Annotated in this window: 51 protein-coding genes and 1 tRNA gene (2 of these 52 only partly in view); 35 read left to right on the top strand and 17 right to left on the bottom strand. The window is 68.0% G+C overall.

Annotation, left to right across the window (positions count from 1 at the left end):
- Both AC2JAJ_RS18730 and AC2JAJ_RS18725 read right to left on the bottom strand, forming a co-directional pair.
- Window positions 1-1,337 carry the 5' portion of a ferredoxin reductase gene (locus tag AC2JAJ_RS18730; protein ID WP_486414893.1) on the bottom strand. 70 nt of this gene lie to the left of the window's left edge, so 1,337 of the gene's 1,407 nt are visible here — the first part of the coding sequence; its start codon is at window positions 1,335-1,337; its stop codon lies beyond the left edge, outside the window.
- Window positions 1,334-2,638 carry an aromatic ring-hydroxylating oxygenase subunit alpha gene (locus AC2JAJ_RS18725; RefSeq protein ID WP_486414894.1) on the bottom strand — a complete coding sequence of 435 codons (1,305 nt, stop codon included), beginning with the start codon at window positions 2,636-2,638 and terminating at the stop codon, window positions 1,334-1,336. Before AC2JAJ_RS18725 ends, AC2JAJ_RS18730 begins: the two co-directional genes overlap by 4 nt.
- A 498-nt stretch (window positions 2,639-3,136) precedes the next feature.
- Here AC2JAJ_RS18725 and AC2JAJ_RS18720 point away from each other — a divergent pair, with 498 nt between their 5' ends.
- From AC2JAJ_RS18720 to nrfD, 4 genes are all read left to right on the top strand, one after another.
- On the top strand, window positions 3,137-3,409 hold the full coding sequence (locus tag AC2JAJ_RS18720; protein ID WP_473697361.1) for a hypothetical protein: 273 nt from the start codon (window positions 3,137-3,139) through the stop codon (window positions 3,407-3,409).
- 140 nt (window positions 3,410-3,549) lie between these two features.
- Window positions 3,550-6,885, top strand: a complete 3,336-nt coding sequence (fdh, locus tag AC2JAJ_RS18715) for a formate dehydrogenase (protein ID WP_501053254.1) — start codon at window positions 3,550-3,552, stop codon at window positions 6,883-6,885.
- Window positions 6,886-6,989: 104 nt separating this feature from the next.
- Window positions 6,990-7,997, top strand: coding sequence for a 4Fe-4S dicluster domain-containing protein (locus AC2JAJ_RS18710; protein WP_486414896.1), 1,008 nt, complete (start codon window positions 6,990-6,992; stop codon window positions 7,995-7,997).
- A complete protein-coding gene (nrfD, locus tag AC2JAJ_RS18705) occupies window positions 7,994-9,085 on the top strand; it encodes an NrfD/PsrC family molybdoenzyme membrane anchor subunit (protein WP_501053253.1) in 1,092 nt (363 codons plus the stop codon). The genes AC2JAJ_RS18710 and nrfD overlap by 4 nt, the downstream gene beginning before the upstream one ends.
- A gap of 27 nt (window positions 9,086-9,112) precedes the next feature.
- Here nrfD and selD read toward each other — a convergent pair whose 3' ends face one another.
- A complete protein-coding gene (selD, locus tag AC2JAJ_RS18700) occupies window positions 9,113-10,138 on the bottom strand; it encodes a selenide, water dikinase SelD (protein ID WP_486414898.1) in 1,026 nt (341 codons plus the stop codon).
- A gap of 44 nt (window positions 10,139-10,182) precedes the next feature.
- Between selD and AC2JAJ_RS18695 the strand changes: the two genes are divergently transcribed.
- From AC2JAJ_RS18695 to AC2JAJ_RS18675, 5 genes are all read left to right on the top strand, one after another.
- A tRNA-Sec gene (locus AC2JAJ_RS18695) sits at window positions 10,183-10,277 on the top strand.
- Window positions 10,278-10,312: 35 nt separating this feature from the next.
- Window positions 10,313-11,644 (top strand): L-seryl-tRNA(Sec) selenium transferase, encoded by a 1,332-nt coding sequence (selA, locus tag AC2JAJ_RS18690; RefSeq protein WP_486414899.1) that lies wholly within the window; start codon window positions 10,313-10,315, stop codon window positions 11,642-11,644.
- A gap of 3 nt (window positions 11,645-11,647) precedes the next feature.
- The gene (gene selB, locus AC2JAJ_RS18685; RefSeq protein ID WP_486414900.1) at window positions 11,648-13,444 is read left to right on the top strand and encodes a selenocysteine-specific translation elongation factor; all 1,797 of its coding nucleotides are present in this window, start codon (window positions 11,648-11,650) and stop codon (window positions 13,442-13,444) included.
- 70 nt (window positions 13,445-13,514) lie between these two features.
- The gene (locus tag AC2JAJ_RS18680) at window positions 13,515-14,549 is read left to right on the top strand and encodes a zinc-binding dehydrogenase (RefSeq protein WP_486414901.1); all 1,035 of its coding nucleotides are present in this window, start codon (window positions 13,515-13,517) and stop codon (window positions 14,547-14,549) included.
- A 37-nt stretch (window positions 14,550-14,586) separates the two neighbouring features.
- Window positions 14,587-15,327, top strand: coding sequence for a lytic transglycosylase domain-containing protein (locus tag AC2JAJ_RS18675; RefSeq protein WP_473697355.1), 741 nt, complete (start codon window positions 14,587-14,589; stop codon window positions 15,325-15,327).
- 12 nt (window positions 15,328-15,339) lie between these two features.
- Here AC2JAJ_RS18675 and AC2JAJ_RS18670 read toward each other — a convergent pair whose 3' ends face one another.
- Both AC2JAJ_RS18670 and AC2JAJ_RS18665 read right to left on the bottom strand, forming a co-directional pair.
- On the bottom strand, window positions 15,340-16,509 hold the full coding sequence (locus tag AC2JAJ_RS18670; protein WP_486414902.1) for a cytochrome P450: 1,170 nt from the start codon (window positions 16,507-16,509) through the stop codon (window positions 15,340-15,342).
- Between the two features lie 115 nt (window positions 16,510-16,624).
- Window positions 16,625-18,130 carry an FAD-binding oxidoreductase gene (locus AC2JAJ_RS18665; RefSeq protein ID WP_221385698.1) on the bottom strand — a complete coding sequence of 502 codons (1,506 nt, stop codon included), beginning with the start codon at window positions 18,128-18,130 and terminating at the stop codon, window positions 16,625-16,627.
- A 233-nt stretch (window positions 18,131-18,363) separates the two neighbouring features.
- On the opposite strand from AC2JAJ_RS18665, the gene AC2JAJ_RS18660 reads away from it, so the two are divergent.
- From AC2JAJ_RS18660 to AC2JAJ_RS18645, 4 genes are read left to right on the top strand one after another with little or no spacing between them, the layout of a single operon-like run.
- Window positions 18,364-18,900 (top strand): hypothetical protein, encoded by a 537-nt coding sequence (locus tag AC2JAJ_RS18660; RefSeq protein ID WP_473697351.1) that lies wholly within the window; start codon window positions 18,364-18,366, stop codon window positions 18,898-18,900.
- 1 nt (window position 18,901) lies between these two features.
- Window positions 18,902-21,073, top strand: a complete 2,172-nt coding sequence (locus AC2JAJ_RS18655) for a glycosyltransferase (RefSeq protein ID WP_501053252.1) — start codon at window positions 18,902-18,904, stop codon at window positions 21,071-21,073.
- Between the two features lie 46 nt (window positions 21,074-21,119).
- Complete coding sequence (locus AC2JAJ_RS18650; protein WP_501053251.1) at window positions 21,120-22,013, top strand: SMP-30/gluconolactonase/LRE family protein; 894 nt, start codon at window positions 21,120-21,122, stop codon at window positions 22,011-22,013.
- A 13-nt stretch (window positions 22,014-22,026) separates the two neighbouring features.
- Window positions 22,027-23,058: an aldo/keto reductase gene (locus AC2JAJ_RS18645; RefSeq protein WP_501053250.1), complete on the top strand. Its 1,032-nt coding sequence runs from the start codon at window positions 22,027-22,029 to the stop codon at window positions 23,056-23,058.
- An 8-nt stretch (window positions 23,059-23,066) separates the two neighbouring features.
- Here the strand turns inward: AC2JAJ_RS18645 and AC2JAJ_RS18640 are convergent, their stop codons facing one another.
- From AC2JAJ_RS18640 to AC2JAJ_RS18630, 3 genes are read right to left on the bottom strand one after another with little or no spacing between them, the layout of a single operon-like run.
- Window positions 23,067-23,309 (bottom strand): NfeD C-terminal domain-containing protein, encoded by a 243-nt coding sequence (locus AC2JAJ_RS18640; protein WP_486414906.1) that lies wholly within the window; start codon window positions 23,307-23,309, stop codon window positions 23,067-23,069.
- Between the two features lie 9 nt (window positions 23,310-23,318).
- Window positions 23,319-24,752 (bottom strand): flotillin family protein, encoded by a 1,434-nt coding sequence (locus tag AC2JAJ_RS18635; protein WP_486414907.1) that lies wholly within the window; start codon window positions 24,750-24,752, stop codon window positions 23,319-23,321.
- A 29-nt stretch (window positions 24,753-24,781) separates the two neighbouring features.
- Window positions 24,782-25,624, bottom strand: coding sequence for an SDR family NAD(P)-dependent oxidoreductase (locus tag AC2JAJ_RS18630; RefSeq protein WP_501053249.1), 843 nt, complete (start codon window positions 25,622-25,624; stop codon window positions 24,782-24,784).
- Window positions 25,625-25,852: 228 nt separating this feature from the next.
- Between AC2JAJ_RS18630 and AC2JAJ_RS18625 the strand changes: the two genes are divergently transcribed.
- From AC2JAJ_RS18625 to AC2JAJ_RS18615, 3 genes are all read left to right on the top strand, one after another.
- Entirely contained in the window at window positions 25,853-26,500 is a 648-nt protein-coding gene (locus tag AC2JAJ_RS18625) for a serine hydrolase (protein ID WP_501053248.1), read from the top strand.
- Entirely contained in the window at window positions 26,493-27,023 is a 531-nt protein-coding gene (locus tag AC2JAJ_RS18620; RefSeq protein WP_501053247.1) for a serine hydrolase, read from the top strand. The genes AC2JAJ_RS18625 and AC2JAJ_RS18620 overlap by 8 nt, the downstream gene beginning before the upstream one ends.
- A gap of 132 nt (window positions 27,024-27,155) precedes the next feature.
- The gene (locus AC2JAJ_RS18615) at window positions 27,156-27,980 is read left to right on the top strand and encodes a DUF1206 domain-containing protein (protein WP_501053246.1); all 825 of its coding nucleotides are present in this window, start codon (window positions 27,156-27,158) and stop codon (window positions 27,978-27,980) included.
- Between the two features lie 61 nt (window positions 27,981-28,041).
- On the opposite strand, the gene AC2JAJ_RS18610 is transcribed toward AC2JAJ_RS18615, so the two are convergent.
- Window positions 28,042-28,806, bottom strand: coding sequence for an MBL fold metallo-hydrolase (locus tag AC2JAJ_RS18610; protein ID WP_486414912.1), 765 nt, complete (start codon window positions 28,804-28,806; stop codon window positions 28,042-28,044).
- 171 nt (window positions 28,807-28,977) lie between these two features.
- On the opposite strand from AC2JAJ_RS18610, the gene AC2JAJ_RS18605 reads away from it, so the two are divergent.
- Window positions 28,978-29,709, top strand: coding sequence for an SGNH/GDSL hydrolase family protein (locus AC2JAJ_RS18605; protein ID WP_221385688.1), 732 nt, complete (start codon window positions 28,978-28,980; stop codon window positions 29,707-29,709).
- 27 nt (window positions 29,710-29,736) lie between these two features.
- Here AC2JAJ_RS18605 and AC2JAJ_RS18600 read toward each other — a convergent pair whose 3' ends face one another.
- Entirely contained in the window at window positions 29,737-30,438 is a 702-nt protein-coding gene (locus AC2JAJ_RS18600) for an SCO1664 family protein (RefSeq protein ID WP_486414913.1), read from the bottom strand.
- A 28-nt stretch (window positions 30,439-30,466) separates the two neighbouring features.
- Complete coding sequence (locus AC2JAJ_RS18595; RefSeq protein WP_486414914.1) at window positions 30,467-31,096, bottom strand: MSMEG_4193 family putative phosphomutase; 630 nt, start codon at window positions 31,094-31,096, stop codon at window positions 30,467-30,469.
- A 137-nt stretch (window positions 31,097-31,233) separates the two neighbouring features.
- Here AC2JAJ_RS18595 and AC2JAJ_RS18590 point away from each other — a divergent pair, with 137 nt between their 5' ends.
- From AC2JAJ_RS18590 to AC2JAJ_RS18550, 9 genes are all read left to right on the top strand, one after another.
- On the top strand, window positions 31,234-32,622 hold the full coding sequence (locus AC2JAJ_RS18590) for a sigma 54-interacting transcriptional regulator (protein ID WP_221385685.1): 1,389 nt from the start codon (window positions 31,234-31,236) through the stop codon (window positions 32,620-32,622).
- Between the two features lie 14 nt (window positions 32,623-32,636).
- Window positions 32,637-34,637, top strand: coding sequence for a VWA domain-containing protein (locus tag AC2JAJ_RS18585; protein ID WP_501053245.1), 2,001 nt, complete (start codon window positions 32,637-32,639; stop codon window positions 34,635-34,637).
- An 84-nt stretch (window positions 34,638-34,721) separates the two neighbouring features.
- Window positions 34,722-35,330: a dihydrofolate reductase family protein gene (locus tag AC2JAJ_RS18580; protein WP_473697339.1), complete on the top strand. Its 609-nt coding sequence runs from the start codon at window positions 34,722-34,724 to the stop codon at window positions 35,328-35,330.
- A gap of 241 nt (window positions 35,331-35,571) precedes the next feature.
- Window positions 35,572-37,446, top strand: a complete 1,875-nt coding sequence (gene ribA / locus AC2JAJ_RS18575) for a GTP cyclohydrolase II RibA (RefSeq protein ID WP_501053244.1) — start codon at window positions 35,572-35,574, stop codon at window positions 37,444-37,446.
- Window positions 37,447-37,512: 66 nt separating this feature from the next.
- The gene (locus tag AC2JAJ_RS18570; RefSeq protein ID WP_486414915.1) at window positions 37,513-38,451 is read left to right on the top strand and encodes a 5'-3' exonuclease; all 939 of its coding nucleotides are present in this window, start codon (window positions 37,513-37,515) and stop codon (window positions 38,449-38,451) included.
- A 224-nt stretch (window positions 38,452-38,675) separates the two neighbouring features.
- Entirely contained in the window at window positions 38,676-38,978 is a 303-nt protein-coding gene (locus AC2JAJ_RS18565; RefSeq protein WP_501053243.1) for a hypothetical protein, read from the top strand.
- Complete coding sequence (locus AC2JAJ_RS18560; protein ID WP_501053242.1) at window positions 38,968-39,558, top strand: hypothetical protein; 591 nt, start codon at window positions 38,968-38,970, stop codon at window positions 39,556-39,558. Before AC2JAJ_RS18565 ends, AC2JAJ_RS18560 begins: the two co-directional genes overlap by 11 nt.
- Before the next feature lie 40 nt (window positions 39,559-39,598).
- Window positions 39,599-42,208: an ATP-dependent helicase HrpB gene (hrpB, locus tag AC2JAJ_RS18555; RefSeq protein WP_501053241.1), complete on the top strand. Its 2,610-nt coding sequence runs from the start codon at window positions 39,599-39,601 to the stop codon at window positions 42,206-42,208.
- Between the two features lie 154 nt (window positions 42,209-42,362).
- Entirely contained in the window at window positions 42,363-42,512 is a 150-nt protein-coding gene (locus tag AC2JAJ_RS18550) for a hypothetical protein (protein ID WP_486414917.1), read from the top strand.
- Here AC2JAJ_RS18550 and AC2JAJ_RS18545 read toward each other — a convergent pair.
- Window positions 42,509-43,477, bottom strand: coding sequence for an IS481 family transposase (locus AC2JAJ_RS18545; protein WP_486414918.1), 969 nt, complete (start codon window positions 43,475-43,477; stop codon window positions 42,509-42,511). The two genes, AC2JAJ_RS18550 and AC2JAJ_RS18545, sit on opposite strands and share 4 nt — an antisense overlap.
- Before the next feature lie 384 nt (window positions 43,478-43,861).
- Between AC2JAJ_RS18545 and AC2JAJ_RS18540 the strand changes: the two genes are divergently transcribed.
- Entirely contained in the window at window positions 43,862-44,965 is a 1,104-nt protein-coding gene (locus AC2JAJ_RS18540; RefSeq protein WP_486414919.1) for an IS110 family RNA-guided transposase, read from the top strand.
- 316 nt (window positions 44,966-45,281) lie between these two features.
- On the opposite strand, the gene AC2JAJ_RS18535 is transcribed toward AC2JAJ_RS18540, so the two are convergent.
- The 3 genes from AC2JAJ_RS18535 to AC2JAJ_RS18525 form a co-directional block, all read right to left on the bottom strand.
- Window positions 45,282-46,250, bottom strand: a complete 969-nt coding sequence (locus tag AC2JAJ_RS18535; RefSeq protein WP_486414920.1) for an IS481 family transposase — start codon at window positions 46,248-46,250, stop codon at window positions 45,282-45,284.
- 125 nt (window positions 46,251-46,375) lie between these two features.
- On the bottom strand, window positions 46,376-48,529 hold the full coding sequence (locus AC2JAJ_RS18530; RefSeq protein ID WP_486414921.1) for an amylo-alpha-1,6-glucosidase: 2,154 nt from the start codon (window positions 48,527-48,529) through the stop codon (window positions 46,376-46,378).
- 183 nt (window positions 48,530-48,712) lie between these two features.
- Window positions 48,713-49,390 (bottom strand): alpha/beta hydrolase family protein, encoded by a 678-nt coding sequence (locus AC2JAJ_RS18525; protein ID WP_486414922.1) that lies wholly within the window; start codon window positions 49,388-49,390, stop codon window positions 48,713-48,715.
- 78 nt (window positions 49,391-49,468) lie between these two features.
- On the opposite strand from AC2JAJ_RS18525, the gene ligD reads away from it, so the two are divergent.
- Window positions 49,469-50,491: a non-homologous end-joining DNA ligase gene (gene ligD, locus AC2JAJ_RS18520; protein ID WP_473697330.1), complete on the top strand. Its 1,023-nt coding sequence runs from the start codon at window positions 49,469-49,471 to the stop codon at window positions 50,489-50,491.
- A gap of 124 nt (window positions 50,492-50,615) precedes the next feature.
- Here ligD and AC2JAJ_RS18515 read toward each other — a convergent pair whose 3' ends face one another.
- Window positions 50,616-51,236, bottom strand: a complete 621-nt coding sequence (locus AC2JAJ_RS18515) for an L-threonylcarbamoyladenylate synthase (RefSeq protein ID WP_486414923.1) — start codon at window positions 51,234-51,236, stop codon at window positions 50,616-50,618.
- Between the two features lie 133 nt (window positions 51,237-51,369).
- Between AC2JAJ_RS18515 and AC2JAJ_RS18510 the strand changes: the two genes are divergently transcribed.
- The 6 genes from AC2JAJ_RS18510 (at window position 51,370) to AC2JAJ_RS18485 (ending at window position 55,425) form a co-directional block, all read left to right on the top strand.
- Window positions 51,370-51,804 carry a VOC family protein gene (locus AC2JAJ_RS18510; protein WP_486414924.1) on the top strand — a complete coding sequence of 145 codons (435 nt, stop codon included), beginning with the start codon at window positions 51,370-51,372 and terminating at the stop codon, window positions 51,802-51,804.
- Window positions 51,805-51,914: 110 nt separating this feature from the next.
- Complete coding sequence (locus AC2JAJ_RS18505; protein WP_501053240.1) at window positions 51,915-52,619, top strand: hypothetical protein; 705 nt, start codon at window positions 51,915-51,917, stop codon at window positions 52,617-52,619.
- A gap of 19 nt (window positions 52,620-52,638) precedes the next feature.
- Window positions 52,639-53,145 carry an HAD domain-containing protein gene (locus AC2JAJ_RS18500; RefSeq protein WP_486414926.1) on the top strand — a complete coding sequence of 169 codons (507 nt, stop codon included), beginning with the start codon at window positions 52,639-52,641 and terminating at the stop codon, window positions 53,143-53,145.
- 153 nt (window positions 53,146-53,298) lie between these two features.
- Window positions 53,299-54,588, top strand: coding sequence for an inorganic phosphate transporter (locus AC2JAJ_RS18495; RefSeq protein ID WP_486414927.1), 1,290 nt, complete (start codon window positions 53,299-53,301; stop codon window positions 54,586-54,588).
- Window positions 54,585-54,806 (top strand): hypothetical protein, encoded by a 222-nt coding sequence (locus AC2JAJ_RS18490; RefSeq protein ID WP_486414928.1) that lies wholly within the window; start codon window positions 54,585-54,587, stop codon window positions 54,804-54,806. The genes AC2JAJ_RS18495 and AC2JAJ_RS18490 overlap by 4 nt, the downstream gene beginning before the upstream one ends.
- Window positions 54,807-54,864: 58 nt before the next feature.
- Window positions 54,865-55,425 (top strand): dihydrofolate reductase family protein, encoded by a 561-nt coding sequence (locus tag AC2JAJ_RS18485; RefSeq protein WP_486414929.1) that lies wholly within the window; start codon window positions 54,865-54,867, stop codon window positions 55,423-55,425.
- Window positions 55,426-55,452: 27 nt separating this feature from the next.
- Here AC2JAJ_RS18485 and AC2JAJ_RS18480 read toward each other — a convergent pair whose 3' ends face one another.
- Window positions 55,453-55,917, bottom strand: a complete 465-nt coding sequence (locus AC2JAJ_RS18480) for a hotdog fold thioesterase (protein WP_221385667.1) — start codon at window positions 55,915-55,917, stop codon at window positions 55,453-55,455.
- 217 nt (window positions 55,918-56,134) lie between these two features.
- On the opposite strand from AC2JAJ_RS18480, the gene polA reads away from it, so the two are divergent.
- A protein-coding gene (polA, locus tag AC2JAJ_RS18475) for a DNA polymerase I (RefSeq protein WP_486416770.1) crosses the window boundary here: on the top strand, window positions 56,135-56,332 show its start. The gene runs 2,445 nt beyond the window's last position; 198 of the gene's 2,643 nt are visible here — the first part of the coding sequence; its start codon is at window positions 56,135-56,137; the stop codon falls past the right edge of the window.

Raw genomic sequence — 56,332 nt, 5'->3', positions numbered from 1 at the left:
CGTTTCCGGATACCGCCCTGGTGGTTCATGTCGACCTCCCCGGAAAGCTTGACGACCTTGCAGGAGCCGCACATGCCTTCCTGGCAGTTCGCGCCAATCCGGACGCCCGCACGCTGGGCCGCCCCGAGGATGTGTTCGGTCGGGTCGATCCGCACATTGATGCCGGTGCGCATGAAGGACATGGTGAGGCTGCCCGTTCCCACGGTGTCGAAGCTCGAGGCGTCGGGGGAAGCGGCCTCCGGAGCCGCATCCGGGGTGCCTCCGGAGGACGGCGCCTCCGGCTCCACCGTTTCCAGTGGAAGCCCCGTGGCCGGCAAGGTTCCCTCGGCGTCGTAACCCGGTTCGTAGAGCCCGAACGCGCTGGGCTGGCTTTCGAAGTAGTCCTCGGCGGAATCGGCGATTTCCTCCGCGATCTCCTCAGCAATGTCCGACGCGAGCGCGATCTCTGCCTGGTATTCAAGGAGCGTCTTGCGGTCCCCCGAGAAGAATTCCATGTAGATGGATGTGTCATCGACGCCGACCTTCTTCAGGAGCTCCGTGGCACTGTTCAGGTAACCTTCGGGTCCGCAGGCATAGACCTGGCGGCCATTGGCATCGGGAGCAACCTGGTCGAGCATGGCTGCCGTCAGCCTTCCGCTGAGCCCTTCCCACCCATCGGGCTTGCTGCGGTCGCCCAGGGAGTAGAAGACCTTGACCCGCGAGTCCACGGAAGCGATGTAGGCCAGCTCCCGGTGGAAGGCAAAGCCTCCAGCCTCGGCTCCGTGGTAGAGCACCACAACGTCTGCGTGCCCGGGCAGGGAGTGGATGGTCCGCACCATGGACATGATGGGCGTGATACCTGCGCCGGCGGCCAGCAGGAGGTAACGCGCCCGCCGGTCGGCATCGGGCAGGTGGAACGCCCCCACCGGTCCCAGCATCTCGAGCACAGTGCCGGGTTTGACGTTCTCATGCACCCAGGGTGAGACCAGGCCCGTAGCATCGCGCTTGACGCTGATGCTGAACGTCCACGGCTGCGTGGGCGAACTGGACAGCGAGTAGCTGCGATCCACCGGATCCTGGTCGTCGCCGTTCACGGGAAAGGCGACGTTGACGTACTGGCCCGCACGGAACGCCAAGGGCGCACCGTCGCAGCGGCGCAACACGAAGGTCATGATGCCGCCGGCCTCGGGAATGGTTTCCACGCATTCGGCCATGAACTCCTGCGGGTGCCAAGGGCCCAGTGCACGGGCAGCGCGCGCGGGTGCCTCGGTGCTGCCCATCACCCTGTTCCATGGCATTTCAAGACCGCGGATGCGCTGTGGTTCCTCGATCACCGTTTCAATGAGGAGTTCAGTCATGCCAAGTGCTCCTGCACCCGCTGCACGTACCAGTTGATGAAGGCCTCCACCTGGTATTCGCTCTTCATGTACGGGCCTGGCTCGTAGGCGGGGCTGGCAGCGCCCTGCTGGCACAGCTCCACGAACGCCTTGTCCTGCAGGTTGGTCTGCTTCCAGGTGTAGGTCAGCTTCTCCAGGTCGTAGTCCACGCCTTCCTCGGCGTCGTCAGCCACCAGCCAGGTGGTGCGGACCAGCGACTGGTGCTCATTGATCGGGAAGACGCCGAACGTGATGACGTGGTCGCCAAGGAAGTGGAACCAGCTGTTGGGCTGCAGGTGCATGGAGCAGCGGCCCAGGCGGAAGTCCGGCAGGTCGCCGAGCAGCTTCTTGGACAGCCGGCGCCCGTCGGCCGAGAACGACTCGCCTTCGCCGTCCAGGGATTCGCGTGAGATGCGGATTCCGGCGATGCGGGTGTCAAGCTCCTCGACCACCTCGTAGGGCAGGCCGTAGCGGCGGCAACGCTCTTCAAGGGAGGACTGGGCTTCCTTGTTGCGGTCCCATACTTCCTCAAGGTGCGGAGGGATCAGGCCCTCGGTCAGGCCCCACGTGGGGAAGAGCGAGCAGGCGAGTTCCGGGTGTCCGTCGCAGTGGTAGCACTCACGGTTGTTCTCCATGACGAGCTTCCAGTTGCCCTCTTCGATGATGTTCTGCTGGTAGGCAATCTTCGTCTTGGAGAGGTCGTGCGGGGCCAGGTAGGGCTCGAAGATCTTCGAGGTCTCGTCGAAGTCTGTGGGCGGTTCGTCAGCGATGCAGACGAAGATGAGTCCGGCAACCTCGCGGCTGTGGGCGCGCTTGAGGGCGAAGCAGTTCTTGTCGAACTTGGCTTCGCCGGGAGCGGAGGCGTGGATCAGGTTGCCCTCGGGGGAGTAGGTCCAGGAGTGGTAGCCGCAGACGAGGTTTCCGGTGGAACCGGCTGCTTCGGTCAGGACGCGCGCGCCGCGGTGGCGGCAGACGTTGTGCAGGACGTTGACATCGCCCTCGTCGGTGCGCAGCACGATCAGGGAGTAGGGGCCATAGTCGACCGTGATGTAGTCGCCCGGCTCCGGCAGCTCGGCAACGCTGCCGGCAAAGATCCAGTGCTGGCCGAAGATGGCCTCCATGTCGATCTTGAAGATCGTGGGGTCGGTGTAGAAGGGGGCGTCAAGGGAGTAGCCCGTGCGCCGGAACTCGAACAGCGCGGCGATCTCTGCCTGCTGGTCTGCAGGCAAAGTCGAAGCGAGTTTTCCGCGTGAGTTGAGGGGCACGTTCACTGGAGCAGTCATTTTTTCTCCCGGAGGGCTGTGTAGTAGGCGAGACGTAAGGGACCACGGAGTCGGTGGCGGCAACCGGCGTCGTCGAAACGTTGTGGTTCTGAGATCAGGGAGGATCGACCTGCGCCAGCGCGTCTGATGAGCACCTCGCCGAACGCGCTGTACGCAACATCGATCACCATATGCAACAGTGTGACTCGTGCCACCCTTGGTGTCAATCTATTAACGGAAGGGGATTAAAACTGCGGAAATGCAGGGAAATGGAGGCTCGCGGGCACCTCGACAGCCAATCCTTCCGAACTGACTGTCGCCTCTCGTCTGACGCTGCGGCGGAGCCCGCGTGATGCGCAGGCCCGGCCCCAGATGTGAGCACGACGACGGCGCCCGCTTTGAGGAGCTTCGACCAGTGATCTCTGGCTCACTTGCGGCCAAGCAGGAATAGGGAGGCCCATCTGTGCCTTGTTCCTGATGAGGCGCCGACCGCTGGTTGCCTCACTCGAAAGGACCCTCTTGCCTGTAGCTTTCATTCCATTCACCATGCGCGCTTCCGTCCGCGACGGCCACCGCCGCACCTTCCGCACCGACATCGAGCGGCTGACCGACGGCCACCTCCGGTGGACGCCCCTGGATATGTTGAAGTCAACCAGCACCCAGGCCGAGTTCCGGGGCGCGGTCCCCAAGGGGCCGCACACCGCCAGCGACGTGAGCCTCGCACGGTACCTCGAAGACCGCTTGGCAACGGACGACATCCACTTGGATCTCAGCGTCAGAATCGAGCAGTAGGGATTTCGGGCAAGCCCCGGACCGTCTGCGGTCCGGGGCTTTTCGGTGCCTAGGGACGAGCGAAGCCCAGGGGGATACCCGGGAAAGACACGCCAACCCTGTCCTGTTGCTCCCGGCGAGGTCTGGGATATGCTCCAGAAATGGCACCGCGAAGTTTTCTTCAATGGCCGGTTGTCCGTCAGCTAAGCACGGGCGACCTGCTGGGCCGTGGCCCGGCGGTCACCTCGGCCCGGACCAAGGCCATAACCCCCCGGACGGCCACTGCCGACAGGGTGGTGCAGAGCGTGTGCCCATACTGCGCAGTTGGATGCGGCCAGCGGGTCTACGTCAAGGACGAGAAGGTCATCCAGATCGAAGGCGATCCGGACTCACCCATTTCCCGCGGCCGGCTCTGCCCCAAGGGTTCCGCCAGTGAGCAGCTGGTCAACTCACCGGGCCGGCAAACCAAAGTCCTCTACCGTGCTCCCCGGTCCACCGAATGGGAGCACCTGGACCTGGACACGGCCATCGACATGGTCGCGGACCGGTTCATCGAGTCCCGCCGCAGGACGTGGCAGCAGGAAGACGACCAAGGCCGGCTGCTCCGCCGCACCATGGGCATCGCCTCGCTGGGCGGAGCAACCCTGGACAACGAGGAAAACTACCTCATCAAGAAGCTCTTCACGGCTGCGGGGGCGGTGCAGACCGAGAACCAGGCCCGTATATGACACTCCGCCACGGTTCCCAGTTTGGGAGCCTCGTTTGGACGCGGTGGTGCAACGCAATCACTGCAGGACATGGCCAACGCCGACTGCATCGTCATCCAGGGTTCCAACATGGCCGAGTGCCATCCCGTGGGGTACCAGTGGGTCGCTGAGGCCAAGGCCCGCGGCGCGAAGGTCATTCACGTCGATCCCCGGTTCACCCGGACCTCTGCGGTGTCGGACAAGCACATCCCCATCCGGGCCGGCTCCGACGTTGTCCTCCTTGGCGCCCTCATCAACTACGTCATCGCCAACGACCTCTGGTTCGAGGAGTACGTCACGGCGTACACGAATGCTGCCACGCTGGTCCATGACGACTACCGCGACGCAGAGGACCTTGGCGGGTTGTTCTCCGGCTTTGATCCGGAGAAGGGTGCCTATGACACGTCGTCGTGGGCCTATGCCGAAAAGGACGACGGCAAGATCGAAGAACCCGGCCCGGGATCCGAACACGGCGCCGAGGCCTCGGAGCGCGCTGCCGGCGATACCCTGGGCAGCGGCGGACCGGCCCTGGAACACCCGCATGTCCAGCGGGACGAGACGCTGCAGGATCCGCGGACCGTCTTCCAGATCGTGAAGCGGCACTACGCCAGGTACACGGCGGAGATGGTGCAGGACATGTGCGGCATCAGTGTTGCTGACTTCGAGTATCTGGCCCGGACCATCACGGAAAACTCCGGCCGCGACCGGACCACGTGCTTTGCGTACGCGGTGGGCTGGACCCAGCACTCCCTCGGAACGCAGTTCATCCGGGCTGCGGCCATCCTTCAGCTGTTGCTCGGCAACGTCGGGCGCCCCGGCGGCGGCATCATGGCCCTGCGCGGCCACGCCAGCATCCAGGGCTCCACCGACATCCCCACCCTGTTCAACCTGCTGCCCGGGTACCTGCCGGTGCCCAGCGCAGGCCGCCACGACACGCTCAAGGATTACCTGGACATTATCGGGTCCAAAAAGCAGAAGGGGTTCTGGGCCAATGCCGACGCCTACACCATCAGCCTGCTAAAAGCCTGGTGGGGCGACGCGGCGACGGCGGACAACGACTGGGCCTACGATTACCTGCCCAGGCTGACGGGAGCCCACGGGACCTACGAGACCGTGATGGCCATGCTTAGGGACGAAGTGGAGGGGTACTTCCTGCTGGGCCAGAACCCCGCGGTGGGTTCGGCCCACGGCCGGATGCAGCGGATGGGCATGTCCCACCTGAAGTGGCTGGTGGTGCGGGACCTGAACCTCATCGAGTCCGCCACCTGGTGGAAGGATGGCCCGGAGATCGACTCGGGGGAGCTGCGCACGGAGGACATCGAGACCGAAGTGTTCTTCATGCCCGCGGCCACCCACGTGGAGAAGGCCGGTTCCTTCACGCAGACCCAGCGGCTGCTGCAGTGGCGGCACCAGGCCGTGGCGCCCCCGGGCGAATGCCAAAGCGAACTGCAGTTCTTCCATGAACTGGGGAAGCGGATCCGGGCGAAGCTGGCCGGCTCGCAGGACGAACGCGACCGCCCGCTGCTGGACCTGACCTGGGACTATCCCGTGGATGAACACGGTGATCCGGATGCCGAGGCAGTGCTTGCCGAGATCAACGGCCGCCATCTTGATGGCCCTGATGCCGGCAAGCCGCTCTCGGCCTACACCGAAATGCGCGCTGACGGCTCCACCGCCGCCGGCTGCTGGATCTACACCGGCGTGTACGCCGGCGGCATCAACCACGCCGCCAACCGCAAACCGGGTCAGGAGCAAGGGCCGGCCGCTTCCGAATGGGGCTGGGCATGGCCGGCCAACCGCCGGATCCTCTACAACCGCGCCTCCGCCGACCCCGCCGGCAAGCCATGGAGCGAGCGGAAGAAATACATTTGGTGGGACCAGGAACAGGGCAAGTGGGTCGGCGACGACGTTCCCGACTTCCCGGAGGACCGTGCGCCGGGCAGCCAAGCCGACCCATCTGTCGGCGGTCCCGCAGCGCTCACCGGGGATGACCCCTTCATCATGCAGGCGGATGGGAAAGGCTGGCTGTTCGCACCGAGGGGCGTCATGGACGGCCCCCTCCCCACCCACTACGAAGCGCAGGAATCTCCGGTGGCCAACGCGCTGTACCCCCAGCAGCAGAACCCTGCCCGCCTGGTGTTTCCCCGCGCTGACAACCTGAGCGCGCCCAGCGCGGGGACCCCGGGCGCAGAGGTCTACCCCTTCGTCTTCACCACGTACCGCCTCACGGAGCACCACACCGCCGGCGGGATGAGCCGCTGGCTCCCGTATCTGTCGGAACTGCAGCCGGAGATGTTCTGCGAGGTCTCGCCCGAACTGGCCGCTGAACGCGGCCTGGAGCCTTACGGGTGGGCCACCATCATTTCGCCGCGCTCCGCCATTGAGGCCAAGGTCCTTGTCACCGACCGGATGGCTCCGCTCAAGGTCGGCGGCCACACCGTGCACCAGATCGGCCTGCCCTACCACTGGGGCGTCGGCACCAGCGCCGTCGTCAGTGGCGATGCGGCCAACGACCTGCTCGGTGTGACGCTCGATCCCAACGTCCAGATCCAGGAATCCAAGGTGGCGTCCTGCGACATCCGCCCAGGGCGCCGGCCACGGGGCAAGGAACTGCAGGCCTTGGTCGCTGAGTACCAGGACCGCGCCGGCCTGACCGTCGAGACCGGTAACCGCGCCGTCACCGACCCTGCGGCGGAAGGGATCGAAACCGGCCCGCGCGGGGACGGCTCCACCGACGGCGGGCCGAACTGATGCACTTGACCGCTACTGCCTTAACCCAGGCACACATTGCCCCGCCCGGACTGCCGCTGACTGCCGGCGGCGCCCCGGGCACCGACCCGACGTTGGAGGACTAGATGGGCCAGCTGTCCGGACCGACCGACCCCACCGCCGATGCCCACTGGGAACACATCCATCCGCGCAAGGGGTTCTTCACCGACACCTCGATCTGTATCGGCTGCAAGGCCTGTGAAGTTGCCTGCAAGGAGTGGAACCACAACCCGCAGGACGGAAACCTGGAGCTGCTCGGGTCCTCGTACGACAACACCGGAGAGTTGGGCGCCAGCACCTGGCGTCATGTCGCGTTCATCGAGCAGGGCCAGGAACGCATTGCCGAGGCGCGGGAATCAGGCCGTGCCCTCGTCAGCCTCGGCATGCCGCGCATTGGTCCTCCGGCCCCGGCGGCGCCTGCGGTGACAGACCTGGCAGGAGCAGATACCACCCCGCCGGATACGGCGGACTTCCGGTGGCTGATGTCCTCCGATGTCTGCAAGCATTGCACGCACGCCGGCTGCCTTGATGTGTGCCCCACCGGGGCGCTGTTCCGCACCGAGTTCGGCACCGTGGTGGTGCAGGATGACGTTTGCAACGGCTGCGGGACCTGCGTGGCCGGGTGCCCCTTCGGCGTGATCGAGCGCCGCAGCAATGGCACGGTCAAGGTGGCCACCAGCAGGGACGAGCACGCCAAGCATCCCGCCGTCCCCAACGTGGGCATCGCCCAGAAGTGCACGCTGTGCTACGACCGGCTGCTCGACGACCAGACCCCCGCCTGCGCCAAGGCATGCCCGACGACGTCCATCAAGTTCGGCGACCACGACGACATGGTGGAGACCGCCAGGGAACGGGTCGCCAACCTGCACGCGCAGGGCATGACGGAAGCGCGGCTTTACGGCGCGAACGAAAACGACGGCGTCGGCGGGACCGGATCGGTCTTCCTGCTGCTTGACGAGCCGGAGGTGTACGGGCTCCCGCCGGACCCACGGGTGCCCACAGCCGACCTGCCGAAGATGTACCGGCGCGCAGGCATGGCGGTAGCGGGCATGGCCGCCGCAGCTGCACTTGCTTTCCTGGGAGGACGGGCGTGACCCTTTCGGAGTTCGACAGCTTCCGGCCATCGGAGCCTGCCCGCCGGCGCCGGCAGGGCGGCCAGCGTGGCACAGGCCGCCGCCGGGACAACGGTGACGGCTCGCGTGAAATGCCCATGGTGCCGGAGCCGGAGTTCGCCTCCTACTACGGCCGTCCCGTGGTCAAGCCGGCTCCATGGGGCGACGACGTCGCCATCTACCTTTTCCTGGGCGGCGTGGCAGCCGGTTCCGCACTCCTTGGCCTGGGCGGCCAGCTGACCGGACGGCCCACGCTGCGCCGCAATGCCCGGTTGGGCGCCTTGACCGCCGTCAGCGCCGGTGCCGTTGCCTTGGTGAAGGACCTGGGCCGGCCGGAGCGTTTCCTGCACATGCTGCGGACCTTCAAGGTGACCTCGCCGATGAGTGTGGGATCGTGGATCCTCAGCGCGTTCAGCGCCGGCACGGGCGTCGCGGCGGTGGCGGAGATCGACCGGATGACTGGGAGCAGGCTTCCGCTGGGTCCGTTGCGGAAGGTGCTGCAGGCTGTCGAGGGACCGGCCGGCGTTGAGGCCGCGTTATTCGCAGGCCCGCTGGCGGCGTACACGGCGGTCCTGCTGGGCGATACAGCCACGCCGACGTGGAACGCTGCCCACGAGGAGCTGCCTTTCGTTTTCGTCAGTTCGGCCTGCCTCGCCTCTGCCGGGCTGGCCATGGTCACCACGCCAGTCCATGAGACGGGTCCCGCCCGGAAACTCGCCGTACTCGGCGTCGTGGGTGACGTGGTCGCCATGAAGGTGATGGAGCACCGGATGGACCCCGTAGTGGCTGAGCCCCTGCACCAGGGCAAGGCAGGCGCCATGCTGAAATGGAGCGAGCGGTTGGCGGTGGCCGGCGGTTTGGGGACACTGCTGGGCGGCCGCAACCGCGTGGTGGCCGCGGCGTCAGGAGTGGCTTTGCTGGCTGCTTCGGCACTGACCCGCTTCGGTGTCTTTGAGGCGGGCCTCGCCTCTGCAAGAGATCCTCGCTACACCATCGAGCCGCAAAAGAACCGGCTCGCGGCCCGGCGTGCCGCCGGTGTCACCGGCGACGCGATCACCACCGGCAGCTGAGCGGGCTACCCCTTCAGCGGGCAGGGATCAGCGGATCTCGATGCCCTCCCCTGCGGTGGTGTGGCCAATCACGGGATATCCAGGCAACTCGCCGACCACCAGCAGGCCGCCGGAGGTCTGGGCATCAGCCAGGAGCAGCAGGTCGTCTTCCGTGACGCCGGCACCGGGGCGCACGTGCGGGCGCACCCAGTCGAGGTTGCGCCGGGTCCCTCCGGAGACGAAGCCGTCGCGGAGCGCCTCCCGGGCTCCACCGATCAGCGGTACCGCCTTCCGATCGATCACGGCGCCCACTTCCGAGGCGCGGACCATTTTGTGAAGGTGTCCCAGCAGACCGAAGCCCGTCACGTCCGTGGCCGCCCGCGCGCCGGCGGCCACCGCGGCGTCGGCCGCGTCCCGGTTGAGGGCCGCCATCGTTTCCACCGCTTCAGTGAACACCTCGCCAGTCTGCTTGTGCCTGTTGTTGAGCAGTCCGACGCCGAGTGGCTTGGTAAGCGTGATCGGCAGCCCCGGCCGGGCGGCGTCGTTCCGCAGCAAGCGGTCAGGGTGGGCCACGCCGGTGACGGCCATGCCGTATTTCGGCTCCGGATCGTCAATCGAGTGCCCGCCGAGCACCGGACACCCCGCCTGCGAGGCCACGCTCAACCCGCCGCGGAGGACCTCGGTCATCAGCTCCATTGGCAGCACACCGCGGGGCCAGCCGACGAGGTTGATGGCCGTGACCGGCCGGCCGCCCATCGCATAGATGTCCGAGAGGGCGTTGGCGGCCGCAATCCGGCCCCAGTCGAAGGCATCATTGACGACCGGAGTGAAGAAGTCGGCGGTGGTAAGGACCGCAAGGTCCTCGCGCATCAGGACCGCTGCGGCGTCGTCGCCACTGTCGAGTCCAACCAGCACCTCCGCGCCCGGCTGCCCGATCAGGTCGCGGACCGCATCTTCGAGCTCGCCCGGCGGAATCTTGCAGGCGCAGCCCCCGCCATGCGCATAGTCGGTGAGCCGGAAAGCGCCGGCGGCACCATCATCGAGTTGCTGGACTGACGTCTGTGCCTCATTCACCCGCCCAGCCTACCCCTCAAGGCAACCCTGCTATATTGAGGCGCGGTGGCGTCCGGGTCCTGGTGGGCCCCCCGGTCTTCAAAACCGGTGAGGCTGAGCATCTCGGCCTGGCGGGTTCGATTCCCGTCCGCCACCGCCAACCACCGGCGTGAATGCCGCGAAAAGAGGAGGGCTGTGGACCAGGTCGATCCCCGGCGCCTGATTCCCCGCACGAATGACCTGCTGGCACTCCCGGCCGTCAGGGATGCCCGGACACGGCTGAACGAGCGCGTGATCCGTGAACTTGTCAGGAACGTCCAGGACCAGGCCCGGCGCGGTGAGCTCCCGCCCGGCCAGGTGGAACCGGCCCTGCTGGCGGCCGTTGCGTCACGTTCGGCAACAAGCCTGCGCCCGGTGCTCAACGCAACCGGCGTGATCGTCCACACCAACCTTGGCCGGGCGCCCCTTTCCCCAGCCGCGGTAGAGGCCCTTGTCGCCGCCAGCGGCTACGTTGACGTGGAGCTGGACCTGGCGGACGGCAGCCGCTCCCGCCGGGGCGCCGGCGCCCGGGCTGCACTGCTCGCAGCCTGTCCCGCCGCAGAGGACGCCCTGGTGGTCAACAACGGAGCAGCGGCGCTGGTACTGGCCACAACAGCCCTCGCCGCCGGCCGGGAGGTGGTGGTGAGCCGCGGTGAACTTGTCGAGATCGGTGCGGGCTTCAGGTTGACCGACCTGATGGAGTCAACGGGGGCGAAGCTGCGCGAGGTGGGCACCACCAACCGCACACACCTGCATGACTATGCGGGGGCCCTCGGCCCGGACACGGGCTGCGTGCTCAAAGTCCACCCCAGCAACTTCCGCGTGGACGGATTCACGTCCGCCGTTCCACTGCACGAACTCAGCCGGCTGACGGCGGACCAGGGAGTCCCGCTCGTGGCCGACCTGGGCAGCGGGCTGCTTGCCCACGACCCCCACCTGCCGGATGAACCAGATGTTGCCTCCGCCCTGGCGAGCGGGGCCGACGTCGTGATCGCCAGCGGTGACAAGCTCCTGGGCGGCCCCCAGGCGGGTCTGCTGCTCGGCCGCAAGGAGATCATCACCCGCCTGGCCCGCCACCCCCTCGCCCGTGCCGTCCGCGCGGACAAACTCGCCCTCGCCGCCCTGGAAGCGACTGTCGCGGGTGGACCGCCGCCGGTGGTCCAATCGCTGCACGCCGACGAGGGGCAGTTACGGCGCCGCACCGAAAGGCTCGCCCAAGCCCTCGGGGCACCTGTTGTGGTCCATGACGGGCGCGTTGGCGGCGGCGGTGCCCCCGGTGTTCCCCTGCCGGGATGGGCGCTCCTGCTGCCCGAGGGACTGGCCCGCCACCTGCGCGCCGGCGACCCCGCCGTGCTGCCGCGGGTCCACGACGGCTCCTGCCTGGTGGACCTCCGCTGCGTGCCCGAGCCTGACGATCACCGCGTACTGGACGCGGTCCGGCAGGCGCTGGCAAGCCTGCAGGCCGCGAATGCAGGCAGGGCAGGCTGAACCGTGCACGTCGTTGCCACGGCCGGACACGTCGATTCCGGTAAAAGCACCCTGGTCCGCGCCCTCACCGGCATGGAGCCGGACCGCTGGGAGGAAGAGCGGCGCCGCGGGCTGACCATTGACCTCGGCTATGCCTGGACCACCTTGCCGTCCGGCGAGGACGTTGCCTTCGTGGATGTGCCGGGCCACGAACGCTTCCTCGGCAATATGCTTGCCGGGATCGGTCCCGCTCCCGTGGTCTGCTTCGTCGTCGCCGCCGACGAGGGCTGGCAGGCACAGTCAGGCGATCACAGGGATGCCGTGGCCGCGCTGGGAATCGAGCACGGCGTGGTGGTGCTTAGCCGGGCGGACCGGGCTTCCGCGCAGCGGGTCGCCGATGTGCTGTCCCGGACCCGAACGGAGCTGGGCGGGACCGGCCTGAAGGACGCGCCCGCAGTAGCTGTGTCGGCCATCGACGGAACGGGCCTGGCTGACTTGCGTGCAACGCTCGACGACGTCCTGGCCCAGGTGCCTGCCCCCACCTCCACCGGGAGGGTCCGGTTGTGGGTGGACCGCTCGTTCACGATCACCGGTTCCGGCACCGTGGTCACCGGAACACTGGCAGCAGGCACGCTTGCGCAGGGTGACCGGCTGGAGCTGCTCGGCCACTCCGGTTCCAGGCCTGTCGTGGTCCGGGGCCTGCAAAGCCGCGACACTTCATACGACTCGGTGGAGCCGGTCAGCCGGGTGGCGTTGAACCTGCGGGACGTTTCAGCCACGGACATCCGGCGCGGGGATGCGCTGGTTACTCCCGATGCATGGCCCACCACCGGCGTCGTCGGCATCCAGCGGACCACCGGAGTGGCCTATACGGAGGTGCCCGGCCAACTCATGGTGCACGTTGGCACGGCTTCCGTGCCGGCCCGGCTGCGTCCTTTCGGTGCCGACCACGCCCGGCTCGTCCTGGACAGGCACCTGCCGCTGGTTCTCGGGGACCGGCTGGTGCTGAGAGATCCCGGAAGCCGCTCGGTGCTCGGTGGCGCGCGCATCCTCGACGCCGACCCGCCGGCACTGCGACGGCGGGGAGACGGTGCCCACTGGGCGGAGCGGCTTGCCGGCATGGACCCGGCGGGAGACGTGCTGGCGGAAGTTGCAGCCCGCGGGGCGGTGCAGGCAGGACATCTTCGCCGGCTCGGGCTGCTGTCCGGGCATGACACGGACGCGCCCCCGGGCGTCCGGGTTTTCGGTGACTGGTGGGTGCATGCCCCTGTCCTTGAGGCATGGCAGCATCGCCTGCGCGCTGCGGCCGAGGCGCTGCAGGAGCGGGATCCCCTGGCCCCAGGCCTGTCAATGGGGGCCGCCCGGGACCTGCTCAGGTTGCCCGATGAAAGGTTGCTTTCCCACGTCATCCTCGGGGCAGCCCTGGAACAGGACGGCGGCCACGTCCGGCTGCCCGGCAGCCAGGGCAACCTTGGCCCCATCGAGCCGGCCATCGCGGAGTTGGAACGCCGGCTCGGCGCCCGCCCGTTCCAGGCACCGGAAGCCGATGACTTGTCGGCACTGGGGCTGGGCGCCCGGGAACTTGCTGCCGGAGAACGGGCGGGTCGCATACTGCGGCTGCGCGACGGGGTGGTCCTGCTGCCTACCGCCCCGGCCCTTGCGATGCGCACCCTCGCCCGCCTGGACCAGCCGTTCACCACCAGCCAGGCGCGCCAGGCGCTCGACACAACACGCCGGATCGCGGTTCCGCTCCTGGAACACCTCGATTCACGCGGGTGGACCCAGCGCCTGGACGCCGGCCACCGCATCGTGGTGCGCTGACGGCCGCTGCTGCCGTGGAGTGCGTGGTGATCCCCTGAAACCTACGGGTTTTTGCCTAAGGTGGAGGATCATGCGGGCAATTGTCATGGATCGGATAGCTGGACCCTTGGTGGTCCAGGAGGTAGCTGCACCGGAGGTGCCGGCAGGCGGTGTGGTGGTCACGGTCGTTGCCACCGGATTGTGCCGCAGCGATTGGCACGCCTGGGCCGGGCACGACGACATCGTGCTGCCGCATGTCCCGGGCCACGAGTTCGCCGGGAGAATCGCGGCCGTAGGTCCGGGAGTCACCAAGTGGTCGGTCGGTGACAGGGTTACGGCGCCCTTCGTCGAAGGCTGCGGGGCGTGCGGCTGGTGCCGGGCGGGCAACGCGCAGGTCTGCCCGGAGCAGCAACAACCCGGATTTACCCACTGGGGCTCCTTCGCGGGGCAGGTCGTGATCCACGCTGCCGACACAAACCTGGTGGCCATTCCCGAAGGCGTCAGCTTCGAAGCTGCGGCAAGCCTGGGGTGCCGTTTTGCCACCGCGTACCGTGCCCTCACGGGCCGCGCACGCCTGGCCAGCGACGAGTGGGTCACTGTCGTTGGGGTGGGCGGCGTGGGCCTCAGCGCCGTCATGATCGCCAAGGCACTCGGCGGAAGGGTGGTCGCCGTCGACCGCAACCGGGAGGCCCTTGCCGCGGCGTCTTCGTTGGGCGCCGACCACGTCCTGGCGGCAGACGGCTCAGACATCCCGGCACGGGTGCACTCCATCACGGGAGGCAGCCACGTGTCCATTGACGCCGTGGGCAGTGAGCAGACGTGCGCCGACGCGCTGCTCAGCCTCCGCCGCCGCGGCCGGCACGTCCAGATTGGACTGCTCCCACCTGTTGATGGGCACCCCCGCCTGCCCATGGCCCGCGTGATCGCCTGGGAACTGGACGTCTTCGGCAGCCACGGCATGGCGGCGGCAGATTACCCCGGAATGCTCGCCCTGATTGAGTCAGGGGCCTTGGAACCGCAGAAGCTCATTGAACGGGTTATCGGACTGGACGAAGCCGCGGACATGCTGGCCCGGTTCGACACCGCAAACGTCGCGGGCATGACGATGATCGACCCCACGCGGTGACGCTTTCCGGGTGGGCTTCGGCTGGTGGGGTTGGCCAGTGCTCCGGGTAAAGCGCTTTTTGGTCTTTAGCCTGTTCGTAGTGTGTGCCAGCGCAGCCTTCGCGTTTTGGGTCATGGGGCAACCCCGTGCCGATGTCCGTGCCGCCGTGGCTCCGCCGCCGCGTGCGGGATTCAAGCCCGAACCGGGGGCTGGCGGCATCGCCACCGCGGTGAACGTCACCAGGACCCCGGACGGGCAGTGGCTGGCGCAGGCAGCTGCCCGGACACGGATACCTGCCCGGGCCCTGCGGGCCTACGTTGCTGCGGCCGCCTCGGCGAATGAAGCCACGCCCACGTGCGGAGTCGGCTGGAATACCGTAGCGGCCGTCGGCTTCGTCGAATCCGCACACGGGTCCTACGGGGGCGGCACCCTCGACACCGCAGGGCAGGCGAGCGGCCCCATTGTGGGTCCCAGCCTCAACGGCCATGGATTTGCTGCCATCGCGGACACCGACGGCGGGACGCTGGACGGCGACGGCACGTGGGACCACGCCGTCGGGCCCATGCAGTTCATTCCCTCCACCTGGCGCCTTGTTGGACGGGACGGGAACGGGGATGGGACAGCAGACCCGTTCAACATCGACGACGCCGCCCTCAGCGCTGCCACCTACCTGTGCGGACATGGCCGCGACCTCACCACCCCACAGGGCTGGACGGACGCCATCTACTCCTATAACCAGTCCGACGCCTATATCCGCCAGGTGCGGGACCAAGCCATTGCCTACGCAGGGCAGGCGTAGGCGCCGACGACGTCAGGGGGCCGGCTCCCAGCTGACGGGGAGTGCCTTCAGCCCGTAGACGATAGTGCTTTCCATGCGCTCAAGGCGGGCGCCGGGAGTCACGGCAAGACCGGGCAACCTGGACAGCAAAGCCTCCAGCACAATCCTTGCTTCGAGGCGGGCCAGCGGTGCGCCGAGGCAGAAATGGATGCCGTGGCCGAATGCGACATGCCGGTTCGGGTTCCGGTCGACGTCGAACCGGGCCGGATGCTCGAACTGCTGTTCGTCCCGGTTGGCTGAGCCGATCCAGGCCACGACGGGTGCGCCGGCAGGCATCAGCTTGCCGCCAAGGGTTGTCTCCGTGGCCGTGACCCGGTACATGGACTGGACCGGCGACCGGAAGCGCAATACCTCTTCGAGGGCCTGGGGGATCAAAGCGGGCTCCTGCAGGAGGCGTTCGATGGTGCCCGGCGACTCCTGCAGGCACAGCACGGCATTGCCGATCAGGTTGGTGGTGGTCTCATTGCCGGCGACAAGCAGCAAACTGCAGAAACCGAGCAGTTCGGGCACCGTCAGTTTTTGGCCGTCTATCTCGGCGGAAAGCAGGCTGCTGATCAGGTCATTACCCGGCCGGCTCCTGCGCTGCCCGATCAGGGCCAGGAAATACTCCACCATCTCTGCTGTGGTGGCGTCCTGCATCCCGCTGACAGGAACAGCCCGCGTTTGGCCGACAATCGCGTCTGACCATCGCTTGAAGCGCTCGCGGTCCTCCACGGGGATGCCCATGAGCTCGGAGATCACTATGACCGGCAACGGGTAGGCCAGCTCCTTGATCAGGTCTGCGCTGCCCCGGGTGGCGATGCCCTCCAGCAGCTCGTCGGTGAGTCCGGCGATCCGGGGAGCCAGCGCGTCAACGGCCTTTGGCGTGAACGCCTGCGTCACGAGGGAACGCAGCTGCCGGTGCCTTGGGGGATCGGCGGTGATGAGGCTCGATGCGAACAGTTGTCCGGAACCGGAGGGATTGTCGCCCCCCATCCTCGATGAGAACGTTGCATGCTCGGACAGGACCCGCTGGACATCGTCGTACCGGAACACGTGCCAGCTCCCCGACTGGTCGTCCTGGAAGACGGGGGCCGCCGCACGCATCCGCTCGTAGTAGGGAAACGGATCAAGCGGATATTCAGGGGAGTGGGTGAGGTCCATCGTCGCCTCTCTATCCGCACGGAACTTTCGCAGTCTGACCGTTGCCGCCGACTCTACTGCAGGCCCCGCGCGGGGGCATCAGGAAACTCTTTCCCAGCGGGGGCGCCACAGCCGCCTATGAAGTGGCAGCCCCTTCAGCGGTATCGGGCGGTGCGGCTTCCGCTGGAACCGACTGTTCCGGTCCTGCTTTGGCTTGCAGCACAACTGGCGGCTGTTCCGGGACGGCAGGTGCCACAGCCTGGGCTACGGCGGGCTTGATGTTCTGGTTGATGTGGAAGAAGTTGTCGGGGTCGTATTTGGCCTTGAGTTCGGCCAGCCGCGCGTAGTTGGACCCGAGCGTGTCCTCGATCCGGGACTGGTCGTCGGCATCCTGGAAGTTGAGGTAGCCGCCCGGTTCGGAGAATTCGTGGAGGGCAGCCCAGTAATCCCGGACCCAGGCGATGTTTCGCGCGTTCTCGGACGGTTCGGGCCACTGCGCCGCGATGACCGGCGCAAAATTCACCGTGCGGTGAGCGAAGGCTGTCGCCTCCGGGGCTACCCGCTGCACCGCCCCGTCGATCGGGTAGAAGTGGTTGGCCGAGTGGACGGTCGGGATGCCGGATGAATATTCGACGGCGGTGCGCAGCGCCTCGTCGCTGAGCGTCTGCAGGAAGTCTGCCTTCCAGTACCCCTGAAGTCCTGGGACACCGCTGAGGCCATCGAACATGATGTTGAGGGCGGGGTACGGCATGGGTGCGAAGAAGCTGCCCAGGACCTGCCCGGCGTCGAGCATTGGCTGCCAATGCGCAGGACCGGCATCGAGGTCGCCGGTCCACATGCCGGCGATGACTGCGACGGGCCGTCCGTGCCACTCTTCGGGCAGGAATGGAACGGGCGGGCCCTGGTGGAATCCCAGGAAGGCGCCCATTTCTTCGGGCTCGGAAGCGATCCACTCTCGGTAGGCGGCTCCGACCTCGGCGCCGGCGGCGGCATCAAAGAACATGATGCCAACGTGGACCATGTCCACCGGGTGCAGGCGGAATTCCATCGACGTGACCACGCCGAAGTTGCCGCTTCCGCCGCGAAGCGCCCAGAACAGGTCCACGTTCTCGGCCTCACTGGCTGTGACGAACGTTCCGTCGGCAAGGACGACGTCGGCGGCAGCCAGATTGTCGCAGGAGAGGCCGTACTTGCGCGCCAGGTACCCGATACCGCCGCCCAGCGTCAGGCCGCTGACGCCCGTGGAACCGATGATGCCGCCGGTGCTCGCCAGCCCGAAGGCGTGGGTCGCATGGTTGAAGTCTGCCCACGTGGCGCCGGACTCCACCCGGGCAGTCCTGGCCACCGGGTCTACCCGAACGCCGCGCCGGGCCGAAAAGTCAAGGACCAGGCCGCCGTCGACCGTTCCAAAGCCCGGTGCGCTGTGGCCGCCGCCGCGCACGGCAACGTCAATGCCAAGGCCCCGCGCGAAGCGGACCGCAGCCATGACGTCCGCCACTTGGGAGACCCGCAGGACAGCCGCCGGATGGCGGTCGACCATGCCGTTGTACACGGCGCGCGCGGCGTCGTATTCGGCGTCATCCTCTTCGATGACCAGTCCACGGACCTGTTCACGAAGCACGTTGAAGCGGTCGGTACCCATCACAACTCCAGATTCATCTCCGAGACCAGAGGGCAGCCGGCTCCATTCAAGGCCCAGCGGGCGCCAGCGTGATGACAGTTCCCGGTATACGCTCGGCACTGAACGTGGTCAAGAGTCAGCGCAAAGCGCGGCCAGGAGGGCGGCGGCTGGAGGAATCGCGGCCGGCACGCCCGTCAAGGGCAGCACGACCGGTTTTGTGCTAGCCGTTTTGGGCCCCCTAAGGTTGATGCTCGATGAAAGCCCCTGAGAAGACTTCCGACCAGCCGCGCCCCGTTCCCACGCGCGGACCCGTGTTTGTAGATGCCTCAGGCAGGCGCCTCAGGCGGGTCCAGCTGATCGGCCTGGGGGTTCTCGGGCTTGTGGCAGGCTACGTCGTCCTGGTGCTGGCCGCATTCATCGGCGGGTCCGGCGTCTCCGCACCTTTCCTGCCAGTACCTGCCGCGGCGCCTGCCCACGATCTTCCGACAGCTCCGCCGGTTTCACCCGAGGCCGACCCTCATCCTGCGGACCGACTCTCCGGGCCCGCCGTGCCGGCAGTCATCGAGTCGCCGGCGGCTGTTGCGGTGGCTGTTCCGGCCGCACCGCCGGTGGACAGCGCCGCCGCCGCGCCTCCTGTTCCTGCCGCCCCTGTTGCCGCTCCCGTTGCCACTGCCGTGCCCGCGGAACCCGGCATGAGCGGGACCGCACCCGGCTCGAGCGGGACCGCCCAGGGTGGCAAGGACACGGCCCCGGGCCAGACAACGCGCCCCTCGGTCCCCGGGCACCAGTAGCATGGGCCGCCGGAACACCAGAGCCGCCAAAAGCAACGTCCCCGCCAACGTCCGGGCGCACTGGCTTGTCCTCCTGGCCACCCTGATGGCGCTGGGCCTCGCCCTGGCGGTCCAGGGGTACCTCCACCACCTGGGCGGAGTCGGCAAGGACTCCGTGCCCGCGGACCCGTCTGCGGGCAGCGTTCCCCATGCCGTGTCCCACGGCGGCCCGGTGGTGGATTCGCGTGGCGGGACGGTACAGGCCGTCAGTCCGCCGGACCGGACGGTCGCCCTGACGTTCGACGACGGCCCCGACCCCGAGTGGACGCCCCGCATCCTCGACGTCCTTCGGGACCACCATGTCCACGCGACCTTCTTCGTCGTGGGGTCGGCGGCGGTGGACCACCCGGACCTGCTGCGCCGCATCGTGGCGGAGGGCCACGAAATCGGAGTCCACACGCTGACCCACACGGACCTCGGCCGGGCTCCCGAATGGCGCCGCGACCTTGAGGTGCAGGGCGGCCAGGACGCGATCGTCGGGGTCACCGGCCAGGGTGCCTCCCTGCTGCGTCCGCCCTATACATCCGGGAACGAGGCGCTCACCAACGGCATGTGGTCCGCGCTGCACGGAATTGCCGATGAGGGGTACCTCACCGTGCTGAGCAGCATGGACAGCAAGGACTGGCAGACGCCAGGTGTGGGGGCGATTGAGCGCAACCTCACGCCGTCCGGGCCGCAGGGACAGGTGGTCCTGATGCACGACGGCGGCGGTGACAGGGCGCAAACGGTCGCCGCGCTGGACACCGCCCTTTCGCGGTTCTCCGACCAGGGCTACCGCGTCACCACGGTCGGTGACGCCGTGGGCGTCGACAGCATGCGCCCCGCCTCCGGCATCGAACAGATCCGCGGCTCCGCATTCGTCTGGGGCATCCGCCTCAGCGATTTCGTCGTCACAGCCATCTCATGGGGCCTCGTTGCCGCCGGCGTTGTGACCTTCGTCCGCGCCATCCTGGTGATGTTCTTCGCCGCGCGCCACAGCCGCGCCGGACGGCGCCTCCCCGGGACCGGGCGGGCCCGGCGGAGGGCCGACGTGATGGTGGGGCCGGCGGTGACTGGGCCGGCGACGGTCATCGTCCCCGCCTACAACGAGTCTGCCGGCATTGAAGCCGCGGTCCGCTCCATCGTGGCCTCCTCGCACCCGGTCGAAGTCATCGTGGTCGACGACGGTTCCACCGACGGGACAGCGGACATCGTGGAGGCCCTCGGCCTGCCCGGCGTCACGGTCATCAGGAAGGAAAACGGCGGCAAGCCGTCCGCTTTGAACGCCGGGATACAGGCTGCCAGCCACGATCTGGTGGTGATGGTCGACGGCGACACCGTTTTCGAGCCCGACACGGTCCGCGCCCTGATCCAGCCCTTCGCCGACCCACGCGTGGGTGCCATTTCGGGGAATACGAAGGTGGCCAACCGGGGCGGCATCCTGGGCGCCTGGCAGCACATCGAATATGTGGTGGGCTTCAACCTGGACCGCCGGCTGTTCGACGTCGCCGAATGCATGCCCACCGTCCCCGGCGCCATCGGTGCCTTCCGCCTCGGCGCCCTCATCAAGGTGGGCGGCGTCAGCGACGACACGCTCGCCGAGGACACCGATCTGACCATGGCACTGTGCCGGGACGGTTGGCGCGTCGTCTACCAGGAGGACGCCCGGGCCTGGACGGAGGCTCCGGCGACCCTCGGCGCGCTGTGGCGCCAGCGGTACCGCTGGTGCTACGGCACCCTGCAGGCGATGTGGAAGCACCGGGGCGCGGTGGTGCAGGGCGGAGCGGCCGGCAAACTTGGCCGGCGCGGACTCGGCTACCTGCTTGTCCTGCAGGTGCTGCTTCCCCTCTTCGCGCCCGTCGTCGACGTCTTTGCCCTGTATGGCCTGATCTTCCTCGACCCGCCGCGGATTGCGGCGCTCTGGCTGGTCTTCCTGGCGGTGCAGTTGCTGATGGCTGCCTACGCGTTCCGGCTCGACAGGGAACGGTTCGGACCGCTCTGGACCCTTCCCCTGCAGCAGTTCGTCTACCGCCAGCTCATGTACCTGGTCGTCATCCAGGCCGTTGTTACGGCGGTGGCCGGCGTGCACCTGCGGTGGCACCGGATGGAAAGGTATGGCAGCCTGCGCGTCCCGCAGGCCCACAACCAGGCCTAGGGTAAGTTCGGACGCAGCGGCACGGCAACAAAGCAAAGGGGCTCCGATGGGTGACACGTTGACGGTCGGCGGCCTCGAGCGCCTCTACACGGGCTCCATCTGGGCGGAGGGCCCCGTATGGGTGCCTTCATCGCAGACCGTGCGGTGGAGCGACATCCCCAACAACCGCATCCTCGAGTTTGACCCGGCCACCGGGACAACGCAGGAATACGCCGGGGGAGTGGAGTACACCAATGGCCGGACGCTCGACGCCGACGGCAGCGTCGTGCAGTGCAGCCACGGCCGCCGCCGGGTAGAGCGTGACCGGGACGGCCGTGTGACGGCACTGGTTGACTCATTCCAGGGCCGCCGGCTGAACTCGCCCAACGACGTCGTCATTGCCAGCGACGGCAGCGTCTGGTTCACGGACCCGCCCTACGGAATTCTACCGGGCACCAGGGAAGGGCACGAGGGAGACCAGGAGTACGGCGGCTGCTATGTCTTCCGGTTCGAACCCGGGCCGGAGACGCTGACCGCCATGATCACGGACCTCGTGCATCCCAACGGGCTGGCCTTTTCGCCGGACGAATCGGTCCTCTACGTCGCGGACACGGCTGGCCCGGGCTACGGTGTGCCGCTGCGGATCCTTGCCTACGACGTGCGCGACGGGCAGTGCAGTCCGGCAGGAACCGGCGTCGAGCTGGAGGACGGGTGTGCTGCCGACGGCTTGCGCGTGGACGTCCAGGGAAGGATCTGGACCTCCGCCGGCCCGGCGGTCCGCATCTATACCCCCGCCTTCGAACTCCTGGACAGCATCGCGGTACCGGAGACGGTCTCCAACGTGTGCTTCGGCGGTCCCGACGGCCGGGACCTTTACATCACCGCCACCACCAGCCTGTACCGCATCCGCACCTCCACCCGGGACACGGCGTCCCGGAACCCTGCCCCCAACCACGACTGATCGCGAGGACCCCATGCAGCACCGAACCCTTGGCCGCAGCGGCACCATCGTTACCAGTTACGCACTGGGCACCATGACGTTTGGTGCGGAAGCCACGGAGGAGGCTTCCCACGCCATGCTGGACGCCTACTTTGCCGCCGGCGGAAACTTCGTCGACACCGCAGATGTCTACAGCTCCGGTGTCTCCGAAGAGATCATCGGCCGCTGGCTGGCCAAACGGCCCGGGCTGAGGGACGAGGCCGTCATCGCCACCAAGGGGCGTTTTCCCATGGGAACGGCACCGAACGACGTCGGGACCTCCCGGCGGCGTTTGACCCGCGCCCTGGATGATTCCCTCCGGCGCCTCGGAGTGGAACAGATCGACCTGTACCAGCTGCACGCCTGGGATCCGATCACGCCCCTGGAAGAGACCCTGCGCTTCCTGGACGACGCCGTGGGCCGCGGCAAGATCGCGTACTACGGCTTCTCCAACTTCCTGGGCTGGCAGCTGACCAAGGCCGTCCACACTGCACGCGCCCACGGCTGGAATCCGCCGGTCAGCCTGCAGCCCCAGTACAGCCTGCTGGTACGGGACATTGAATTCGAGATTGTCCCGGCGGCGCTGGACGCCGGAGTCGGCCTGCTGCCGTGGTCCCCGCTCGGTGGTGGCTGGCTGTCCGGCAAGTACAAGCGCGACAAGCGTCCTGCGGGGGCCACGCGCCTCGGTGAGAATCCCGAACGCGGCATGGAGGCGTGGAAGGCACGCAATGAAAACCCCAACACCTGGCGGGTCATCGAAGCGGTCGAGGACATTGCCGCTGCCCATGGTGTCAGCCAGACACAGATAGCGCTGGCCTGGCTGGCGGACAGGCCCGCCGTAACCTCCGTGATCCTGGGCGCCAGGACTGCCGAGCAGCTGGCGGACAACCTCGCTGCGGCCGAACTGCGGCTCAGCACCGACGAAATCCGCAGGCTGAGCCAGACCAGCCGGCCCCACACCGGGGTCTATCCCTACGGACCGATGGCGCAGGAGCAGCGCAGCCGCAAAATGGAGGGCGGCCGCTAGCAGCGCTTTCAGTCCCTGTGCCGCAGCACGTCCGGGAGGGCGTCGACGAAGACTGTTTGGGGCGGTTCGAAGTAGATCACCAGCACCTCCTCACCCACGGCGAAGCCGCTGGCCTTGTCGAACGGGTGGGCCTGGAAGGCCATGGTGCCGCCAAGGTAGGGCAGCATGACCTCCCCGATGGTGCCCGGACCGATGCGCCCGGTCACCCTCCCGATCCTGCCCGTCAGGCTCCGGTCCACCTCCCTGTGCATGCGGCGTTCCTAAGCCTCCGGAGACGCGGGCTGCCGTTTGGTTCCCCTGCCGTTCCTGAGAGCGGAAGCGATGGCGGGGAGGTAGTGCCCCGCCTGCGCCAGGATGCCGCCCAGCATCTTGTTGACGCCGTCGCCGCCGTTGAGGACGGTCATCTGGCCCACATGCGCGAACGGCTCGGCTGCCGCCGCGACGATGGCCGGCAGGTTTTCGGCCAGCTGCTGGGAAATGACGGCGTCCTGGTTCGTTCCCAACGCTTCCGCCCGTGCCTTGATGCCTTCCGCTTCGGCGAGCGCCTTGGCCTTGATCGCGGACGCCGCGGCATCACCCTTGGCCCTGGTGGCAGCGGCTTCGGCCTCACCGGTGACCTTGGTGGCTCCGGCGGTGGCGGCCGCGGCCGTGGCGTTCGCCTGCGCCTGCAGTTCCGTGCGGCGCGCGTTGGCCTGTGCCTCCAGCTCCGTCCGGCGGGCCAGTGCTTCAGCGGCGCTGATGTCCGCCGCCTTCTGACCTTCGGCTTCGGTGCGCTTGGCGTAGGCTTTCGCGTCCGCCGGTTTCCGGATGGTGGTCTGCAGCTTCTGCTCTTCCCGGTCCGCCTCAAGCTTGGCCACTTCGGTTTCCTGGACCACCACCTGCTGCCGGGCTGTCGCGTCGGCCAGCGGACCGGCCTGGGCCGCGTTGGCCCGGGCGCGCTCGGCGTTGGCCTGCGCCACGGACTGCCTGATTGCTGAGACGCTCTGTGCGTCAGCGATCAGGGCCGCCGCCTCCGCTTCCTTTTCCGCTGCCTCACGGTTACGGGTAGCCTCAGCGATCCGGGCCTCCATCTTCACCTGCGCAATGTGCGGCTTGGCGATGTTCTCGATGTACCCGGTGGGGTCCTGCAGATCCTTGATCTGCAGCGAATCCACCACGAGCCCCAGTTTTTCCATCTCCACGCCGCTGGCACTGCGGACCTGCGAGCCAAGCTTGTCCCGTTCGCGGATGATTTCCTCCACGGTCATGCTGCCGATGATGGAGCGGAGGTGCCCCTCAAAGACGTTGTACACCTGGCTTTGCATTTTGGGCTGCTGGCCCAGGAAGCGCCGGGCCGCATTGGCAATGAACGGCGGGGCGTCGCCGATCTTGTAGATGACCACACCTTCCACGATCACCTGGATGCCCTGCGAGGTGACGCAGGAGACTTTGAGCTCGGTTTCATTCAGGGTCAGCGACAACGCCCGCACCGTCTGGAGGCCGGGAAGGACAAGGGCACCCTTGCCCGTGACGATCTTGAAATCCATGCCTGCACGCGTTTCAAGGGTTCCACGTGTGAGGCCGGAAATGATGAGCGCCTCGTTGGGTTCGGCCACCTTCCACATCAGCCTCGTTGCCATCCAGATGAAGCCGATGGCAACGACGACTCCCACGATGACGGCAAGCAGCGGGAAGAATGCTGAGAAGTCAGGCATGGCCGGGTCCTTTCGGGGGCTCTCTTGCGTTAGGGGTTCGGATCCAGGACCTTGACGTCCAGTGGCATGCGGTTTGCACGGCGAAGGTGTCCGGTGAGGATATTGCGGAGTCCGTGGGTGACCAGCCTCCGTGCGGTCAGGAAGCGGAATTCGGCGGCGTCGGAAGTCACCAGGCGCACCACGGGGCGGGCGACCTCCTCCGGCGACTGTCCCCACAGCCCTACGACGGCCTGCAGGGCACCCAACCGGTGCCCGTAGCCGGCCTGGGCCGTGACGTGTCCGAGCAGGTCGGTTTCCACCAGGCCAGGGTTCATCCCGTGGACACGGACTCCGGATCCCCTGGTTTCCAGCCGCAGCGTCCGGGTGAACTGGCGCACCCAGCACTTGGACGAGGCGTAGGCGTTCTGCAGCGCCACGGGACCCCGGTCACCCTGCCCGTAGATGTTGACCAGGTCGCCGTGGCCCTGGCCGAGGAACACCGGCAAGGCCGTCCTCGACCCATGGAACGTGCCCAGGATGTTCGTGCGGACCACACGCGTGAAGTCCTCGACCGGCGTGGACGCTGTGGGCCCGTACACACCGGGCGTTCCAGCGTTGTTGATCCAGATGTCAAGGGTTCCGTGGCTGAGGGCCTCATCCCGCAGCGCCTCCACGTCGCTGAATTCGCCGGTGTCGCAGCGGCGCCCGGCCGCCGCGATCCCTTCGGCCTGCAGGCGTTCGACGGCGGCTGCCACCGCCGGGGCGGACCTGGCGGCGAGCACCACCACCGCGCCCTGCCGGCCCAGTTCCCGGGCCATGGCGTATCCCAGGCCGCGCGTGGAACCGGTCACCACCGCCACCCGTCCGCGAAGGAGGGCTCCTTGGGGAAGCATGTTTCTGTCATACGCGCCGCCTTCCGGGAGGGCAAGGGCACAGAGTCCTGCCTGTTGCTTCAGGCAAGCGTGCCGGCGGTGGGGGTGGCGGCGGCAAGCCGGAGGTGCCGGGCCGGCGCTAAAATATGGCTGGGGGGGACGACGGTGGTGCCGCCACGATGCCTGGCCGGGCCCGGCGCCGCATACGGCCAGGTTCCTTGCCACCCCATCCATTAACCGGCGGCCCGCATGGGTTCGAAGAAACGTATCTGGCAGCGGGCGGCCCTTGCCGCCGCCCTCGCCGCCTCCGGCTGCACCTACACGGACGACACCATCCCGCAGCCTGCAGAACCGGCAGCCCTGGAACCCCTGGTGCAGCAAGTCCAGCTGTTCATGGATCAAGGCGCCGTGTCCGCCGTCGTCCAGGTCCGCTGGCCCGGCGGGGAATGGTCCCGGGCGTTCGGGGTGCGGGACCTTGACTCGCTGGCCCCTGCCCAGCCCACGGACCGGGTGCAGATTGCCAGCGTCACCACGTCGATGACCGCCGTCGCGGTACTCAAGCTTGTCGACGACCACCTGATTGGCCTCGACGATCCGGTCAACGGCGTTATTCCCGGATTCAGTACCCTCCTGCAGCCGCCCGGTCCGATCACAGTGCGGCAACTGCTCAGCCACACCTCCGGCCTGCCGGAAGTCAACGATGCACTGCCGCGCGAAGCCGGCGTCCGCGGCGAACTCTCCCGGACGCCCACCATGGAGGAAGGGCTCCGGGCCGCGGGGAGCCTGCCCTGGCCCGCCTTCAACGTTGGATTGTTCCACTACTCGAACACGCTTCCTCGCCCTCGGCCTGTTGGTGCAAGCCCTGCGGCACAAGCCGTTTCCGCAGGCCATGCGTGATGAGGTGTTCGCTCCGCTGGGGCTGAAGAACACCAGCCTTGACCGCGTGGATGTTCGGGCGCCCGACCTGCTGCACGGCTACGTCACGCTGCGCGGCGAACGCATAGACACCACCGACAACACCTTCGCGGCAGGGTCCCCGGCCTCCGGGGCGGTGTCCACGGTGGCGGACATGAACCTCTTCATGGTCGGCCTCCTGCAGGGCCGGGCCGTGTCGGCGTCGTCCATGCGCGAGATGAAGACCAGCCCCGGGTTCGGGCCGTACGGCCTGGGGCTGTGGCGTTTCGCGGACTCGTGCTCGGCGGCCAGCCGCCAGGAAGGCCTGGGGTCCCTCCGGGACTTCCAGACGGTGGTGGTCAGCAGTGACGACGGACGCTACCAGGCGGCGATGACAGTCACTGCGCCGCCCATGCCCAGCGAGGTCGAGGACCCGTCGACGGCGGACAGGCGCGACCTCCTCAACGGCCAGATCGAGTCGACGCTCAATGAGGCCCTGGACCGGCTCTGCGAACCCGCGCAGTAAGGAAAAGCCCCGAGGCCATGGCACTGTCGGGATGGCCCGCACGGATCTACACTGAAGCCATTCCGAGGCGACCATGGGCACGGGAAGCTCACCGGGGAACAGAACATCCGCAGCAACCGGGAAGGGCCGGCCATGGGCAACGCGTCGCAGGGAGCCAACCGGGCGGTATCCGAGGCGGCGTCGGCAGGCCGCAGCCCCGCAGTACGGGTCCTGGCCCGTGCCGGATTCGTCTTTATCGGCCTGGTCCACATCCTGGTCGGTGCCATCGCACTGCAGATCGACAGGGGACAGGGCGGCGAAGCGGACCAGTCGGGTGCCATCGGGACCCTGGCGTCCAAGCCGGGTGGCGGCCTGCTGCTGTGGGCCGGGGCAGCCGCGTGCGCGGCGCTCGCCTTGTGGATGGTCAGCGAGGCCGTCTTCGGGGCCCGTTCCGGGACGGAGACCCGGAAAAAATGGAGGAAGGCGGCGTCCGCTTCCGGCAAGGCCGTCATCTTTGCCTTCCTGGCATACACGTTTGCGGTTTTCGCTGCCGGCGGAAGCAAGAATTCGAGCCAGTCGGCCAGTGACTTCACGGCCAGACTGATGGGCGTGCCTGCAGGGACCGTGCTGCTCGTCGTGATCGGGCTCGCCATCATCGGCGCGGGCGCGTACTACGCCTACCGGGGCGTCAGCCGTAAGTTCCTGAAGGACCTGCAGGTCGCAGGCACGGCCCGCACGGTTGTCCAGTGGCTCGGGACCATTGGCTATGCCGCCAAGGGCGTTGTGCTCGCCGTCGTCGGTGTCCTGATCATCGTCGCCGCCGCCACCGCAGACCCGTCCAGATCCTCGGGCCTGGACGGCGGCCTGAAGACCCTCGGAGCCCAGCCATACGGCGTCTTCCTCCTCGCCGCCATCGCCGCAGGGCTGGTCTGCTACGGCGTGTACTCGATGGCGCGGGCGCGCTACGGCAAGTTCTGACCGTCCTGGACGCCTGGCCGTCCTGCCTGCTCCGGCATGAACAGCCCGGAAAGGGCGCAGGCTAGGTCCGGGCCGCCGCGACCGCGGCGGTCAGGGCAGTGCGGAGCGCCGGGCCATGGCCCGGCAGGATGACCTCCGCTTCCGTGCCGGCAAGGCTGTCCAGTGCGGCCAGCGCCCCCGCGGGATCGGAATGGTACATCGGGTGGAGCATCTGCGGTCCCGTGGTCCGGCTGAGCGGGTGGCCGGAGACGAATGAGTCCCCGACCGCGATGGCGCCGGCACTGGGGAGGAGGATTGCCGCGTTGCCCGGAGTGTGTCCCGGCAACAGGACCGCTTCCGGGCTGCCGGGCAGGTCACGAAGCCTTGCGGCATCCCATGCCTCGGCCCGGGGAACGGGTTTGGCTGCCAGGGCGCCGGCCCGGATGGCGTGCACCATCCAGCGGAAGACGCGCGGCCGCCAGGCCCGGGCCAACACCTGCCCGAGGGTGACCTGGTGTTTCTCGCTGCCCCGGACATGCGCCACTTCTTCCGGCGCACACAGGACAGGGGTGCCGAACGACTCCGAGAAGTATGCGGCAGAACCGGTGTGGTCCACGTGCCCGTGCGTAAGCAGCAGCGCCCGAGCGTCCGCCGGCTCCAGGCCCAGGTGACGGAGGCAAGCGAGGACATGCCCGCGGTCGCCGGGGTACCCGCTGTCAATGATGATGAAGCCAGTCCCGTCCCGGACCACTATCCAGTTGGAGGCGGGCCCCACGGCAAAGTAGACGCCGGGAGCCTGCTCACTGAGTCCGGCCGCGGGGTTCCATTCGGTTTTCTGGCGCTGCACGGGCTAAATACTAGCCGCCGCCAACCTGTGGAGTTGCTGTGCATACTGTCGCAAACGGGCCGCAAGGCCTAAAGTGTCTCTCCTGTTGCCTACCATGGAACACTGACACAGTAACGAGTCGGCGGCCCGGCGCTGGGGGCGCCCGCGGATTCCAGGCAGGAGGGCGTCGGCATGCACCCCATTCTGCCGGACCGTGCGCACCGCGGCCGGATGATCAAGGCCGCAACGGCCGCCCTGCTGCTCGTGGCGGCCACATCGGCGCTCGCGGGGAGACCCCAGCCTGTCGATCCCGCCGTGCACCCCACACGGGTGGTCGTGGTCGGTGACTCCCTGAGCACAGGGCATGGAACATCGCCGGAAGACGCATGGCCTGCGCTGATGCGCAAGGACCCGCTGGGCGCGGGATTCGAACTGTTCAATGCCGCCGAAAACGGCAGCGGCTACCTGAGCCCCGGCGACTACGACGGCACCTTCGGCACCCAGGTGGAAGACTTTGTCACTCCGGACACCGGGGTGGTGGTGTTCTTCGGCTCGGAAAACGACCTCGGCTACGCCGCCCCTGACATTGGTGATGCCGCCCTGGCCGCGGTCACCCGCGCGGAGGAACTCGCACCGGCCGCGAAGATCATCGTGGTGGGCCCGCCGTCGTACACCGCCACCCCCGATCCTGCGCTCGTGGACATCAGCACCGCGCTCAAATCAGCTGCCCGTGAGGCGGGCGGGGAGTTCGTTGACCCCATCGAAGAGGGCTGGATCAGCGACGACTTTGACGACCTGATCGGCCCGGACGGGGATCACCCCACGGTGGCCGGGCAGCATTACCTGCTGGAGCACATCGGCGCCCGCATCGACCAGGCCTCGCCCGCGGCGGCGGGGATGCAAGGGCACTCCCAGCCGCAGTAGGCCCGTTGCGGGGACCGGCCGGACACCTCAGACCAGGGGCCACGGATAACGCATCCCCGTGTGGTCGGTGGGCAGCACCCCTTCCAGCATGATGCGCCGGACCCGGCGCTGGAGGGCTGCGACTTCCGCCCCGTCAAGCAGCGCAGCCACCTCGTCCGGCACGGCCGTTGCCAGCGGCCCGATGTCCGCCAACCGCGCATCCGGAATCGGGTCACCGGCAAAGTCCCAGATGACGGTACGCAGCTTGAACACGGCAGAGAAGCACAGGCCGTGGTCGATGCCCCATACGTGCCCATCCGTGCCGCGCAGGACGTGCCCGCTTTTCCGGTCCGTATTGTTGGCTACGTAGTCGAACAGGGCGATCTGTGCGAGCGCGTGGTGGGTTTCCGGGGAATTGGCATGCAGGGTGAAGTAATGCTCCCGCAGGTCGCCCTCAATGAACCATTGCAGCGATCCCACTCCCAGCGGTGCATCGGCGCGGACCACTGTTGGCGGCACGATTCCCCACCCCAGTGCCTCGCTGAGCAGGTAGGCGGCCCGTTCCCTGCGGTACAGGCCGGGGTTGAAATCGGCGAGCGGGCGCTCGCCGGCTTCCGGCTTGTACACGGCCCACGCGGAGTCGTCCCCGCACGTCAGTTCGGCGAGGAACGTCGCGTTGCTGCCGGCCGGGATGCGCCCCAGCAGCCCGACGCGGCCTTCGGTGAGGAGGGTCAGCTCCCGGCCGGACACCGTGCGCCCCGCGCCAGTCCCTTGACAGTCACTGCGCCCTCAGACCGCTGAGGGGCTCCGACGTCGAATTCACCGTAAGCACTGCCGGCGCCTTTCCGTCCGCATAGGAGATGGCGGAGACCGACGCCGGGCTGATCACCAGCCGCTGGAAGAGGTCCAGGTGGGTGCCCAGGGCGTGGGCCACGGCGGCCTTGATCGGGTCGGCGTGCGAGAAACAGACGACGACGCGTCCCGGGTGGGCGGCGCGCAAAGCTTCCAGCGTGCCCACCATCCGGGCCTGCATCCCGGCGAAGCCCTCGCCGTTCGGGAAGCGGAAAGCCGAGGGATGGTGCTGGACCGTCTGCCACTCCGGCAGGCCTGCCAGGGCGGTGAGCGCCGAGCCAGTCCAGTCGCCGAAGTCGCATTCCAGCAGCCCGGCCTCCTCCCGCACTTCCTGTCCGCTGCGCAGCGCGGTCGGCTCCGCCGTCTCACGCGCCCGCTCCAGGGGAGAGGAGTAGACGGCGTCAAGAGCAAGGCCGGTGAGGCGCTCCGCGACGTCCTCCGCCTGGGCGCGCCCGCGCCCGGAAAGATGCAGCCCGGGCGCACGCCCCGGCAGCACGGTGCCTGTGGTGGGTGTTTCCCCGTGGCGAACCAAAAGGATCAATGTGCTCTCGGTCATTGGGTCTAAGCGTAGCCGCGAGGGGGCCCCGTGCCGAGCTTGCGAGGCGTGGGGAGCGGCGAAGCGGTAGCCGCGAGGGGGCCGGGAATCTGGAGGAATCTATCGATTAGCCGCAGGACGGGGATTACCGTTGAGGGGTGACTGATCGCCCCGAGATCTATACCGCCGGTGAACTGCGTGCAGCAGGGTACGTCCACAAGGACCTGCGCCACGAAATCCGGGACAACCTCCTCGCCGCCCTCGCCGCAGGCCGCGACCCATGGCCGGGCCTGTACGGGTTCAGCCGGACCGTCATCCCCCAGCTGGAGCGTGCCCTGATTGCCGGGCACGACGTCGTCCTGCTGGGCGAGCGCGGCCAGGGCAAGACCCGCCTGCTCCGCACCCTCGCCGGGCTGCTGGACGAGTGGTCGCCGGTGATCGAGGATTCGGAGCTGAACGAGCACCCCTTCGACCCCATCACGGAGCAGTCCCGGGCCCGGGCCCTGACGGAGGGGGACCGGCTGCGCGTTGCGTGGCGCCACCGGTCGGAGCGGTACGTCGAGAAACTCGCAACGCCGGACACGTCCGTGGCAGACCTCATCGGCGACGTGGACCCCATGCGCGTGGCCGAGGGCCGCCGGCTGGGGGACCCGGAGACCATCCATTACGGCCTGGTGCCGCGCTCCAACCGCGGCATCATCGCCATCAACGAGCTCCCGGACCTCGCCGAACGCATCCAGGTGGCCATGCTGAACGTCATGGAGGAGAGGGACATCCAGATCCGCGGCTACGTCCTGCGGCTGCCGCTTGACGTGCTCGTCGTCGCGTCCGCCAACCCGGAGGACTACACCAACCGCGGCCGCATCATCACGCCGTTGAAGGACCGGTTCGGCGCCGAAATCCGTACGCACTACCCGATCGAACTCGAGGACGAAGTGGCGGTGATCCGGCAGGAGGGCCGGCTCGTGGCCGACGTTCCGCCCGTCATTCTGGAGATCCTGGCCCGCTATACCCGGGCACTGCGGCAGTCCCCGGCCATCAACCAGACCTCCGGGGTTTCGGCGCGCTTCGCCATCGCGGGCGCCGAAACCGTGGCTGCCGCGGCCCTGCGCCGGGCGCGCATCCGGGGAGAGGCGGAGGCCGTGGCGCGCATCATCGACCTGGAGCCGGCGGTGGAAGTGCTGGGCGGCAAGATCGAGTTCGAATCCGGCGAGGAAGGGCGTGAACAGGGGGTCCTGGACCACCTCCTGCGCACTGCCACCGCCGAGGCCGTCAGGGCCCATTTCCAGGGGCTGGACATGGGCCCGCTGGTGGCGGCGCTGGACGGGCACCGGACGGTCACCACCGGCGAACAGGTCACCGCCCAGGAATTCCTGGACAACCTCCCGTCCCTGAACGGCTCCGGCCTCTACGACGAAATCAGCCGCCGCCTCGGTGCGGCGAACGACGGACAGCGGGCTGCCGCCGTCGAACTCGCCCTGGAAGGGCTCTACCTCGGCCGGCGGATCTCGAAGGAATCCGACGACGAGGAAACGATCTACGGCTAGGCACAGGAGGCACCATGGCCATCCACAAGCGGTCCGCGAAGTACGGCCGGTACACCGGTGGCCCGGACCCGCTCGCGCCACCCGTTGACCTGGCCGAGGCACTGGACGCCGTCGCGGAGGATGTGATGGCCGGATACTCGCCGCGGCACGCCCTCCAGGAATTCCTGCGGCGCGGCGGCCGGAACCGGGACGGGCTGGACGACCTCGCACGCCGCGTCCAGCAGCGGCGGCGCGAACTGCTGGGCCGCCACCGCCTGGACGGCACATTGGACGAGGTCCGGAAGCTGCTGGACACGGCCGTGCTGGAGGAACGCAAGCAGCTGGCCCGCGACGCCATGATGGACAACACCGACCGCGCCTTCCGGGAGATGCAGCTCCAGAACCTGCCTCCGTCAACAGCGGCGGCCGTCAACGAGCTGTCCTCCTACGACTGGCAGTCCAGCACCGCACGGGAGGCGTACGACAAGATCAAGGACCTGCTGGGCCAGGAGGTCCTTGAGCAGCGGTTCGCCGGCATGAAGCAGGCCCTGGAAAGTGCCACCGACGAGGACCGCGAAGCAGTCAACGCCATGCTCAAGGACCTCAACGGGCTGCTGGGCAAACACCGCCGCGGCGAAGACACGGAGGCCGACTTCCGGGAGTTCATGGCCAGGCACGGCCACTTCTTCCCCGAAAACCCGCAGTCGGTCGAGGAACTGGTGGACGCCCTCGCCCGGCGTGCCGCGGCAGCCCAGCGGCTCCTGCAGTCCATGTCTGCCGAGCAGCGTGATGAACTGATGCGGCTGTCCGCCCAGGCCTTCGGCTCGCCCGAACTGATGGCCCAGCTCAGCGAACTCGACGCCACGCTGCAGGCACTGCGCCCGGGCGAGGACTGGACGGGGTCGGAGCGTTTCGAAGGGCAGGAAGGACTCGGCCTGGGGGACGGCACCGGCGTGCTCCAGGACCTGGCCGAGCTTGATGAACTGTCCGAGCAGCTCTCGCAGTCCTACAACGGATCCCGGCTCGATGACCTGGACCTGGACGCACTCGCCCGGCAGCTCGGCGAGAACGCAGCCGTCAGCGCCCGTACCCTGGCGGAGATCGAGCGGGCCATGCAGGACGGCGGCTACCTGCGCCGCGGGGCCGACGGCGACCTCCGGCTCTCACCCCAGGCGATGCGGCGGCTGGGGAAATCGCTGCTCCGGGACACTGCGAAGCAGCTGTCCGGCCGGCAGGGGAACCGGGACACCCGGACGGCAGGGGCAGCCGGCGAACAAACCGGTTCCAGCCGGCAATGGGAGTTCGGTGACGCCGAGCCCTGGGACGTCACCCGCACCATGACCAACGCCATCCGCCGGACCATGGCCGACGGCGGCAACCCCGCCCACGGACTGCGCCTCGCCGTCGGGGACATCGAGGTGGCGGAAACCGAAGCCCGGACGCAAGCCGCCGTCGCCCTGCTGGTTGACGTGTCCTTCTCCATGGCCGCCGAAGGACGGTGGGTGCCCATGAAACGCACCGCCCTCGCCCTGCACCACCTCATCTCCACGCGCTTCCGCGGGGACCGGCTCCAGCTGATTACGTTCGGCCGCTACGCCCAGTCGATGGACATCGGCGAGCTCACGGCCCTGCCCGCACTGCGGGAACAGGGCACCAACCTGCACCACGGCTTGCTGCTGGCGGGCCGGTTCTTCCGCCGGCATCCGTCCATGCAGCCGGTGCTCCTGGTGGTGACCGACGGCGAACCCACCGCGCACCTGCTGCCGGACGGTGACTCCTGGTTCAACTGGCCTCCGGACGCTGAGACCATCCGGGCCACCGTTGCCGAACTGGACCGGCTGGGCCGGGCGGGCGCCCAGACCACGTTCTTCCGGCTCGGCAACGGCCCGGGCCTGGAGCGGTTCATCCAGCGGATGGCGCGGCGGGTGGACGGCCGCGTCGTGGCGCCCGAAGTGGGCGACCTTGGCGCCGCGGTGGTGGGGGAGTACCTGCGCGCCCACGTCCGGAGCACGTACGCCGACGGCGACTGGTTCTGAGCGGCCGGTCCCTGCCGGGCGGGCCGCGCCGGCGGCGTCATGCACCCCTTGATCACCCTGCCGGCCCGGAATAGCATGTCCGGCATGGGCCAGCTGATGGTGGATCTGATCGTCACCCTGGACGGATGCGCTTCCGGGGAGGGATGGCCGGGCTGGTGGGGCCTGGAGGGACCGGAATACCTGGCCTGGCTCCAGCAGGAGGCGGAAAAGAACTACACCTTCCTGCTGGGAGCCAACACCTACCGCCTGATGTCGGGGATGTCGCAGGAGGCCTCCGCCGGCGGCGGGGAGTTCTCGGCGGATGAGGGAGCGGCCCTGACGGGCCTGGCGGCCGTGCCCAAGGTGGTCTTTTCCTCCACGCTCAAAGCTCCGCTCGCCTGGCCGAACTCCGAATTGGTGGCGGGAGACGCCGTCGGGGCCGTACGGGAAATGAAACGTGCAGCCTCCGGCCCCCTCAGCACCATGGGCAGCTTGAGCCTCGGCCGCTCCCTGCTGGCAGCCGGCCTCGTGGACCGGTTCCGCCTGGTTGTCTTTCCCCTGATCACTGGCCGTACCGGGAGTGAACGGATCTACGACGGCTATCCGGACGTCGCCCTGGAGATGGTGGAGAGCAGGACGTTCGACCGGGGCCTGCAGCTCCTCGAATACATCCCCCGCGTCATCGACGGTCCGCCCGGCAGCAACGCGCTGTAACGCCGGCGCCTAGGGATTCGGCGTGACGGTGTCCCCGTCCCGCAGCACCACCACCTCCGTCCCGGGTGCGGGACGGCTGCGGCCATGTCCGGCCGCTGTGGTTGGACCACTTGGAAGTATTCGGCAGCGCTGCCGGGCCGTCAAAGTCGGGTGACATACGGACGAGAAATACTTGAAGCTTGAACCAAGTGGCGGTAGCGTTACTTCAATCTTCAACTATTTACGATATCGAGGCCTGCCCATGACCGCCGTTGCCCATTCCGCACCGCTCCCCGCCGCACTGCCCAGGGCTACGATCCGCAGTCGGGTCAGCGTACCGCTCCGTTTTCCCGACGGCTACCGCACTTCCGCCGACGTCATGACGTTCCATGGCATGGTGGACGGGAATGAACATCTGCTCCTGGCGCTCGGCCCTTGGGAGCAGGCACTGCTGGACGGGGCAGGGGCGCCGCTGGCCAGGCTTCACAGTGAGTGCCTGACCGGCGACGTTTTCGGCAGCGAGCGCTGCGACTGCGGGCCGCAACTCCGCGAGGCCGTGGAACGCATCGCAACCGCCGGAGGCTTCCTCCTCTACCTCCGGCAGGAAGGCCGCGGGATCGGCCTCTACCCGAAGCTCGATGCCTACGCGCTGCAGGACCAGGGGCTGGACACGTACGATGCCAACCTCGCCCTGGGCCATGGTGAGGATGAGCGCGATTACGCGGCAGCGGCACAGATGCTTGAAGCCCTCGGCGCCGCCTCCGTCCGGCTCCTCACCAACAACCCGGACAAGGCCGCCCAGTTGGCGGCGCTGGGCATCGGCATCAGCGAAGCGATCCCCACCGGCGTCCACCTTTCCGAGGCCAATTCCCGGTACCTCGCCGCCAAGCGGGACCGTACCGGGCATACGTTGGAGCTCGGCCCGGGCGCCGGCCTGCCCGCAGAAAAACCCGGTGCCGGAACTGTTCGCAAGGACATCCAGGCGCCGGGCCGCGCCGGCATGCTCGCCCGCGCCGAGGCCCTGGTGCCCCGTCTGCGCGCCAGGGCTGAGGGCGCTGAACGGCTTCGCCGGCTGCCCGAACCGACAGTGCGGGAACTGGAAGACGCCGGAGTCTTCCGCCTGCTGGCGCCACAGGGTGTCGGCGGCTATGGACTCGGCGCGGGGACGTACGGCGAAGTCATCCGGCGCTTGGCGAGGGGGTGCGCTTCGACAGCGTGGACTGCCGGGCACCTGGCCGAGCACGCCTGGATGCTGGCCCGCTGGCCCCGGAAGGTACAAGACGAAGTCTTTGCCGGCGGCCGGGTGCCGCTCGCCGCCGCCACCAGCGCCCCCATGGGCACGGCCAGGAGGGTTGACGGCGGTTACAAGATATCCGGCCACTGGAGCTTCGCCTCCGGCGTTATGCACTCACGATGGGCGCTGCTGGCCGTGCAGGAGGCCGGTGTCCGGCTGCAGGCCCTTGTTCCGCTGGACGACCTGGAACTGCTGGACGCCTGGCACACCGACGGGCTGCGGGGAACGGGCAGCAATGACCTCCGCACGGACGGACTGTTCGTCCCGGGGTACCGGGTCGTGGACTGGGCCCTGCTCACTGGTCCCGGCAATCCGGGAAGCCTCATCCATCCGGATCCGCTGATCCACTCACCCATGACCACCCTGCTGAACCTCGTTGCCCCGGCCGTGGCACTCGGTTCCGCCGAGTACGCCCTGGAACTGTACCGGGACCAGCTGCTGGCAATGAAGACCAGGAAGGGCGCTGAGGTCCGGCATGCTGATTCGCCCCTGGCACAGGCCCGCTACGCCAGGGCTTCTGGGCTCGCTGCCACCGCTCGGCTGCACTGGGAGTCGGCACTGTCCCTGCTGGCGCAGGGCGGTCCGGGGGAGCCCGGGCTGCCGGAAGACCGCCGGGCCGCCTTCCGGCTCTCGCTCGCCTTCAGCGCGGAGGCCTCGCAGGACGTCGTCCGGCTGGCAGTGGCCGGTTCGGGCGGCAGCATCCACCGGTTATCACACCCCCTCCAGCGGATTCAGCGTGACGTGGGCGTGCTGCTGAACCATCCCACCCTCGGCATTGACCCGATCCTGGAACAGGCCGGAAGGGGCATGCTGGGCCTGGGAATTACGGTCCCGTCCTTTTAGGCCTGGCGCATTGGGGCGAGGATGCCCGCTGCTGACCTTCGGCGCGTTTCCGTGTCAGGATCAGGTATGCCCCAGCGCCTGATGCTGCTCGACACCGCCTCGCTGTACTTCCGCGCCTTCTACGGGCTGCCTGACAGCATCCGGCGCCCGGACGGCACGCCGGTCAACGCCGTCCGCGGACTGCTGGACATGATTGCCAGGCTCACCACCGACTATCCGGCCACGGACCTCGTGGCGTGCTGGGACGATGACTGGCGCCCCCAGTGGCGGGTTGACCTTCTTCCCACCTACAAGGCGCACCGGGTGGCGGAAGTGGTACCGGATGCCCCGGATGTCGAGGTGGTCCCCGAGGGCCTCCAGGCGCAACTGCCCTTGATCCGCCACGTGCTGGAGCTCGCCGGCATCGCGGTCGTCGGAGCGCCGGGGTATGAGGCCGACGACGTGGTGGGTACCTATGCCAGCACTGCGGCCTGTCCGGTGGACGTGGTCACCGGGGACCGCGACCTCTTCCAGGTGTGCGACGACGGACGCCGGGTCAGGGTGATCTACATCGCCCGCGGAATGAGGAACCTCGAAGTCATCACCGAGGAGGCCGTGGTGGCCAAGTACCGGGTCCTGCCCCAGCAGTACGCTGACTATGCCACCCTGCGCGGTGACGCCTCCGACGGCTTGCCCGGCGTGGCTGGAATCGGCGAGAAGACCGCAGCGTCACTCTTGCTGAAGCACGGCACCCTCGAAGCTCTGCTGGAAGCTGCGGAAAAGCCCGACGGCGGCGTGTCCGGCCCCGTCCGGGCCAGGCTCTCCGCGGCGGCCAAGTACCTTGAAGCAGCCCCCGCCGTCGTCCGGCTGGTACGGAACCTGGAGCTGCCCACCCTGGACGAGGCGGGTGCCAGGCTGCGCCCCGTGACCGGTGACCGGCGCTCGCAGCTTGAGCAGCTGGCCACCGACTGGAACCTGGGCGGATCGGTGCGGCGCATCCTGGCTGCGCTGGACCTGAGGGAGTAGATGCCCGCTCCCCGCAGGTTTCGCGAATGCGAGCCCCTCGCCCCGGGCCGCCGCTGCTCTTCTGTGGCGATACGCCGGTACTTCGGCAGCGGAATGGCTGCTGCAGCCCCCCAGCCTGACCCAGCCTGCGTGGCGCACACCTTGCGCCAGATCCTTTAGGTAGTAAGCTTGCTGAGCATTACTAGTAAGCTTGCTGATGAGTTCGGACGATGGGAGCAGGAGCCATGGGCGCAATACTCGGTACGGCCCTTTCGCTGACGCTGACGATAACCGGCGCGGCGGTGGCCGCAGGGGGCGGCCCGGCAGCCGCCAGAAACCATCTGGCCGGCCACGTGCTCCTGGGCGTGGGCATCGGATTGTTGATCGCCACCGCACTCCGCCTCGCCGCGCGCGGCGTGATCGCCCGGATTCCCGCACCCGGACCGGAGCCTGAGGCCAGGCCCGCCCCCGCAGGCCCGACCGTCGTGACCCTCCTGCCGGCCCGCCCGGCGCCCGTGGCTCCGCTGCGGGGCAGGCATGCCGCTTAAGGACGTCCCGCAGACCGCCCAAGGGGCCAGCGCCGCCGAAGGTGCCGCAGCTCCTGTGGCACACCGCAACCCTGCAGCCCGCGCGGGCATCCTCCTCTGCGTCGCCACCCTTGCAGCCGCCCTGGTGGCCGGTGCGGCGGCGGTCCGGCCGCCGGACGCCGACGCCACTATGCTGCGCGGCTTCCAGGTCCGCGTGCTGAGCATCAGCCAGGCGGTGGCTGAGAACCGGACGGACGGCGCCCTGGCGGCTTTGCAGGGCCTGGAAAAGGACCTTAATGATGCCGCCGCAACGGGCCGGCTTTCAGCCGCACGGTACCGCGGCATCTCTTCCGCCCTGGAGGCAGTCAGGGCCGACCTCGCCACACAGGTGGCGGCTGCAGCCCCGGTGGCGGAGGCGGGCGCACCAGCTCCCGCCCAGGCAGACACCTCACCGCAGGAGCCCCAACCGCAGGAGGCCGCCGTTCCCGCCGTCGCGCCCGCTCCTGCCCAGGCGCCCGCTGAATCAGCGGACCCCGGTTCTTCCCTCCCGGGCAAGGCCAGGGAGGACAAAGGCAAGGGCAGGGGCCAGGGCAAGCCCTGACGCAAGCGGAAAAGTCGGCGGTTGCGGGCACAATGGACCGATGACTCCTCCTGCCCGCCCCGCCCTCGAAGACGCCTTCGATCTCGAAGCCATCGGCAGCGGGCTGGCCTTTGCCGGTTCCCTGTCCGCCCTGGCGGACGCCCTGCGGCGCGGCACGGTTCCCGGCGCAGCCGTGGTGCAGGCGCCGCCCGGCACGGGCAAGACCACCCTTGTTCCGCCGTTGCTCGCCAACGTCCTTGGCCGCACCGGGCGCGTCGTCGTCACCCAGCCTCGGCGCGTCGCCGCCCGGGCCGCCGCCCGCCGCCTCTCAGCCCTGGACGGCAGCGGGCCCGCCGGCCGGGTGGGCTACACGGTGCGCGGCGAACGCCACGCCGGTACCGGAACCCGCGTCGAGTTCGTCACACCGGGCATCCTGCTGCACCGCCTGCTGGCAGATCCAGGCCTCGACGGGACGGCCGCCGTCGTCCTGGACGAAGTGCACGAACGCGGCCTGGAAACCGACCTCCTCATCGGCATGCTCGCCGAGGTCCGGCAGCTGCGCGGGGACCTCGCCGTCGTGGCCATGTCCGCCACCCTGGACGCCCCGCGGTTCGCCGCCCTGCTGGGTGATCCCGACGGCGCGACACCGGCGCCTGTGGTCGACTGCCCTTCCGTGCTCCACCCGTTGGAGGTGGCGTGGCGCCCGGCGCCAGGGCCGCGCCTCGATGACCGGGGCGTGACGCCGATGTTCCTGGACCATGTGGCCGCCACCGCCGCCGAAGCCCACGCCCGCGCCCTGGCCTCCGACGCTGCCATCGACGCGCTGGTGTTCCTGCCGGGCGCCAGGGAGGTGGGCCAGGCAGCCGCAGCGCTGCGGTCCCGGCTGCCCTCCGGCGTGGACGTGCTCGAACTGCACGGGCAGGTGGGCGCGGCCGAACAGGACCGGGCGGTATCCGGCCGCGGCCCCGGGGACTGTCCGCGGATCATCGTCTCAACTGACCTCGCCGAGTCCTCGCTGACGGTGCCCGGCGTCCGGCTGGTCATCGACTCCGGGTTGACCAGGGAGCCGCGCCGCGATGCCGCCCGCGGAATGAGCGGACTGGTCACGGTGTCCTGCTCCCGGGCGTCCGCGGACCAGCGCGCGGGCCGGGCGGCACGGCAGGGACCCGGCAAGGCCATCAGGTGCTACAGCCAGCAGGCCTATGGCGCGGCTCCCGCCCACGTGACCCCGGAAATCACCGTTTCGGACCTCACGGGTGCCGCCCTGGTCCTTGCCTGCTGGGGTTCACCCGGCGGTGGCGGGCTGGCCCTCCCGGATCCGCCGCCCCGCCAGGCCATGGCGGATGCCGTCGAGGTCCTCCGGGAACTGGGCGCCGTGTCCGGCGACGGCCACGTCACCGCAACGGGACGGACCCTCGCCGCCATCCCGGCCGACCCGCGGTTGGCCCGTGCGCTGCTCGACGGCGCGGCGTCCGTGGGAGCGGAATTGGCGGCCGACGCCGTGGCCGCCCTCTCGGGTGACCACCGCGCACCGGGAGCCGACCTGCCCCGCCTCCTGGCCCAGCTCCGTGCAGACAAGGGTCCCGCAGGCGCCCGCTGGGCCCGGGAAGCGCGGCGCTTCGCCGCACTTGCCGGGCGGCAACGCCGCGGTCCTGTCCCTTCGGCTGCGTCCGGCGGCGCGGAGGCGGTGGGGGCCGTCGTCGCCCTCGCCTTCCCAGACCGGGTGGCACGGCGGGTGCCCGGCAGCCGCGAACAATACCTGCTCTCCTCCGGAACCCGCGCCGGCCTGCCCGCCGGCAGCACCCTCTCCGGGCACGAATGGCTGGCCGTTGCCGAAGTGGCGCGGGCGGGCGGCCGGGACGCGGCAGGAACCGGGGCCGTCATCCGGGCCGCGGCTCCCCTGGCGGAAGGCACGGCGGAGTCCGCCGCGTCCCATCTTCTGGCCGACACCGTGGAAGCACAGTTCAGCGACGGCAGGGTCACGGCGCGCAGGATCAAACGGCTGGGCGGCATCGTGCTTTCCGCAACGCCTGTCCGGCCCACCGCGGAGCAGGGCAGGGCGGCAGTGGGTGCCGCTTTGCAGTCGGCGGGGCTTGAAGTCCTGCCGTGGTCGACGGCGGCGGCAGGCTTCCGCCGCAGGCTGGGGTTCCTGCGCCGCGAGCTGGGCGATCCGTGGCCGGACGTTTCCGACCGCGCCTTGCTCGAGCGGCTGGAGGAGTGGCTCGGGCCCGAGCTGGAGCGGTTGGCGGGGGGAGCGGCGGTCAGTTCGATTGACCTCGCCGAGCCGCTGCGCCGCCTGCTGCCGTGGCCCGAGGCGTCCAGGCTCGACCAGCTGGCCCCGGAGTGGCTGGACGTCCCCAGCGGTTCACGGGTCCGGATCGACTATCCGGAGCTGTCCGGCGACGGCGGCGCACCTGTGGTGGCCGTAAAGCTCCAGGAGTGTTTCGGGCTGGCTGAGTCGCCGCGGCTGGTGGAGGGGCGCGTTCCCGTGCTGTTCCACCTGTTGTCCCCGGCGCGCCGGCCGCTCGCCGTGACCGATGACCTGACGTCCTTCTGGTCGGGTCCGTATGCGCAGGTCCGGGCCGAGATGCGGGGCCGCTACCCCAAACATCCCTGGCCGGAGGATCCTTGGACCGCGCCCGCCACCGCACGGGCGAAGCCGCGCAGGTAACGCCGGTTCCGGGCAGCGTGCCGGCCGCCAAACCGGCACGTGAAAACTCCGATACACGGCCGAAACCTTGCGTCGACCTGTTGAAACAACTCCTGTCTAGGCTCTTTCCTACGTGGACGGCGTTGTCCATACACCCTCTCGGAAGGACCGAACCATGTTTCTCTTGAACACCCTGAACCTGTTGCTCGACGGCCGCCGCGCGGAAGACGGACGCGCCCAGGAAGACGCTGCCCGGGACGCTTTCCCCGCCGGACAGCTGACGTCGGCCGCCTGGGAGGGCTGGTGGCACGAAGAGGCCGCCTAGATGTATTGACCTGAGAGGTTGGTGACGCGGCTGGCCGGTGGCTGACCGTTGAGTGAGGTGTGGCCTCGATGATGATTGTAATGATGGAGCCAGTCGGCGAAAGCGGCAACACGCTCGGCCTCTGAGGCGTAGGGACGGGCGTAGGCCCATTCGTCGAGCATGGTGCGGTTGTAGCGCTCGACTTTGCCGTTTGTCTGAGGCCTGTAGGGTCGGGTGCGTTTGTGCTTGATGTCCGGGCCCAGAGCGTCTTTGAATGCGTAGGAGCGGTAGCAGGATCCGTTATCGGTCAGGACCCGTTTGACAGTGATCCCGTGGGACTCGAAGTAGGCATTGGCGCGTTCCCAGAATCCGGCCGCAGTGTCCTTTTTCTCATCGGTCAGGATCTCCGTGTAGGCGAGCCTGGAGTGATCATCGACGGCGTTGTGCAAGAAGGCGTGACCCGGTCTCCGGTTTGCCGCGGTACCGGTCTTGTTCCGGTTTCCGGCGGCCCTGCCGACACTGCGGTGTCCGCCGCCGTCAGGGATCCGTCCAAGTTTCTTGATGTCGACGTGGACCAGGTCCCCGGGGCTGTGGTGCTCGTACCGGCGAATCACCCGGCCCGTGGCCCGGTCCATCCACGCCAGCCTCGCCAGCCCAAACCGGGACAGCACCCGGTGCACCGTGGAGGGGTGAATGCCCAGCAGATAGCCGATCCGTGCCGGGCCCCAGCGCCGGTTGACTCTGATCGCGACGATCCGCCGCTCCCGCCGCGTGGAGGTCCGACGCGGGGAGTTGATGGGCCGGCTGGAGCGATCACCCATCCCGTGCTCCCCGTGCTCCCGGTAACGGGCCGCCCACCGCGCTGCGGTCGTCACGGACACCTGGAACCGCTCAGCAGCACGGCGCAGCGGCCACCCGTCATCGACGATGCACCGGGCCAGCCGGAGCCGTCCCTTCGGCGTCAGAAGCGCGTTAGCATGGGACATTGAAGACCTCCTTGTGGATCGGACTCTTAGACAAGCCCCACTCCACTTGGAGGTCTTCTTTTTGTCACCTAACCACGCCGCATGTTCCTAACCTCCGTGGTCAATACACCTAGACGATATGGGTGAAGGAGGGGCGCCGGTGGTCGGGCCCCTTCTGAAGGCCATTTTCGCCGCTCCGGACCCGGGGAGCGCCCTGTTCGATAGGGCTGACTTAAGGGGGTTCGGCGCTCCAGCTCCTTTGCCGGCGCTGATGGCCTCTATCAGAAGGGCCCCTCGGGGACTGTGTTCCAGAAGGCTGGAACCTCCTTTTCAAAGCAAGACGTGGGTTGCCTGCCACACTTGGCGGACAGGTAGAGCCACATTTGAAATTCGGAGGTTCCAGCTATGTTCGAGCGTACAAGCGTTGGCCTGGATGTCCATGCCCGAACTGTCGTAGCCTGCGCCTTGGACGGTCAGACCGGCGAGGTTTTCCGGCAACGTCTGACGCCTGACCGGGAGGAGATTCTTGCTTGGATCATCTCGCTGCCTTCGCCGGCGAAGGTTGTTTACGAGGCGGGTCCGACAGGTTTCGGGTTAGCCAGATTCCTGCTTTCCGCCGGGATCGATACGGTTGTCGCGGCTCCATCGAAGCTTCAGCGCCCGTCCGGCGACCGGGTAAAGACCGATGCCAAGGATGCCCTGCATCTGGCCCGGTTGCTCAAACTCGGCCAGATCACCGCGGTCCAGGTTCCCTCGGTGGAACAGGAAGCAGCCCGGGATCTGGTCCGTTCCCGTGAGGATGTCCGCGGGGACCTGATGCGCTGCCGGCACCGGATCTCCAAGCTCTTGTTGCGTCAGGGCATCGTGTATTCCGGCGGGCAGGCCTGGACTGGCACCCACGACCTATGGCTGGCCCGCCAGCACTTCGATTCTCCCGCGCGGCAACTGACCTATGAGTCCTCCCTTGAGGCGATGCATGAGATCTCTGACCGCCGTGACCGTCTCGATCGGGCGATCACATCAATGGCCTATGCAAGCGAATACACCCCCGTTGTCCGGTCGCTGCAGTGCCTGCGCGGGATCTCCACGCTGACTGCGTTTGGTCTTGCCGTGGAGATCGGTGAATGGGACAGGTTCACCGGTTCAACGATTGGCGCCTATCTGGGCCTGGTCCCTACCGAGCATTCCTCTGGGGCGTCCCGGTCCCAGGGCTCAATCACGAAAACTGGAAATGGACATGCCCGCCGGCTTCTCGTCGAAGCGGCCTGGCACCACCGCAGGCCATACAACATTCCGTCCCGGCTCATGCGGTCGCGGTGGGAAGAAGCCAGCTCCGAGGCGAGAACGCGTGGCCACGCCGGGAACCGGCGCCTGCACGAACGTTGGATGACTTACCTGGAACGCCGCAAACGCCCCGTTGTTGCCAACGTCGCCATCGCCCGCGAGCTCGCCGGCTGGTGCTGGTCCCTGGCAACGGGAGGCCCGGCAACCCGGCAAACACCCGCCTGATTTTCCGTCCCTTCGAGGGGCCGGAAACAAGTCGGGGAAAGGCAAGTGGCCAAAGGTTCATGCAGCGCGTGGAGATAACCCGCGGTACAGCTATGGGCAACCCTCCAGGTCACGCCCGACGTCCTAGACCAGCGGTAACCTCCAGCCGAACACATCGTCCTGCGGTAACCAACCCGCGCATATCAGTCTGACCGCGCCGTCGCCAACGACACGCTAACCACCGCGCCACTGCCTCCCTCCGACTAACAAAAGGAAGCCAGTCCCGGGCCCGCACCCGGGACTGGCTTCCCCATGCCTTGACAACGGAATCTACATATCAGCTGTATTGACCTGAGAGGTTGGTGACGCGGCTGGCCGGTGGCTGACCGTTGAGTGAGGTGTGGCCTCGATGATGATTGTAATGATGGAGCCAGTCGGCGAAAGCGGCAACACGCTCGGCCTCTGAGGCGTAGGGACGGGCGTAGGCCCATTCGTCGAGCATGGTGCGGTTGTAGCGCTCGACTTTGCCGTTTGTCTGAGGCCTGTAGGGTCGGGTGCGTTTGTGCTTGATGTCCGGGCCCAGAGCGTCTTTGAATGCGTAGGAGCGGTAGCAGGATCCGTTATCGGTCAGGACCCGTTTGACAGTGATCCCGTGGGACTCGAAGTAGGCATTGGCGCGTTCCCAGAATCCGGCCGCAGTGTCCTTTTTCTCATCGGTCAGGATCTCCGTGTAGGCGAGCCTGGAGTGATCATCGACGGCGTTGTGCAAGAAGGCGTGACCCGGTCTCCGGTTCGCCGCGGTACCGGTCTTGTTCCGGTTTCCGGCGGCCCTGCCGACACTGCGGTGTCCGCCGCCGTCAGGGATCCGTCCAAGTTTCTTGATGTCGACGTGGACCAGGTCCCCGGGGCTGTGGTGCTCGTACCGGCGAATCACCCGGCCCGTGGCCCGGTCCATCCACGCCAGCCTCGCCAGCCCAAACCGGGACAGCACCCGGTGCACCGTGGAGGGGTGAATGCCCAGCAGATAGCCGATCCGTGCCGGGCCCCAGCGCCGGTTGACTCTGATCGCGACGATCCGCCGCTCCCGCCGCGTGGAGGTCCGACGCGGGGAGTTGATGGGCCGGCTGGAGCGATCACCCATCCCGTGCTCCCCGTGCTCCCGGTAACGGGCCGCCCACCGCGCTGCGGTCGTCACGGACACCTGGAACCGCTCAGCAGCACGGCGCAGCGGCCACCCGTCATCGACGATGCACCGGGCCAGCCGGAGCCGTCCCTTCGGCGTCAGAAGCGCGTTAGCATGGGACATTGAAGACCTCCTTGTGGATCGGACTCTTAGACAAGCCCCACTCCACTTGGAGGTCTTCTTTTTGTCACCTAACCACGCCGCATGTTCCTAACCTCCGTGGTCAATACACCTAGCGGCCCCCGGCCTCAGTGCAGCAGCCCGGTTTCCGCCATGAGCTCCGTCAGCCACGGCCGGTGTTCACGGTGGAACGTGATTCCCTCCGGCAGTCCCTGGACGGTGGGTTCAGACCCGACAATGTCAATGGTCATCCGGCTTCCCGCGATCGGCGCGTTGGTCAGGTGTACGTCGCCGTAGGATTCCGGCAGCACGGGATCCATCCAGAAACCACCGCGGGACACGTGCGCGTCATACCGCATGAGGCTGGTGATCAGCATGATCGGGGTGGTGGCAGCCCAGGCCTGCGGCGAACAAGCGGTGGGATAGGGCACGGGCTCCGCAACCTGCTCCCGGCTGAAACCGCAAAAGAGCTCCGGCAGCCGGCCGTTGGAAAAATCGGCGGCCTCCAGCAGGGCAGTGGAGATCCGCTGTGCCTCCTCGACGAAGCCGTAGCGCAGCAGGCCCGCCGCAATGATGGCATTGTCGTGGGGCCAGACTGAACCGTTGTGGTAACTGGCCGGGTTGTAGGCGCCCATGTCGGTGCCGAGGGTCCGGACGCCCCAGCCGCTGAACATCTCCGGCGACAGCAGCCGCTCCGCAACCGCGGGCGCCTTGTCGTCGTCGACGATGCCATGCCACAGGCATTGCCCCATGTTGGAGGCGCAGGCATCGACCGGCCTCTTGTCGCGGTCCAGGGCGACGGCGAAATACCCCCTCTCCGGCAGCCAGAATTCCTCGTTGAACTTCTTCTTCAGCCGCCCTGCCTCATCGGTGAGCTGCGCAGCCAGCGGTGCGTCCCCGGCGTCGTACGCCATCCACGCGCGGGACAGCAGCGCGCTGTAGACCAAAGCCTGTACCTCGCAAAGCGCAATCGGCGGCTCGGCTATGGTTCCGTCGGCGAAATTGATGCCGTCCCAGGAATCCTTCCAGCCCTGGTTGATCAGGCCCTGGTTGTTCAGGCGTGAGTACTCGACGAACCCGTCCCCGTCCTTGTCGCCAAACTCCCGGACCCAGTCCAGGGCCCGGTCGGCGTGGGGGAGCAGGGCAGCGATGGTGTCCTTGGCGAACCCCCAGCGGCTGACGGACCCGAGGGCCATGACGAACTGTGGAGTGGCGTCCACGCTGCCGTAATACACCGATTTCCCGCCCAGGGCCAGGCCGCTGGAGACGCCGAGCCGGACTTCGTGCAGGATCTTACCGGGTTCCTCCTCGCTCATTGGGTCGACCACTTTGCCCTGCCGGTCAGCCAGGGTCTGCAGCGTGCCCAGCGCCAGGGAAGGATCCACGGGGAGGGCCATTTCCGAGGCCCAGAGCGAATCGCGGCCGAACAGGGTCATGAACCATGGCGCGCCTGCGGCCACCACGATCCGCTCCGGATGGGCAGGATCCTGGATGCGGAGCGCACCCAGGTCGTCATAGCTGCGCCGCAGTGTCCTTTCGATCGAGCGGTTGCCCATGTGGAGTTTGGGGATCTTCGCCACCCATTCCTTCCGGCGGCGGTCGCTGGGAGACATGTCGGGTGCAATGGGATGGCGGTGCTCCGGGGCCGTGGCCGGTTGATCACCGCTGACCGGGATCACGCTCAGGTGCGTGCTCCACTGCCCGTGCGCCGGGACCAGCGCCTGGTACGTCAGGACGTCGGGGGTGGAGGCGGCGCCCTCCCCGTGCACGACCACCCGTTTGAGGACATCGTGCCAGACGGCGCTGATGGTCAATGAGTCGCCGTCGTGGCTGCGGGATTCCTCCCAGGTTCTTTGGACCCGGGCCTCTTTCACCTCAAAGAGATCGGCGAAGTCGGACTCAGCCCGGACCGACACAGTGCATTCGGCGGGCTGTGAGGAATAGTTCCGGATGGTGACCCCCTCCAGGACCCCGGCGGCAACCTCCCGCAGGCGTTCCACCACCAGCGGGCTGTCAGCGTATCCGTCCGAACGGGGGACCCGGCCGATGAACAGGGCACGGTATGGCTCCTTCACCTCCGCCGCCAGCGGCTCGAGCGCCATGCCGTTGACCCTCAAGTCCCAGCGGGAGAGGATGCGGGTGTCTTCATGGAAGACGCCGTGGGGATGGTCGGGACGGATATCCCCGTTGGCCAGGGAAATGCAGAAGCACGAACCCTCCACGAGCGTGATGTTTCCGGCTCCGACAGGGCCGGCAGCAGTGTCGGCATTCCAACCAGCCATCCCCGTTCCTCCATCTCCTTGGATGTTTCCGCGGCCAGCGGGTCCGGGGTGGGGGAAGCGCCACGGTATCCCGCTCAATCAACGCTACGCCGTTGGCCGCCGCGGTGTAAGGGTGCCGGACTCCCGGCAGCCCGGCCGTTGCCGGGAATCAGGCGGCCACGGCAGGTCAACCGTTCCGGGCGCTCAGCCCCCGGCCCCGATGAACCGCGCCACCGTACCGGCCAGCGAGACGCCGGTTTCCTCCGCGGACCGTTTTTGCCCCGCCACCGCAAAGGAATGGTCGCCGCCTTCCACCCACTCCAGCACGGCGGACGGGCCAATCCGGGAGACAACGTCCGCGAGGATCTCCGGGGTGGCGAACGGGTCCCTGGTTCCCTGCAGGAACAGCATGGGCACGGTGATCCCGTACAGGTGTTCGTCACGGAGCTTCTCCGGCTTCCCGGGCGGGTGGAGGGGGTAGCCGAGGTACACCAGCCCTGCGGCTTCCATTCCTTCCGCCACGGCCATGGACGCCATCCTGCCGCCAAAGGATTTGCCTGCCGCCCACAGCGGCCCGTTGTCGCCATGGGCGGCGGCCTGCGCAGCGGCGGCGGCCATCGCGGCGCGCCAGGTGGCAACCGCCAGCGGTGGCCGGTCGGGGAATTTGCGTCCCGCTTCCCGGTAGGGGAAGTTGAAACGGAGGGTGGCCACGCCGAGGTCATTAAGGGCGTCCGTGAATCCCCGCATGAACGGGTGCTCCATGCCGGCCCCTGCCCCGTGGGCGAGCACCAGGGTTGCCCCGGGCTGGTCGGGACGCGCGTAGACGGCGGTCACCGCGGAGTCGCCGACGGTGACGGAGAGCTGCTGTTCGAGTGCGGGCATGGGTCCATCATGCCGGAGTGCCCGCCATTCGGCGGCCCGTTCACCGGCCGGTCCCATCGCTGGGTGTACGTTGTCCCCATGGCGAGTGAACAGACCACCATCACGGTGCCGGGCCCGCACGGGGACCGCGAGATGCGCATTTCCAGTCCCAGCCGCGTCCTCTGGCCGGAGCCCGGCATCACCAAGCTGGACCTGGTCAACTACATCTGCGCGGTGGGGGAGGCATTCATCGCCGCGAACGGGGACCGTCCCGTGGCGCTGCAGCGGTTTTCCGGCAACATCGACGGTGAGCAGTTCTTTTCGAAGAACCCGCCCAAGGGCACCCCGGACTTCATCCGGTCCGTCAAGGTGGTGTACCCGAGTGCACGGTCCCACCCGCAGCTGGTCCTCGACGAGCCCGCGGCCGCTGTCTGGGCCGTGCAGATGAATACTGTGGTGTTCCATCCCTGGCCTTCACGGGCGGAAAACACGGACAACCCGGATCAGCTCCGGATCGACCTCGACCCCCAGCCAGGAACCGACTTCGCAGACGCCATCCCGGCGGCCCTGGTCCTGAAGGAAGTGCTCGCCGAAGCGGGCCTGACCACCTTCATCAAGACCTCCGGGAACCGCGGCCTGCACGTCTACGCGCCCATCGAGCCAGTCCGCGAGTTCCTGGATGTCCGGCACGCCGTCATCGCCGCTGCCCGGGAGGTGGAACGCCGCATCCCGGACAAGGTGACCACCGCCTGGTGGAAGGAGGAAAGGGGCAGGCGCGTGTTCCTGGACTTCAACCAGGCCAACCGGGACCGGACCATCGCCGGCGCCTACAGCCCCCGCGCCCTTGCCCACGCACCCGTTTCCTGCCCCCTCACCTGGGATGAACTGGAGCATGCCGACCCCAGGGACTTCACCATCCTCACCGTCCCGGAGCGGCTGAAGACCGTGGGCGATCCGTGGGCGGACTTCAGCGCCAAACCCGGCACCATTGACACCCTCCTCGGGTGGTGGGAACGCGACTGCAAGGCGGGCCTGGGCGAACTGCCCTTCCCGCCCGACTACCCCAAAATGCCCGGTGAACCGCCGCGGGTCCAACCCAGCAGGGCGCGCAAGCAGGACTGAACCTTGACGCCGTAAAGGGGCACTTTGGCACGGACACGCCGTCCGCCGTCGTAAGTTACGACGGCGGACGGCGGCAAAGTGCCCCACGATGGCCGGCGGTCCGCATGGCGGGCGGCCCGGCTGATTACTCGAAGCGGGACGGATCGCCCATGCCGCGGCGGACGACCTCGGCCACTCCACTAGAAAAGTCCACCACGGTGGTGGGCTCGGCCCCGCAGTCCCCGGCATCGATCACGGCGTCCACCTGGTGGTCCAGCCGCTCCTTGATGTCCCAGCCCACCGTCATCGGTTCCTCCTCGTCCGGCAGCAGCAGCGTGCTGGACAGCAGCGGTTCGCCCAGTTCGTCAAGCAACGCCTGCACCACCCGGTTGTTCGGAATGCGCACCCCCACGGTCTTCTTCTTGGGATGGAGCAGCCGCTTGGGCACCTCCTTGGTGGCGGGCAGGATAAAGGTGTAGCTGCCCGGCGTGACGGCTTTAATGCTGCGGAACACGTCGTTGCCGATATTCACGAACTGCCCCAGCTGCGCGAAGTCCCGGCAGACCAGCGTGAAGTGGTGCTTGTCGTCCAGGTGCCGGATGCTCCTGATCCGGTCCAGGGCCTCCCGGTTGCCCATCTGGGCGCCCAGGGCGTAGCAGGAGTCCGTGGGGTAGGCGATCAGGCCGCCGTCACGGATGATCTTCACTGCCTGCGCGATGGCGCGGGGCTGGGGGTCTTGGGGATGCACATCAAAGAATCGGGCCATCCCCTGAGCCTACGTTCCCTCCAGCTTTGCTGCATCAGGACTGGCCAGGGGAGTTTCCCCCTACCGGCCGCCGAAGGCATGGGGCAGGATGTTGTCTGCCCCAGTTCGCAGCCCATGTGAAGGAGATCCCGTCATGCCGACCATCCTTAACCCCTACCTGAGCTTCCGGGACAATGCCCGGGAAGCGATGAACTTCTACCAGTCCGTGTTCGGCGGCGAGCTCACCATGAGCACCTTCGGCGACTTCCAGGCCAGCGACGATCCCGCGGAGTCGGAAAAGATCATGCACGGCATGCTGACCACCACCAAGGGCATGGTGCTGATGGGGGCGGACACCCCCAACAACATGGAGTACCACCCGGGCTCAGCCATCTCCGTTTCCCTCAGCGGCGACGACGAAGTTGAGCTCCGGGGCTACTACGAAAAGCTCAGCGGCGACGGGGGAACGGTGACCGTTCCCATGGAGAAGGCACCGTGGGGCGACATCTTTGGCATGTGCACCGACCGGTTCGGCGTGGCCTGGCTGGTCAATGTCAGCAGCGGGCAGCCGGCGACAGCCGCGCCCTGACGGTCCACCAACCGGGGGCGGCCAATGCGCGCGCCAGCGTACTTTGGCAGCACTGCTGAAACCTGCCGCACAGCCTTGAGGCCACCGCGGCGGGCTGCGAGGATTAAGGGGTGAGGTCCATCCTGGAGTTCCTGGCGGACAAGTGGTGGCTGGTATTTCCGTTGAGTGCGCTTGCCGGCCGCTGGACGCACGGCTGGCGGCGTGCCGGCGAACGCCGGCACCAGCGCCGGGTCGAGCTGTACAAGCTCAAGAACGAAGCCCGGGTGGCGGAAGAGGCGTCCGTGGCGGGGGTGCAGTCCCTGATGGCGACCCACGACGCCACCAACCGCCGCTGGCTCGACTACGAGCTCGACGTCGGCAGGCTCATCGACTTCCCGATGATGACGGATGTGCGCGAACCGCTGACGGTGGCCTTCCTCCGCGCCAAAAGGGAAGCCGACGGCTTACGGCCGGCCTCTGCAGGGGACCTGGTGCAGGGACCTGGACTCGAAGCCTACCGGGAGGCGGTGAACAACTTCTCGCTGGCCCTCGACGTGGCGGAGCGGGAAGCCCGCCGCATCAAGGACAGCCGGTTCAGCGGACCGGAACGCCAACGGCTTGCCACCGCGCGGAAGCTGCTCATGATCGCCGAGAACGAGGCCGCAACCCCCGCCGAACGCCAGTCCGCCTACAAACGGGCCCGCCATGAGCTGGACGGCCTCATCGTCCTGCCGGACGTGACCCTCGCTGCCCTGGAAAAGAACATCGCACCCCAGCTGGACAGTGGACCCCGGCTTGACACAAGACCCCGGCCGCCGCAGCTCCACCAGGGCTGAAACCCCAGGCAGGCGCGGCGTGAAACGCACGCTCTACCTCGACGTCGACGGCGTCATCTGCCCCTTCGGTCCCACGGGACCCACTGCCTGGGGCTCCGCCTGGCGGCGGACTGACGCCGGCCTGTTGCCTGTCGCCTTCGCCGCCGAGCTGGTGGCGGGGCTGAACACGCTCGCCCGCACACCCGGGCTGCGGTGCGTCTGGCTCACCAGCTGGGAGGAACTTGCGCCGCAATACCTGTGCCCCGCCGTCGGCCTGGACGGAACCCGCTGGCCCTTCCTGGCCGCGGACGGCACGGCGGGCGGCAATGGCTGGTGGAAGCTGTCCGCCATCCAGGAGGACATCGAGGAAACGCGCCCCGACGCCGTGGCCTGGATCGATGACCAGCTGGCGTTCGAAGCCGAAGCACAGCACTGGGTGAGGTTCCTTGGCCGGCGGATCCTCACGGTCTCGCCGGATCCCAGGCACGGAATATCGCCCATTGAGCTGGCACGGGTGGCGGACTTCCTGGCTGGGCCGTTGTTTTGACCTCATGCCCCGGACGCGTACGATCGATAAGGTTTTACCGCCGGTCCGCCGCCACCGCAATCCATTCCCCAGCAAACAGTCGGTGAATTATGCTGTGCAAGGCAGCCTGGTAAGAGAAACTGCTGAACGTCGACTCTGCAGATTGGGCAACAGGTGGATATCACCTTCATGGTGGCGCTGGTCATCGCACTGGCACTATTTTTCGACTTCACGAACGGGTTCCACGACACCGCCAACGCCATGGCCACGCCCATCGCGACGGGTGCCATCAAGCCGAAAACGGCAGTGGCACTGGCAGCCGTACTGAACCTCGTGGGCGCCTTCCTGTCCACCGAGGTGGCCAAGACGGTGTCCGGCGGGATCATCCGTGAAGGGTCCGGCGGGGTGCAGATCACTCCGGACATCATCTTCGCCGGCTTGATGGGCGCCGTTCTCTGGAACATGATCACCTGGCTGAAAGGCCTGCCGTCCAGTTCGTCGCACGCCCTCTTCGGCGGCCTCATCGGTGCGGCCGTGGTCGGCGCGGGATTCAACTCCGTCAACCTGGAAACCTTGCTGCAGAAGGTCATCCTTCCCGCCGTGTTCGCCCCGCTGATCGCCGGGCTCGCCGCCTACGTCTGCACCCGCCTCGCGTACGCCCTCACGGCGCGCCACGATCCCGAGACGGGCTCCAAGCTCACCCAGAAGCGCGGCGGCTTCCGCACCGGCCAGATCTTCACCTCCAGCCTCGTGGCCCTCGCGCACGGAACCAATGACGCCCAGAAGACGATGGGCATCATCACGCTGGTCCTGATCGCCGCCGGAAGCCAGGCCCCCGGTTCCGGCCCCCAGCTGTGGGTCATTGCCGCCTGTGCCCTCGCGATCGCCATCGGCACCTACGCCGGCGGCTGGCGCATCATCCGCACCATGGGTTCGGGCCTGACCGAGGTCAAGCCCGCCCAGGGGTTCGCCGCCGAGACCAGTACCGCGTCCGCCATCCTCGCCTCCTCGCACCTTGGCTTCGCGCTGTCCACCACCCAGGTTGCCTCCGGCTCCGTCATCGGATCAGGCATGGGCCGCCGCGGTACCACCGTCCGCTGGGGCATGGTGGGCAAGATCGCGCTGGGCTGGCTGTTCACCCTGCCGGCGGCCGCCATCGTCGGCGCGCTGACGGCGCTGCTGGTGAAGACAGGTGTCGTGGGCGTGCTCATCGCCGCGATCGCCGGCAGCGGGGCCGTGCTCTTCATGTTCTTCTATTCGCGCAAGTCCGAAGTGAGCCACCAGAATGCGGTCGAGGTCGAGGAAGCGGGCCAGGCCGTCCGGTTTGCCAAGAAGAAGGCCATGGCACGCGCCCGGGCCAAAGCAAAAGCCAAGGCGGAGGCCGACGCCGCCGCCAACAACCCCAAGGCCGCCGCTGAAGCTCCCACAGCCGCCGCCAACAACCCCAAGGAGAGTCAGCGATGAAGTGGTTGGAGCTCCTGACCGTTGGCGGTGCCACGCTCGTCTCAGCCGCCGTAGTGGTGACCCTCTACTCGCTCGGCGTCCGGCTGACCGCCATCGCCGGTGATGCCGGCCAGCCATCACCCGGCACCAAGCGGTCCCTGGCCTACGCCTGCTTTGGCCTCTGCGGACTCGCCGTCCTGTTCGGGCTGTACCTGATCATCCCGTACTTCTCCAAGTAGCCCCGGGCAACTCCAGCCAGCGCTGGGCAGCGCGGGTGCGGTTGGCTAGGCTGGGCGCATGCCGCGCATCCAGTATTTCGTTGCAGCGTCCCTTGACGGCTTCATTGCCACACCCACGGACGACCTCGGCTGGCTCCTGCAGTTCGACGGGTTCGAAGGCGGAGCGGACAGCTACAACGCCTTCCTGGCCGGTGTGGGCTGCATCGTCATGGGCGGCGAAACCTATGCCTGGCTCATGCAGCATGAACCGGGCAGGTGGCCGTACATTGGCACGCCCAGCTACGTCTTCACCCGGCACGAACACCAGGCACCCGAGGGCGCCGACATCACCTTTGTCCGCGGGGACGTGGGCGAGTTCATTGGCGATCTGCAACGGGACGCCCAGGGCAGGAACATCTGGCTGGTGGGCGGCGGAAACCTCGCAGCCCAGTTCGCCGACGCCGGCCTCCTGGACGAGATCATCCTCTCGGTCATCCCCGTGGTGCTGGGGGACGGCAAGCGGTTGCTGCCATTGAAGGGCCCGACGCCGCCACTTGAGCTGGCCGCTTCCCGCACCCTGGGCAGGGGAGTGGTTGAGTTGCGGTACCTGCTGCCGGCAGGAACCGCGTCCCCGGACTGACGGGCGCCGGCGCAGGGCTGGCTGCGGTCAGCCGGCGTCGTCCCTGAGCATGTTCGTGATCCGGGCGGTGGAAAGCCGCCGTCCCTGGTCATCGGTCATGACGATCTCGTGGGTGGCCAGCGTCCGGCCGAGATGGACCGCTGTGCAGGTGCCCGTCACCAGGCCGGCGGTGATGGACCGGTGATGGGTGGCGTTGACTTCGATGCCCACGGCATGGCGTCCCGGGCCCGCATGCATGCCTGCCGAAAAGGAGCCGAGGGTCTCGGCCAGCACCACGTGCGCGCCCCCGTGCAGGATCCCGGCCACCTGCGTGTTGCCCTCCACCGGCATGGTGGCCACGCTCCGTTCCGGGCTCATTTCCAGGAAACGGATCCCCATTTTCACAACGAGGGCGCCGATGCCGAACCGGCCCAGCCAGTCGTGCAGGTGGTCCGGAATTCCGGCGGCTGCCAGCTCCCCGGCAAAGGGGCCCGGCGTGAAATTGTCAGTCATGCCAACTAGGCTGGCACCTGTGAGTGAAACAACCAAACCGGCCCCTTTCCCGTCCCAGGCAATCGAGGGGGAGGCCACGGCCCAGGACACGTCCTCCGCCCGCAGGCCCGCTGCCCGCGCCGCAAAGCCCGCTGATGTTCGGTCTGTTTCTGCTACCGAAGCGCCAGTCATTCCCATCACCGACCAGCCCCGCCTGCTGGTGCTGGACGGCCACTCCATGGCGTTCCGTGCCTTCTTCGCCCTCCCGGCGGACAAGTTCTCCACCTCCAACGGCCAGCACACCAACGCCATCCACGGCTTCACGTCCATGCTGATCAACCTCATCAAGGAACAGCAGCCCACGCACATCGCGGTCGCCTTCGATGTCTCGGACGAATCAACCCACCGGAAGACGGAGTACAGCGAATACAAGGGT

The organism is Arthrobacter sp. MOO21, from assembly GCF_057369995.2.
Note: the sequence above shows the minus strand (reverse complement) of the source record. Positions and strands in the feature narration are given on the sequence as shown.

What these genes read in the sequence shown, in the direction of transcription:
- AC2JAJ_RS18725 (WP_486414894.1), bottom strand. Translation starts at nt 2,638, where the DNA reads ATGACTGCTCCAGTGAACGTGCCCCTCAACTCACGCGGAAAACTCGCT.
- AC2JAJ_RS18710 (WP_486414896.1), top strand. Translation starts at nt 6,990, where the DNA reads ATGGGCCAGCTGTCCGGACCGACCGACCCCACCGCCGATGCCCACTGG.
- AC2JAJ_RS18680 (WP_486414901.1), top strand. Translation starts at nt 13,515, where the DNA reads ATGCGGGCAATTGTCATGGATCGGATAGCTGGACCCTTGGTGGTCCAG.
- AC2JAJ_RS18670 (WP_486414902.1), bottom strand. Translation starts at nt 16,509, where the DNA reads ATGGACCTCACCCACTCCCCTGAATATCCGCTTGATCCGTTTCCCTAC.
- AC2JAJ_RS18665 (WP_221385698.1), bottom strand. Translation starts at nt 18,130, where the DNA reads ATGGGTACCGACCGCTTCAACGTGCTTCGTGAACAGGTCCGTGGACTG.
- AC2JAJ_RS18660 (WP_473697351.1), top strand. Translation starts at nt 18,364, where the DNA reads ATGAAAGCCCCTGAGAAGACTTCCGACCAGCCGCGCCCCGTTCCCACG.
- AC2JAJ_RS18655 (WP_501053252.1), top strand. Translation starts at nt 18,902, where the DNA reads ATGGGCCGCCGGAACACCAGAGCCGCCAAAAGCAACGTCCCCGCCAAC.
- AC2JAJ_RS18650 (WP_501053251.1), top strand. Translation starts at nt 21,120, where the DNA reads ATGGGTGACACGTTGACGGTCGGCGGCCTCGAGCGCCTCTACACGGGC.
- AC2JAJ_RS18645 (WP_501053250.1), top strand. Translation starts at nt 22,027, where the DNA reads ATGCAGCACCGAACCCTTGGCCGCAGCGGCACCATCGTTACCAGTTAC.
- AC2JAJ_RS18640 (WP_486414906.1), bottom strand. Translation starts at nt 23,309, where the DNA reads ATGCACAGGGAGGTGGACCGGAGCCTGACGGGCAGGATCGGGAGGGTG.
- AC2JAJ_RS18635 (WP_486414907.1), bottom strand. Translation starts at nt 24,752, where the DNA reads ATGCCTGACTTCTCAGCATTCTTCCCGCTGCTTGCCGTCATCGTGGGA.
- AC2JAJ_RS18630 (WP_501053249.1), bottom strand. Translation starts at nt 25,624, where the DNA reads ATGCTTCCCCAAGGAGCCCTCCTTCGCGGACGGGTGGCGGTGGTGACC.
- AC2JAJ_RS18625 (WP_501053248.1), top strand. Translation starts at nt 25,853, where the DNA reads ATGGGTTCGAAGAAACGTATCTGGCAGCGGGCGGCCCTTGCCGCCGCC.
- AC2JAJ_RS18620 (WP_501053247.1), top strand. Translation starts at nt 26,493, where the DNA reads ATGCGTGATGAGGTGTTCGCTCCGCTGGGGCTGAAGAACACCAGCCTT.
- AC2JAJ_RS18615 (WP_501053246.1), top strand. Translation starts at nt 27,156, where the DNA reads ATGGGCAACGCGTCGCAGGGAGCCAACCGGGCGGTATCCGAGGCGGCG.
- AC2JAJ_RS18605 (WP_221385688.1), top strand. Translation starts at nt 28,978, where the DNA reads ATGCACCCCATTCTGCCGGACCGTGCGCACCGCGGCCGGATGATCAAG.
- AC2JAJ_RS18595 (WP_486414914.1), bottom strand. Translation starts at nt 31,096, where the DNA reads ATGACCGAGAGCACATTGATCCTTTTGGTTCGCCACGGGGAAACACCC.
- AC2JAJ_RS18585 (WP_501053245.1), top strand. Translation starts at nt 32,637, where the DNA reads ATGGCCATCCACAAGCGGTCCGCGAAGTACGGCCGGTACACCGGTGGC.
- AC2JAJ_RS18580 (WP_473697339.1), top strand. Translation starts at nt 34,722, where the DNA reads ATGGGCCAGCTGATGGTGGATCTGATCGTCACCCTGGACGGATGCGCT.
- ribA (WP_501053244.1), top strand. Translation starts at nt 35,572, where the DNA reads ATGACCGCCGTTGCCCATTCCGCACCGCTCCCCGCCGCACTGCCCAGG.
- AC2JAJ_RS18570 (WP_486414915.1), top strand. Translation starts at nt 37,513, where the DNA reads ATGCCCCAGCGCCTGATGCTGCTCGACACCGCCTCGCTGTACTTCCGC.
- AC2JAJ_RS18565 (WP_501053243.1), top strand. Translation starts at nt 38,676, where the DNA reads ATGGGCGCAATACTCGGTACGGCCCTTTCGCTGACGCTGACGATAACC.
- AC2JAJ_RS18560 (WP_501053242.1), top strand. Translation starts at nt 38,968, where the DNA reads ATGCCGCTTAAGGACGTCCCGCAGACCGCCCAAGGGGCCAGCGCCGCC.
- hrpB (WP_501053241.1), top strand. Translation starts at nt 39,599, where the DNA reads ATGACTCCTCCTGCCCGCCCCGCCCTCGAAGACGCCTTCGATCTCGAA.
- AC2JAJ_RS18550 (WP_486414917.1), top strand. Translation starts at nt 42,363, where the DNA reads ATGTTTCTCTTGAACACCCTGAACCTGTTGCTCGACGGCCGCCGCGCG.
- AC2JAJ_RS18545 (WP_486414918.1), bottom strand. Translation starts at nt 43,477, where the DNA reads ATGTCCCATGCTAACGCGCTTCTGACGCCGAAGGGACGGCTCCGGCTG.
- AC2JAJ_RS18540 (WP_486414919.1), top strand. Translation starts at nt 43,862, where the DNA reads ATGTTCGAGCGTACAAGCGTTGGCCTGGATGTCCATGCCCGAACTGTC.
- AC2JAJ_RS18535 (WP_486414920.1), bottom strand. Translation starts at nt 46,250, where the DNA reads ATGTCCCATGCTAACGCGCTTCTGACGCCGAAGGGACGGCTCCGGCTG.
- AC2JAJ_RS18530 (WP_486414921.1), bottom strand. Translation starts at nt 48,529, where the DNA reads ATGGCTGGTTGGAATGCCGACACTGCTGCCGGCCCTGTCGGAGCCGGA.
- AC2JAJ_RS18525 (WP_486414922.1), bottom strand. Translation starts at nt 49,390, where the DNA reads ATGCCCGCACTCGAACAGCAGCTCTCCGTCACCGTCGGCGACTCCGCG.
- ligD (WP_473697330.1), top strand. Translation starts at nt 49,469, where the DNA reads ATGGCGAGTGAACAGACCACCATCACGGTGCCGGGCCCGCACGGGGAC.
- AC2JAJ_RS18515 (WP_486414923.1), bottom strand. Translation starts at nt 51,236, where the DNA reads ATGGCCCGATTCTTTGATGTGCATCCCCAAGACCCCCAGCCCCGCGCC.
- AC2JAJ_RS18510 (WP_486414924.1), top strand. Translation starts at nt 51,370, where the DNA reads ATGCCGACCATCCTTAACCCCTACCTGAGCTTCCGGGACAATGCCCGG.
- AC2JAJ_RS18490 (WP_486414928.1), top strand. Translation starts at nt 54,585, where the DNA reads ATGAAGTGGTTGGAGCTCCTGACCGTTGGCGGTGCCACGCTCGTCTCA.
- AC2JAJ_RS18485 (WP_486414929.1), top strand. Translation starts at nt 54,865, where the DNA reads ATGCCGCGCATCCAGTATTTCGTTGCAGCGTCCCTTGACGGCTTCATT.
- AC2JAJ_RS18480 (WP_221385667.1), bottom strand. Translation starts at nt 55,917, where the DNA reads ATGACTGACAATTTCACGCCGGGCCCCTTTGCCGGGGAGCTGGCAGCC.